Origin of the sequence: Blautia sp. AF19-1 (assembly GCF_003479155.1) — a bacterium.
Classification (GTDB): domain Bacteria; phylum Bacillota; class Clostridia; order Lachnospirales; family Lachnospiraceae; genus Fusicatenibacter; species Fusicatenibacter saccharivorans.
In genome coordinates this window covers 57,672-115,342 of record NZ_QUGQ01000010.1, presented here as the reverse complement: position 1 = coordinate 115,342, position 57,671 = coordinate 57,672, and the positions used below count along the sequence as shown (strand labels likewise).

The following is a 57,671-nucleotide window of genomic DNA, read 5'->3' as shown; positions in this document are numbered from 1 at the left end:
AGATCTGTGCCGCGCATGCGATTTTGAGGCGTGCGCGCGCAGATCTGCTGATTTTTTATATGTTTTTGCAATATTCTGAAAAAAATACGGCATGGGGTATTGACGAATCCTATCACAGGTGCTATAGTTTTACAAAAATAAAAAAAGACGTAGAAGTTTTTAGAAAATGTGCGGAGAGCTTTTGGAAATTTAATTTTCGAAAGGTGCACGACCGAAGAAGTAAAACTTTCAGGTGCTGGTTCTCTTCTTAAAACAAGAACGGACGGGAGACGGCGAGGACTAAAAACGGAGTGGTCTCTGGAGAAGCTCTTGAAAAGAGTGCCGAAGGTGCAATGCAGCGATGCAGAATCTCTCAGGCAAAAGGACAGAGTCAAAAAAGATACAGAAGAAAAACAGCCGCGGAACAAAAAAGCGGTGCGCAGAAACGAAAAAATTCCGGAAGTGCGGTTTTTTGCTGTATTTTTCAATCAGAGCCATGTTCTGCAGGAAAAGTCCCGCAGGAGATGGTATTTTTTTTCTCAAAACGGTGCGGATGTGTGATCCACATCGTTCAGACCATACGTCGAATGGAAAGGGAGAAAAGAAAATGGATGCATTGAATCAGGCAATTGCGCAGATCAGTGATGTGCTCTGGAACAGCGTACTGCTGTTTCTGCTGGTAGGTACGGGAGTTTATTTCTCTGTTCGGACCCGCTTTGTACAGGTAAGAAAGTTTAAGACCGCGTGGAACCGCGTCTTCGGCGGTTTCTCGTTAAAGGGTAAGAAGGCCGGAAAAGACGGCATGACTTCCTTCCAGGCGCTTGCAACAGCGATCGCCGCACAGGTCGGAACCGGAAACATCGCAGGATGTGCGACCGCACTCGTATCCGGCGGCCCGGGAGCCATCTTCTGGATGTGGCTTGCTGCGTTCTTCGGCATGGCAACGATCTACGGCGAGGCGTATCTCGCGCAGATCTCCAAACGCCGCGATGAGAACGGAGAAGTCATCGGAGGACCGGTTTACTACATTACCCACGCATTCAAGGGAACGTTTGGAAAAGCACTGGCAGGCTTCTTTGCTGTAGCCGTTATTCTGGCACTTGGCTTTATGGGAAATATGGTACAGTCGAACTCCATCAGTGATGCGTTCTACACCGCATTTTCCGTACCGAAATGGGTGATGGGTGTGATTGTAGCCGTTCTCGCCGCATTCATTTTCATCGGAGGTATCTCCCGTATCGCATCCTTCACCGAAAAAGTTGTTCCGGTGATGGCAGCACTGTATCTCGTCGGAGCCCTTGTTGTTATTCTGATCAACATCCAGCATGTGCCGTCAGCGATTGCTTCGATCTTTATCTGTGCATTCCGTCCGGACGCCGTATTTGGTGCAGCAGCCGGTATTACCGTGCGGAAAGCCATGCGTTACGGTGTTGCCCGAGGCCTCTTCTCTAATGAAGCCGGTATGGGTTCCACCCCGCATGCCCATGCGATTGCCGATGTCGAGAACCCGGAGGATCAGGGTGAAGTAGCGATGATCGGTGTCTTTATTGATACCTTCGTTGTCCTGACCATGACCGCTCTCGTTATTCTTTCTTCCGGCGTTCTGGAAGAGATGATGAGTACCGGTGTTAAAGGAACCCCGGTCGCACAGGCGGCATTCCGAACCGGCCTCAAAGGCTTCGGACCGGCGTTCGTAGCGATCTGTCTTCTGTTCTTTGCATTCTCGACCATCGTCGGATGGTACTTCTTCGCAAGACAGAACGTACAGTATCTGTTCGGAAAGAAAGCAGTCGTTCCGTTCTCGCTGATCGTCGTTGTGTTCGTTTTCCTCGGCTCTCTGCTGAAAGTAGATCTCGTATGGAACCTGTCAGACCTCTTTAACGGCCTGATGGTAATTCCAAACCTCATGGCGTTGATCGTCCTCGCAGGAACCGTAGCAAAAGCGGCAAAAGGTGAAAAAGTAGAATTCTAATCATATATACAGAACGGGAAAAAGGAGGAAAGTCTGCTGATGCAGACTTTCCTCCTTTTTGCAATTATTCAGAGCCACATCTCGATTCCGCTGCGCTGCATCTCGATGTGGCTTCTCGCCATATAAAATTTCAAGAAGAACTGTTCGTTCATGCGAGCATGACTCACAGTTCTTCTTGAAATTTTGCATGGCTCTGAATAATTGCAAAAAGAAAGACCGGCAGGGGAGCTACCGATCTTTCAAGGGGAGTATAAATAATTAATAAGGGGTTATTAATTGTAAAAAAATTTATGAAGGGTAAATTCTTTTACAAAATTGATTATAATACAGATAACGGGAAAAAGCAACATCGAAATTCAAAAGTTGGAAAAAATTACCACAATTTGGAAAGCAGTGGTCCGAAAGCAGGAAAAACACTGTATTTTTGGGCTTGCATTCCCCACTTTGGAACAGATACCGTGGAAAAACAGGGTTCTGGATGCATAATCTGCGCGGAAAAAGCGATACTAAAGGATGTCGCAGGACAAAAAACATTCAGGAGGAAACGAGATTATGACCAGAAACAGCAAAAATGAATACAGCAAAAACGAGTACAGCAAGAACGGATACGAGAAAAGCGAATACAGCAAAAACCAGAAGAACAGCAGAGACTGCAATCATGTGAAAGACCGTGAGATGTCATCCTACGGTCAGCAGAACCGGGAGCAGGACGAGAAGGATGAGTATGAAAAATACTAAGTAAACCTTGGGATTCCGGCAGAAAAAAGCCGGCGGAGGGTCCCATACGGACTCTGCCGCCGGTTTCTGCATACATATAAAACAGGAGAGAAAGTCAGATCCGGAGAGGGGGACCAGGATATGGCAGGCATGACACTGCTGGCGGCAGACCAGCTGGACTGGTACGTGGGAAAACCATGGGCGATGATCATCGATGTGCGGAACCGGCGGGAATACGAAAAAGGGCATGTGAAAGGAGCGGTGAATCTTCCCTATGACCATCTGCTCGAACGGGTCTGTCTGCCGCGGGACAAAATTCTTGTGATCTGCTGTGAGCGGGGTGCCGCGAGCATGGCGGAGGGAAAGCGGCTGGCGGAGAACGGATACGAGGTCAAAACGGTCATCGGCGGAATGCATGCATACCGCGGACGATATCTGGTGGCGGGAGAAGAGCTGTAAGGGGCGGCAATCCAACATTTCTTCTTGCCAAGCGGGAAAAGATACGGTAAGATGAAACAGAAAACAATACAAAACCAAACCACAAAATGAAAGAGAGATCACGATATGAAATACATGTTTGCATCTGATATTCACGGTTCTGCCTATTACTGCAGAAAAATGCTGGAAGCCTTCGAGGCAGAGGGCGCAAGCCGCCTGTTTCTGTTAGGCGACCTTCTCTATCACGGCCCGAGAAACGATCTTCCAAAAGAATACGCACCGAAACAGGTCATCGCCATGCTGAATGAGAAAAAACAGTACCTCACCAACGTGCGCGGAAACTGCGACGCAGAAGTAGATCAGATGGTACTGGAGTTCCCGGTGCTGGCAGATTACAGCATCCTGATCGAGGGAGGCCATACCTTCTATATGAGCCATGGCCACATCTACAATGAGCAGAATCTGCCGCCGCTGATGGATGGAGACATCTTCCTGTACGGCCATACCCACGTCCTGCGTGCCGAGAAAAAAGGCGCACACACCTTCCTGAACCCGGGTTCTGTATCTCTGCCGAAAGAGGGCAATATCCCGACCTATGCAATCCTCGAGGACGGCGTATTTACGATCAAAGGCTTTGACGGCACCGTCGTAAAACAGCTCACATTATAAGAGGGGACGGGAGAGTATGGAATTATATGAACTGATCGCCCCGTGCCACTTCGGCCTGGAGGCGGTGATGAAACGTGAAATCCTCGATCTCGGCTACGAAATCGAGCGCGTGGAGGATGGAAAAGTAACGTTTCTTGCAGATGCAGAGGGAATCGCCTACGCCAACCTGTTCTTTCGCACGACCGAGCGTATCCTGCTCAAAGTAGGACAGGTCCACGCCGAGACGTACGATGAACTCTTTGAAGCGACAAAAGCGCTCCCGTGGGAGAAATTTATCCCGAAAAACGGAAAGTTCTGGGTAACGAAGGCAAACTCCATCAAGAGTAAGCTCTTCAGCCCGTCCGATATCCAGTCGATCATGAAAAAAGCGATTGTCGAGCGATTGAAACAGGTCTACTACATGGAGTGGTTCCCGGAGGACGGTGCACAGTACCCGATCCGTGTTTCGATTTTAAAAGACGAGGTTACGATCGGACTCGATACCTCCGGCGTTTCCCTTCATAAGAGAGGCTACCGCAAGCTGACCGCGAAAGCGCCGATCACTGAGACCCTTGCCGCAGCACTTATCATGCTGACTCCGTGGAAGGGTGACCGGATTCTTGTCGATCCGTTCTGCGGAAGCGGTACGTTCCCGATCGAGGCGGCCATGATGGCGGCCGATATTGCACCGGGTCTCAACCGTTCTTTCCTTGCGGAGCAGTGGACGCACCTCGTGCCGAAAAAATGCTGGATGGATGCGGCGGAGGATGCACGCTACCGGATCCGGAACGATATTGAGACAGATATTCAGGGCTTTGATATCGACGGAGATGTCATCAAGAGTGCCAGAGAGAACGCAAAGCTGGCCGGTGTGGATCACCTGATCCATTTCCAGCAGCGTCCGGTTGCCGAGCTGTCGCACCCGAAAAAATACGGTTTTCTGATTACCAACCCGCCGTACGGTGAGCGCCTGGAGGACAAAAAAGATCTTCCGGCCCTGTATCAGACATTAGGAGAGCGGTACCGCGCTCTCGATTCCTGGTCGATGTATCTGATCACGAGCTACGAGGATGCCGAGCGGTATCTCGGCAAAAAGGCGGATAAAAACCGTAAAATTTACAATGGAATGCTGAAAACCTACTTTTACCAGTACGCGGGACCGAAGCCGCCGCGCCGGGAAAAAGAACAGAAATAATACAAATGGAGGAGCAATACCGAATGATTTTTGGTGTTGCTCCTTTTTGGTAACAAAAATTAAAAGAAAAAATTCAGAAAAGTTTAATATTTCCTTGAAATCACTGCACTACTGTGCTAAACTGTCCTCATGCGAAATTTTTTCATCAAGCGGAGGAAACCATGAACGGACAGGAGATCAGAGACAGGCTGCTGCATTCCTACGAGAGGAGCTACGATATCGTAAAGCCGTCCGAAGTAAACGGCCATACATACGATGCCTGTGCAAGCTACCACGAGAGCGGCGCAAAATACGTGCTCTCAAAGAAAGCAGAGCTGTGGAGGATCAGCTGTCATGAGCATGCGTATTTTAAAGCGGTGGAAGAACTGAACGACCAGGACGTCGAAACATTTCTGACGGACCTGACAGAATGGATAGAGCCAAAGGTGGTTCGCGAGGGGAAGGAAGTACCGGATACCGACCACATGTACACGCTGGTTACCGGTATTTTTTTTGCGGACAAACCGGTTGCGGACAGCGTAAAGAAGAAAATCCGAAAATATAAGTATTATAAAAATTACCGGTTTTCTTTGAGAGGCTACTGTCAGGTGCGGCTGCTCGTCTTTGATACGGCAGAACAGAAAGTGTTTGGAAACCGGGCGGCTTGGGAATTGGTAAAGGGATATGCTAAGATGTTCCGGTCTTAGTTATCTATAAATTTATTCTACCAAAAAGAGGGAGGAAAAAACAAATGAATAGTATTCTTGTACTGGTTGTCGGAATCGGCATTCTGATCGCCGGATACGTATTCTACGGAAAATGGCTTGCCGAGCAGTGGGGCGTTGATCCGAAACGGAAAACCCCTGCATTCACCGAGGAGGACGGTGTGGACTACGTTCCTGCCAAAGCTCCTGTCTTAATGGGACATCACTTCTCATCCATCGCAGGCGCAGGCCCGATCAACGGACCGATTCAGGCCGCTGTCTTTGGATGGGTTCCGGTTCTTTTGTGGGTACTCATCGGCGGTATCTTCTTTGGAGGCGTTCATGATTACGGCGCACTGTTTGCATCCCTGCGCCACAAAGGACAGTCCATCGGCGAGGTTATCGCAGACACCATGGGAAGTAAAGCGAAAAAACTCTTTATCGTCTTCGCTTACCTGACCCTGATTCTTGTTGTTGCAGCCTTCGGTTCCATCGTTGCCAATACCTTCAAGGCAACCTACACCGAGAGCGGCGCTGTCGATGTGGCAGCAAGTTCTGCAAATGCAACAACCGCTATGATTTCCATTCTGTTCATCGTACTCGCCGTTGTGTTCGGTTTCATGGTATACAGAAGAAATGTATCTCTTGGCGTTTCCACCATCGCAGGCGTTGCAGCTATCGTTGTCTGCGTTGTTGTTGGATTAAACTTCCATCCGATCTATCTCTCCGAGACAGCATGGATGGTAATCGTTGGTATCTATATCACCGTGGCTTCTGTTGCACCGGTCTGGATTCTGCTTCAGCCGCGTGACTACTTAAGCTCCTTCCTTCTGTACTTCATGATGATCGTAGCCGCTGTCGGTGTCATCGGAAGTGCTCTGATGGGCCATGCATCCCTGGATATCCCGGCATTCACCGGATTCAAAGATACGCTGGCTCCGACCGGAAGTTCTCTTGGATTTATGTTCCCGGCCCTGTTCGTAACCATCGCCTGTGGAGCAATTTCCGGATTCCATTCACTCGTTGGTTCAGGAACTACATCGAAACAGCTTGACAATGAGAAAAATGCCCGCCCGATCGCATACGGCGGTATGCTGATTGAGTGTGCACTTGCAATCGTATCTCTGTGTGCAGTCGGCTACATCTGGTCCAGATACGCAGACGGAACCACCGTTGTTCCGACCGCTGTATTTGCAACCGGTATCTCCGAGATGGTAGCAACCATTCCGGGACTTGGCGGATCGACCCACGTACTGTACTCTCTGCTGGTTCTGACTGTATCGGTATTCTGCCTGACTTCTCTGGATACCGCAACCCGTCTGGCAAGATACATGTTCCAGGAGTTCTGGCTTGAGCCGGGACAGACTTACAAAGAGGCAACCGGCTACAAAGCCGTTCTGACCAATCCGGTTGTATCAACCGTTATCACCGTAGTACTCGGCATCGGCCTTGGCCTGACCGGTTATTCCAAAATCTGGCCGCTGTTCGGTGCATCCAACCAGCTGCTGGCAGCCATCGGACTTCTTGCTGTTGCCACCTGGCTTGGAAAAGTCGGCAAAAACAACAAAATGTTCCTGTTCCCGATGGTATTCATGCTGATCGTAACCATTACATCCCTTGTACAGACCCTGATCGCAAACTTCAAGGGCCTTGGCGCAGGCGTTGGCATCGGCTGGTGCGTAGCACGTATCGTGCTGGCAGGCCTGCTTGTCATCCTGGCGCTGATCCTGGCTGTCGATGGATTCAAGACTCTGGCAAATCAGAAAAAAGCAAAATAATGTGTGATTACAAAAAAAGGCTCCCGGATAAAAACGGGGGTCTTTTTTTGTGACAGGGTTCTTGTGTTTGCGTCACACATACGGTATAATGATCGCAAGTTATTTCAGCGTGAAAGAAGGAAAACGGTTATGAAAAAAATTGTATTTGCAACAGGAAACGCCGGCAAAATGAAAGAAATCCGTGAAATCCTTGCGGATCTGCCGGTGGAAATTTATTCGATGAAAGAAGCCGGCATTTCGGTCGAGATCGATGAGAACGGCAAAACCTTTGAGGAGAATGCAAAAATCAAAGCACAGACCGTTGCCGGATGCACAGACGGCGACACGATCGTGCTGGCGGATGACTCCGGTCTGGAAGTGGATGCCTTAAACTGCGAGCCTGGTGTCTATTCGGCAAGATATATGGGAGAGGATACGTCCTACCGCATCAAAAATCAGAGCCTCGTTGACCGCCTGGAGGGCGTGCCGGTGGAAAAAAGAACGGCACGATTCGTCTGTGTGATTGCAGCCGCCTTCCCGGATGGAACAGTCTGTACCACCAAAGGAACGATCGAGGGAAAAATCGGTTACGAGGAACGCGGGGAGAACGGTTTTGGCTATGACCCGATTTTCTATCTGCCGGATATGAGCCGCACGACCGCAGAACTTTCTCCGGAAGAGAAAAACGCAGTCAGCCACAGAGGAAAAGCACTGGCGGCGATGAAAGAACAGATTGCATCATATTTGAAATAAGAAGAGGGAAGAGAATGAGTATGAAATTTCTGATAGTGAGCGATACCCATGGACGGATGTATAACCTCGAGGAGACCATGGAACGTGAGGAGTTCGACGGCATGATCCACTGCGGTGACGTGGAAGGGATGGATGACCTGATCAAATCCAAGGTAAACGGCCCGTGCTATATGGTCATGGGAAATAATGACTGGTTTTCAAACCTCCCGGCGGAGATTCAGGTGAACATTGATGATTACCGTGCCTTTATCACACACGGTCATAACTACGGCGTATCGCTCGGCCTGGAGGGAATCTATGCGGAGGCGCTTTCCAGGGGTGTGGATATCGTACTGTTCGGCCATACGCACCGGCCGGTCGCAGAAAAGCGTGGAAATCTCTGGATTGTCAATCCGGGCAGCCTCACGTATCCGCGTCAGATGGGAAGAAAACCAAGCTATGCCATGCTGACGATCAATGAAGAGCATGAGCTTTCGGTGGAAATCAAGTATCTGGATTAAAAAACGGGTCGAAAAAGGGCGGAAAACAGCCCAAAATCGAATGAATTATCGCAACTAACATGACTATTCCAAAGAAAACAGGGTAGTACCGGAGCAGGTTCTGACTAATCCTTAAAAAGTTTGTCAAAAAAATACAATTTAGGTGTTGACAGATGAGAAAAGATATGATAAGATCTCTTTGTTGTCCGGTGAGAACAAAACAACACAAAAAACATTTTGAAAAAAATGAAAAAAAGTGTTGACAAACCGAAAACAATGTAATATAATGAATCTTGCGTCGAGCGCGAAAGGGTTAAACGCAAATCGGGAAACCTTGTTTACGGGGTGTGGCTCAGCTTGGCTAGAGCGCCTGGTTTGGGACCAGGAGGTCGCAGGTTCGAATCCTGTCACCCCGATGTCGTGCGGGTGTAGTTCAATGGTAGAACACCAGCCTTCCAAGCTGGATACGTGGGTTCGATTCCCATCACCCGCTTGCTGCTACAATTTTGTAGAAGCTGTGTGCTTGTAGCTCAGTTGGATAGAGCAACGGCCTTCTAAGCCGTGGGTCGGGGGTTCGAATCCCTCCAAGCACGCTTCACTAAAATTGAATAGTGAAAAAAGACTGTAAGTCGTAATTATGGTGGGTATAGCGCAGTTGGTTAGCGCGCCAGATTGTGGCTCTGGAGGCCAAGGGTTCGAATCCCTTTATCCACCCTGCCAGCAAGGCGAAACATTGGGCTATCGCCAAGCGGTAAGGCACAGCACTTTGACTGCTGCATTCGCTGGTTCGAATCCAGCTAGCCCAGTTGGATGCAAAAGTATACGGAGCATTAGCTCAGTCGGTAGAGCACTTGACTTTTAATCAAGTTGTCCGGGGTTCGAATCCCCGATGCTTCACTAAATAACCCATAGAAAACGCCCATGGAGGTTTTCTATGGGGTTTTTCTTTTTCGAAAAAATAATATGCGGTTATGACGGAATTGGCAGACGTGCAGGATTTAGGTTCCTGTGCCTTTCGGCGTGTGGGTTCGAGTCCCACTAACCGCAGAAAAATCGTTACAGTTCACAGGTTCCCTGCGAACTGTAACATTCGCAGCCCTCATTTAAAGTTTTGCTTCGCAAAAGGAGGGCTGCTCACACCTGAATCACTTTCTTACGCAGCGAAACAGCAAGTGTTTCACTGCTGAGTGAACAGTAACGAAAAATCCACAGCAGTAAAATGATAAAAATCAGATTCTAAATAATTGCAGCAAAAATATTCGCGCATCAAATATCTTAAAAACTCCAAACAGAACCGAAAATCAAATAGAGAATAGATAGAGGAAAAATGGTATGACAAGAGAAAAGTATGAGTCATTGCCTTTGAGCACGCTGAAAGCGCTGGCAAAATCCAGAAACATGAAGGGGATTTCCACCCTGCGGAAAGAAGCGCTGATTGAGCGGATGCTGGAAGAAGATCAGAAAGAAAACCAGAAAAACATGGAAGAGCCGGCGGTTCTAAAAGAGGAAAAAAAGACGGAAACTGTACAGGATCAGAATCAGGAACCGCAGGAAAAGCGGGAGGACGGTATGGAGCGCCAGAATCGGGAAACCTCGGAAAACAGCACCGCGCGCCCGTACCAGAGACCGCGGTATGTCCGCCGGGAAGAGCGCAGTGAAAACGGAGAGCGCCAGGAGTACCGTCCAAGAGCGCCGCGTTTCAATGAGCGTAGATTTCAGGAACCACGGAATTATAATCAGAATAACCGTGAGGAAGAGCAAAGACAGGAGCCGCGTCAGGAAGCAGGGCAGGAAATGAGACAGGAGCCGCTGCGTCAGGAAGCAAGACCAGAGACGAGACAGGAACCGCGTCAGGAAACCAGCACGCTCGACAGCGGCCAGGAGGCCTGCGGCATCCTCGAGGTCATGCCGGACGGATTTGGATTTATCCGCTCCGACAACTATATGCCGGGCGACAGCGATGTCTACGTTTCCCCGTCCCAAATCCGCCGTTTCGGACTGAAAACGGGAGATATCATCCGCGGAAACACGAGAGTAAAGTCCGCAACCGAAAAATTCAGCGCCCTTTTATACTTAAAGAGCGTCAACAATCTGCCGCTCGACCAGATCATGCGCCGCGGCAATTTCGAAGATATGACGCCGGTCTTCCCGGATGAGCGGCTGCGCCTTGAGCGCCCGGGCGGAAGCATGGCGATGCGGATCGTGGATCTTGTAAGTCCGATCGGAAAAGGCCAGCGAGGCATGATCGTCTCCCCGCCGAAAGCCGGAAAAACGACGCTTTTGAAGGATGCGGCAAAATCCATCCTGCGGAACAACCCGGAGATGTATCTGATCATCCTTCTGATCGACGAGCGTCCGGAGGAGGTCACCGACATTAAAGAAGCGATTCAGGGATCGAATGTGGAAGTCATCTATTCCACCTTCGATGAGCAGCCGGAGCACCACAAACGCGTGTCCGAGATGGTCATTGAGCGCGCGAAACGTCTTGTGGAGAGTAAAAAAGACGTTACGATCTTCATCGACAGCATCACACGTCTCGCCAGAGCTTACAACCTGACCGTTCCGCCGAGCGGCCGTACCCTTTCCGGCGGTCTCGATCCGGCAGCACTCTACATGCCGAAACGGTTCTTCGGCGCGGCCAGAAACATGCGCGAGGGCGGAAGCCTGACGATTCTTGCAACGGCGCTTGTGGACACCGGAAGCAAGATGGACGATGTCGTTTACGAGGAATTCAAAGGCACCGGAAACATGGAACTCGTGCTCGACCGGAAACTGCAGGAACGCCGCGTCTTCCCGGCCATCGACATAGCCAAATCGGGAACAAGAAGAGAAGATCTGCTTCTGACACCGGATGAGCAGGAGGCCGTTTACAATATGCGGAAGGCATTAAACGGCATGAAATCCGAGGAAGCCGTGGAAAATATTCTGAACATGTTTGACCGCACCAGAAACAACGGCGAACTGATTCAAATTTTAAAGAAACAAAAAATAGTATAAGGCTTGCAATTTTCAAAATTGTGTGATACAATGAGAAAGCTGTGCAAGGTTGATGAGATTTTGTCAGCCTGAAATACGAAATCATCAGAGTAAATCTGAGAAGATAACAATATTAAGAAGAGGTGAATAAAATGAGAGAAGGAATCCATCCAGAATACCATCAGGCAACTGTTACCTGCAACTGCGGAAATACTTTCGTAACAGGTTCTACCAAGAAAGAGATCCACGTTGAGATCTGTTCTAAATGCCATCCGTTCTACACTGGCCAGCAGAAAGCTGCTGCAGCTCGTGGACGTATCGAGAAGTTCAACAAGAAATACGGCATGAAATAAGAATTGAATCAAGCAAGATGAAAAACGGGCTGAGGTTGGAAGATCTCAGCCCGTTCTTGCGTTACGGATGCAGAAAATCCCCTTTGAGGAGGTAAACGTAAATTATGAAATCATCCAATATTGGCGGCCAGGCCGTGATGGAAGGCGTCATGATGATGAACAAGGACCGCTATTCCGTTGCAGTACGCCGGCCGGACGGGGAGATTGAGGTTAAAGTAGAGCAGCACAAGCCGCTGACAAAGCACAAGGGGCTTTTAAAAGTTCCGATTCTGCGCGGTGTCTTCAGCTTTGCCGATTCGATGATCGTCGGCATGAGTTCCCTTATGTACTCCGCTTCGTTCTATGAGGACGAGGAGGAGGAAAAGAAAAAGCCGGCGACGAAAGAGGAAGAGGAGCAGCAGAAAGCGAAAAAAGAAAAGACAGACAAGCTGATGATGTACGGAACCGTCACATTTTCCGTTGTCATCGCCGTCGTTCTCTTTCTGATGGTGCCGTACTTCCTGTCCGAACTGCTGCACAAAGCGGGAGCCGGAACGACACTGACCGCGGTGGCAGAGGCCTTTGTGCGTGTGGCACTGTTCCTCGGCTATCTGGCAGCCATTTCCCGTATGGAAGACATTCAGCGCGTGTTCATGTACCACGGCGCCGAGCATAAATGCATCAACTGCGTCGAGCACGGTCTGGAACTGAACGTGGAAAACGTCTTAAAGAGTTCCCGGGAGCACAAGCGCTGCGGAACGAGCTTTCTTATGTACGTCATCGTCATCAGCATCATCTTTTTCATGTTCATCCGGGTCGATTCCCCGGTGCTGAAAATTGTGATCCGCCTGCTTCTCATTCCGGTGATCGCGGGCGTTTCGTATGAAATTATCCGCCTGGCGGGAAAAAGTGACAATAAACTGGTCAACCTGATCAGTAAACCGGGCCTGATGCTGCAGCACCTGACGACGCGCGAGCCGGATGCCGAGATGGCAGAGGTTGCGATCGCCGCTGTGGAGGCTGTGTTTGACTGGAGAGCGTACCTGAACGAAAACTTTGGTTATACGTACCCGGCCAAAACCGAAAAGAAAGAACATGAGGAGCCGTGACCGATGAGTGTGCACGATAGAAAAAACTTGAAATCTGCACTGGAATCCGCTATTCTGTACTTACAAAAGCAGGGGGTGGAGGAAGCCCGGCAGGACGCATGGCTTTTACTGGAGCATGTCTGCGGGATCAGCCACAGCACCTACTTTGTACACAGTGAAGATGAAATGCCAAAAGAACAGCAGGAGCAGTACGAAGCGCTGGTCAGAAAGCGCGGCGAACACATTCCGCTGCAGCAGCTGACCGGAGAGGCGTGGTTCTACGGAATCCCGTTTTTTGTGAATGAGCATGTACTGATTCCGCGGCAGGACACCGAGATTCTTGTGGAGGAAGCGCTCCGCGGCCTTCCAAAAGATGCACGGATTCTCGATCTCTGCACCGGCTCGGGATGCATCCTCATATCGCTTCTTGTGACGAGAGAGGACTGCACGGGAATCGGCGCGGATCTCTCCGAGAAAGCCTTACAGGTTGCGGAAAAGAACGGCGTACAGGCGGGCGGACGGGCATCGTTCGTAAAGAGCAACTTATTTGAAAACATCGAGGGAACCTTCGATGTGATCGCAAGCAATCCGCCGTATATCCGCACGGATGTGATTGAAACGCTGATGCCGGAGGTGCGCGACCATGAGCCGCGGATGGCACTCGACGGCAGTGCGGACGGTCTTGTCTTTTACCGGAAGATTACAGAGCAGGCAGGAAGCTATTTAAAAGAGGGCGGAAAGCTCTGTTTTGAAATTGGATACGATCAGGGAGATGAAGTGCGGGAGCTGATGGAAACCCACGGCTTTGCCGATGTACAGGTTCTGAAAGATCTGGCAGGCCTGGACCGCGTGGTGACCGGTATCTGGCACAAAAAACCCTGACAGAAATGAATTTTAATTTTGACACCATAATGACATCATAAACAGACGAAAACAGCAAAAAGGAGCAGTCATTTTATGTTTGATAAACTTGATGATATCCTCATGCGTCTCGAGGAGGTACTGAATCAGTTAAGCGAGCCGGACGTCGCTGCCGATGCGGCGAAGTTCCAGAAGCTGATGAAGGAGCAGGCAGAACTCCAGCCGATCGCAGACGCATATAAGGACTATAAAACACAGAAACAGACCATCGAAGAGAGCCTGATGCTTCTCGAGGAGGAATCCGACGAAGAGATGCGCGAAATGCTGAAAGAAGAGCTCTCCGATGCGAAAAAACGCGTAGAGGAGCTGGAGCAGGAGCTCAAAGTCCTGCTTCTGCCGAAAGACCCGAACGATGACAAGAACGTTATCGTAGAGTTCCGCGCAGGTGCCGGCGGAGACGAGGCGGCACTCTTTACTGCAGAAATCTGCCGTATGTACATCAAATACGCAGAGAGCCGCGGCTGGAAAACAGAGCTGACCAGCGCCGATGAAAACGGAATCGGCGGCTTTAAAGACGCAACACTTCTGATCAACGGAGCAGGCGCGTACTCCCGGATGAAGTACGAGAGCGGCACGCACCGCGTACAGCGTGTGCCGGAAACCGAGTCCGGCGGAAGAATCCATACCTCAACCATGACCGTAGCGATCATGCCGGAGGTGGACGACGTCGAAGTACAGATCGACCCGAAAGATTACAAATTCGATGTATTCCGTGCTTCCGGAAACGGCGGCCAGTGTGTCAATACGACCGACTCAGCAGTCCGTCTGACCCACTTCCCGAGCGGCATCGTCATTTCCTGCCAGGATGAGAAATCACAGTTAAAGAATAAGGACAAGGCACTGAAGATTCTGCGTGCCCGTCTGTACGACTTAGAGCAGCAGAAACAGCACGATGAGATGGCCGAGCTTCGAAAGAGCCAGGTCGGAACGGGAGACCGCTCCGAGAAGATCCGTACGTACAACTTCCCACAGGGACGTGTGACGGATCACAGAATCAAACTGACCTTATACAAACTGGACGCCATCATGAACGGTGATCTGGATGAAATCATCGACAGTCTGATTGCAGCCGATCAGGCCGCAAAGCTGAGCAGCATGCAGGAAGAAGCATAATAATAAACGCTGCGAATCACGATTGGTCTACAGGATCGATTGTTGATAGAATAAACAAGAGAAAAAAGGGGAAAAGAGAAAGGAAAAACGCTATGAAGAAAACAGCACTTGTGATCATGGCAGCCGGAATCGGCAGCAGATTTGGAAAGGGAATCAAGCAGCTTGAGCCAGTAGGACCAAACGGGGAGATCATCATGGATTATTCCATCCACGATGCACTGGAAGCCGGCTTCAACAAAGTAGTCTTCATCATCCGCAAGGATCTGGAGAAAGATTTCAAGGAAGTCATCGGCAACCGCATCAGCAAAATCACAGAGGTGGAATATGCATTCCAGGAGCTCGATGATCTGCCGGCAGGCTTTGCAAAACCGGAAGGCCGTACCAAACCGTGGGGAACCGGCCAGGCCGTTCTTGCCTGCAAAGGTCTTGTAAAAGAGCCGTTTGCTGTTATCAATGCTGATGACTATTACGGAAAAGATCCGTTCGTAAAACTGCACGACTACCTCGTACAGGAGCATGATGTGGATGAAGTTATGCCGATCTCCATGGCAGGATTCGTGCTTGGAAACACCTTAAGTGACAACGGCGGTGTTACAAGAGGTGTCTGCGTCGTTGATGAAAACGGAAACCTGACCGGTGTCAACGAGACGAAAAACATTGTAAAGACCGCAGAGGGCGCAGGCGTTGAAAAAGAAGACGGAACGGTTGATCCGATCGACAAAAACTCCCTTGTTTCCATGAACATGTGGGGACTGCAGCCGGAGTTCATTGATCTTCTGGAGAAAGGCTTTGTTGAATTCCTTTCTGCACAGAAAGAGGGAGATGTAAAAGGCGAGTATCTCCTTCCGATCTACATCGACGAGCTGCTGCACGCAGGAAAAGCAGAAGTAAAAGTTCTTCCGACCGACGCAGAGTGGTTCGGCGTAACGTATCAGGAAGACAAAGCTTCCGTAACAGAAGCATTCCGCAAACTGATTGCGGACGGCGTATACAGCGAGAAGCTGTACGACTAATTACGATATTTTATTATTTGAGTGAATAACCAGAAAAAGCGTGTTTGAATGATTGCAAAAAATTTCAGACACGCTTTCTGCCCGAAAGGGGAAAGGAGCATACCATGGGTAAATATTTTGGAACAGATGGATTTCGCGGAGAAGCAAACATTGATCTGACGGTTGAGCATGCATATAAAGTGGGAAGATTCCTCGGATGGTATTTCGGAAAAGACCACAAAGCACAGATCGTCATTGGAAAAGACACCAGACGCTCCAGCTACATGTTCGAATATTCGCTGGTAGCAGGACTGACCGCATCGGGAGCAGACGCTTATCTGCTGCACGTAACGACCACCCCGAGCGTTTCCTATGTTGTCCGTACCGAAAACTTTGACTGCGGAATTATGATCTCCGCCAGCCACAACCCGTTCTATGACAACGGAATCAAAGTCATCAACGGCCTGGGACAGAAACTGGAAGCCGACATCGAAGCGCAGATCGAAGCCTACATCGACGACGGAACACCGAAGATCCCGTTCGCAACGAGAGAAGACATCGGACGCACCGTGGATTTTGCAGCCGGAAGGAACCGCTACATTGGACACCTGATCTCGATTCCGACAAAATCCTTTAAAAACATGAGAGTCGGACTCGACTGCTCCAACGGAAGTGCCTCTTCCGTAGCCAAGAGCGTGTTTGATGCCATCGGCGCCAAGACATATGTGATCCACAACGAGCCGGACGGAACAAACATCAACTGCGGCTGTGGTTCCACCCACATCGAAGAGCTTCAGAAATATGTAAGAGAGAAACACCTCGATGTCGGATTTGCCTACGACGGAGACGCAGACCGCTGCATCGCTGTCGATGAGCTGGGAAATGTGGTAGACGGAGACCTGATCATGTATGTCTGCGGTAAATACTTAAAAGAAAAAGGCCAGTTAAACGGAGATACGATTGTGACCACGATCATGTCAAACCTCGGTCTTTACAAAGCGTGTGACCGCGCCGGTATCCGGTATGAGAAGACGGCAGTCGGCGACAAATACGTGTGCGAGAACATGATGGCAAACGGCTATTCTCTCGGCGGAGAGCAGTCCGGCCACATCATTTTCAGCAAGCACGCGACGACCGGTGACGGAATCCTGACCTCCCTGATGGTGATGGAAGTGCTGATAGATAAGAAAATCCCGCTCAGCACCCTGACAGCCGAGGTAGTGATTTACCCGCAGCTCTTAAAGAATGTCCGCGTGGCAAACAAAGCAGCTGCAAAGGCCAACCCGGCAGTACAGAAAGCAGTAGAAGACGTAGCAGAGGCCCTGGGCGATGACGGACGCATCCTCGTAAGAGAGAGCGGCACCGAGCCGGTGATCCGTGTCATGGTGGAAGCACCGGACGACGCAACGTGTGCAAAATACGTAGACCAGGTTGTTTCTGTGATGCATAAAGAAGGACTTGTGACAGAATGAAAAAAAGACTGGTAATCTTTTTTCTGGCGGCGGCAATGGTGCTTGGCGGCTGTGAAAATAAAAATTCAAAGCTTTATAAAAAGGGCATCGAGGCGCTCGAACAGAAGGACTACGTAACGTCGATTGCGATGCTGGAGGGAGCCGTAAAGGCAGGCGACCGACTGGCGGAGAGCTACCGGTCGCTCGGCATCGCTTATCTGAAAAGCCAGGAGTATGACAAGGCAAAAGAGGCTTTCAAGAGCAGTCTTTCGAGCATGAAGCACAAAGACGCGGAGTTTTCGCGCGATGTCATGTATTACGAGGCGGAAACCTGCGTACAGGCCGGAGATCTGGACGGAGCCATTGAGATCTGCACCAATATTCAGGAAGAAAAGGTCGATGCCGATGCGCTGTTCCTTAGGGGCCGCGCGTACTTCCTGCAGAAGAATTACGAGCAGGCGAAGGTGGATTTTGATGCGGCAGTGGAGACGAAGGAGAGCTATCAGCTCTGCCTTGACATTTACGAGCTGTATCAGGAGAGCAGCATGAAAGCGGACGGAGACCGTTACCTCGAAGCAGCAGTGAAGATTGAGCCGAAAACGACCGAGGATTATTATAACATCGGCTGTGCATACTACTATCTGGAGGAGCAGGACGAGGCGGTCAAAGCGTTCTCGAAGGCAATGAAGGACGGCAGCAGCGCGGCGATGGAAATGCTCGGCGAGGTTTACCTTTCCAATGGTCAGAACGACGAGGCGAAAGCACTGTTTTCTTCGTATCTTTCGACAGATGGCTTTGCGGCGGCAGCCAACAACGGGCTGGCGCTCTGCGCACTTGCGGAAAACGACACGGACAGTGCACTCTCGTATATCGAGGAAGGACTCAAAACGGCAGAGGATTCCGACCGGGAAAATCTGCTGTTCAACCAGATTGTATCCTATGAAAAATGGGCGGATTTTGATACCGCGAAGTCGCTGATGGCGGATTTTCTGGCAGCATACCCGGAAAACACCGCGGCGCAGCGGGAAAATACGTTTCTCCAGAACCGATAACAGACGGAGGAAGTTGGATTGTTTGATTTAAGAGAAGAACAGGAGCGCGTGATTCTGGTCGGCGTACAGGAAAACGGCGGCGCAAACGCAGAAGAATCGCTCGACGAGCTGGCGGAACTGGCCAGCACCGCCGGTGCGAAGGTGGAGGGCCGCCTGGTGCAGGTGCGGGAGGCCATTCATCCGGGAACGTACATCGGAAAAGGAAAATTAGAGGAATTGAAAATTCTGGTGCGCGCCTGCGATGCGACGGGCATCATCTGCGACGATGAGCTCTCCTCGATCCAGTTAAAAGGGCTGGAGGAAGCACTGGAATGCAAGATCATGGACCGTACGCTTTTGATCCTGGATATCTTTGCGGCGCGCGCCGTGAGCAGCGAGGGTAAAATCCAGGTTGAGCTGGCCCAGTTAAAGTACCGTGCGTCCCGACTTTCCGGCCTTGGCACGTCGCTTTCCCGTCTCGGCGGCGGAATCGGTACGAGAGGACCGGGAGAGAAAAAGCTGGAAACCGACCGGCGCCTGATCCGCACGCGTATTACGCAGTTAAAACGTGAGCTTGAGGAAGTACGCCAGCACAGAGAGCTCCTTCGTGAAGGCAGAAAACGTTCCAAAATCCCGGTAGCGGCGCTCGTAGGCTATACGTCAGCGGGAAAGAGCAGTCTTTTAAATGCACTGACAGGATCGGAAATTCTGGCAGATGCAATGCTGTTTTCCACGCTGGATACGACGACGCGGTCACTGACCCTTCCGGATGGACAGGAAATTCTGCTGACCGATACGGTTGGATTTATCAATAAGCTGCCACATCATCTGATCGATGCATTCCGCAGTACGCTGGAGGAAGCACGGTATGCCGACTATATTCTCCACGTTGTGGATACGTCGAATCCACAGATGGAACTGCAGATGCAGGTGGTATATGACACACTGCGGGAACTGAAAGTTGAGGACAAAAAGATCGTCACCCTGCTGAACAAGCAGGATAAGCTTCTCGCCCCGATGGTTGTAAAAGATTTCCGGGCAGACGCGAGCCTTGCGGTCTCTGCCAAAACAGGACAGGGACTCGAAGACCTCAAAAATTTACTCTCCTCGTGGATGATGGAGGGAAAAATCTATATCGAGCGCCTCTATCCGTACGATAAGGCGGGAACGATTTCACTGATCCGCGGATACGGAATTCTGCTCGAAGAAGAATATCTGCCGGAAGGCATCCGCGTAAAAGCCTATGTACCGAAGGATATCTATCCGAGGGTATAGAGGTATGGCAAGCAGGCTTAAAAACGGCAGTACATCCCTTTAAGCGCCGTACAGCGCCGAAAAATGGAAGGGACAGAACACAAGTAAAAGTACCATATCTAGTGATGTTAGAAAATTTCACACTAGATATGGTACTTTTTACTATTGACGGGAGAAACATGCTCTGCTATCATATGGTTCAGACACTGCAAAGAGTGGAACCTTAAAAAGGCCTTGCAGAAACGGTTGAATTAACAGGAGGGATTCCATGTTTCAGGTAGAAAAGAGAGACGGAACGATTGCAGAGTTCCAGATGAAAAAGATTACCGATGCGATTGGAAAAGCATTCGGCGCAAAAGATATGCAGTTCAGCGATGACATGCTTCAGATGCTGGCACTGCGCGTAACAGCGGACTTTCAGTCCAAGATCAAAGACGGAAAAATTTCAGTGGAGGCAATTCAGGACAGCGTGGAGAACGTGCTGATCCAGTGCGGCTACGCAGAAGTGGCAAAAGCTTACATTCTGTACCGCAAGCAGAGGGAAAAAATCCGCAACATGAAATCGACGATCGTAGACTACAAAGAGATCGTGGACAGCTACGTAAAAGTAGAGGACTGGCGTGTCAAAGAGAATTCGACCGTAACGTATTCTGTCGGCGGTCTGATCTTAAGCAATTCCGGCGCGATTACAGCCAACTACTGGTTATCAGAGATTTATGATGACGAGATCGCCGAGGCACACCGCAACGCGGATATTCACATCCACGACCTGTCGATGCTGACCGGCTACTGTGCAGGATGGTCGTTAAAACAGCTCATCAAAGAAGGACTTGGCGGCATCAACGGAAAGATTACTTCTTCTCCGGCAAGACATCTTTCGGTTCTGTGCAACCAGATGGTCAACTTCCTTGGCATTATGCAGAACGAGTGGGCAGGTGCGCAGGCATTTTCTTCGTTTGATACGTATCTGGCGCCGTTCGTCAAAGTGGACAACTTAAGCTACGGCGAAGTGAAGAAGTGCATCGAGGCGTTTATCTACGGCGTCAACACACCGAGCCGCTGGGGAAGCCAGGCACCGTTCTCCAACATTACACTCGACTGGACCGTACCGGATGACCTCGCAGAGCTTCCGGCGATCGTCGGCGGCAAGGAGATGGACTTCAAGTACAAAGACTGTAAAAAAGAGATGGATATGGTCAACAAAGCGTTCATCGAGACGATGATCGAGGGAGATGCCAACGGAAGAGGCTTCCAGTACCCGATCCCGACCTACTCCATCACATCCGATTTTGACTGGTCCGATACGGAGAATAACCGTCTGCTGTTCGAAATGACTGCAAAATACGGTACCCCGTACTTCTCCAACTACATCAACAGCGATATGAAACCAAGCGACGTGCGCTCCATGTGCTGCCGTCTCCGCCTGGATCTGCGTGAGCTTCGAAAGAAAACCGGCGGATTCTTTGGTTCCGGCGAGAGCACCGGATCGGTCGGCGTTGTCACCATCAATATGCCGCGTATCGCATATCAGTCCAAAGATGAGAAAGAATTCTACCGCCGTCTCGATCATATGATGGATATTGCCGCACGTTCGTTAAAGACGAAACGTGAGGTCATTACCCGCCTCCTGGACGAGGGACTGTATCCATATACGAAACGGTACCTTGGAACGTTTGAGAACCACTTCTCAACCATCGGTCTGATCGGTATGAACGAGGCCGGCTTAAATGCCGCATGGCTCGGAAGGGGTCTGGAGGATCCGAAGACACAGCAGTTTACGAAAGAAGTTCTGAACCATATGAGAGAGCGTCTTTCTGATTACCAGGAGGAGTACGGCGATCTGTACAACCTTGAGGCAACTCCGGCGGAGTCGACCGCATACCGTCTGGCAAAACACGACCGTGCAAAATGGCCGGATATCAAGACCGCAGGCCATGAGGGAGATACCCCGTACTACACCAACAGCTCCCATCTGCCGGTGGACTATACCGAGGATATTTTCTCTGCGCTTGATATTCAGGATGATCTGCAGACGTTGTACACCTCGGGAACTGTCTTCCATGCGTTCCTTGGCGAAAAACTGCCGGACTGGAAAGCAGCAGCTTCCCTTGTGCGGAAGATTGCAGAGAACTACAAACTGCCGTACTACACGCTGTCCCCGACGTATTCTGTCTGTGCGAACGACGGCTATCTCGCCGGCGAGCACTTTACATGTCCGATCTGCGGAAAAGAGGCAGAGGTTTACAGCCGTATCACGGGATATTACCGTCCGGTCAAGAACTGGAACGACGGAAAACGCCAGGAGTACAAGAACAGAACTGTATATGATATCATCCACTCCAAATCGCCGGAGCAGAAAATGAAATCGTACGGCGCAGCAGAGAAACTGGCAGAGCAGGCCGCTGGAAAAGAAGAGCCGAAAGCCGCTGCAGCAGCAGATAAAATCGAGGAAGACGGTATGTACCTGTTCACGACAAGCACCTGCCCGAACTGCAAAATGGCAAAAGAAATGCTCGCCGAGGAGCAGTATGAGGTGATCGACGCAGAGCGTCACCCGGATCTTGCTGCACAGTACGGCATCATGCAGGCACCGACTCTTCTCGTTGTGGAGGACGGCCAGGCACAGAAGATTGTGAATGCTTCCAATATCCAGAAATATGTGGATGAATATCTCTCCTAAATCTGTGCGCATATAGTTGCAGGAAAGAACAAACAGAGTTATAATAGGAAAAAGTGATACCCTCGCCCGGGCATCCCGGGTGGGGGTATTATTATGGCGCTGAGCACAGCAGAAATCGGCCCGGTGGACCGGTTTCACTTACAGAAGGGAGAAAAATTATGGGATACAGCCAGGACACAATCTGTGTACAGGGAGGATGGCAGCCGAAAAACGGTGAGCCGCGTGTACTTCCGATTTACCAGAGCACAACATTCAAATATGCAACCAGCGAGGAAATGGGAAAACTGTTCGATCTGGAGGAGGAGGGATATTTCTATTCCCGTCTGCAGAACCCGACGAACGACGTCGTAGCACAGAAAATCTGCGATCTGGAGGGCGGCGTGGCAGCCATGCTCACATCTTCCGGCCAGGCGGCAACGATGCTTGCTGTTACCAACATCTGTGAGGCAGGCGACCACGTTGTCTGCGCGGCAAAGGTTTACGGAGGAACCTCCAACCTGCTCGCCGTTACCTTAAAACGATTCGGCATCGAGACTACCCTCGTGGACCAGGATGCGCCGGCAGAGGAGCTGGAAAAAGCATTCCAGCCGAACACCAAAGCTGTCTTTGCCGAGACGATTTCCAACCCGGCAGGTGTTGTACTTGACATTGACAAGTTTGTTAAACTTGCACATGAGCACGGCGTTCCGATGATCTGCGACAACACCTTTGCAACCCCGATCAACTGCCGTCCGTTCGAGTTCGGTGTAGATATTGTCACCCATTCCACCACAAAATACATGGACGGCCATGCAATGGCGCTCGGCGGAGCGATTGTCGATTCCGGAAACTTCGACTGGGATGCGCATGCAGAAAAATTCCCGGGTCTTACCACACCGGACGAGTCGTATCATGGTGTTATTTACACCCAGAAATTCGGCAAAAAAGCATACATCACAAAAGCAACCGCACAGCTGATGCGCGATATGGGAGCATGCCAGTCCCCGCAGAATGCATTCTTGACGAATGTCGGCCTGGAGACCCTGCACCTGCGCGTGGAGCGTCACTGCAGAAATGCCGAGAAAGTGGCAGAGTTCCTGAAAAACCACCCGAAGGTAGCATGGGTTGAGTACGCAGGCCTTGCAGACAGCAAATACCATGCGCTGGCAGAAAAATACATGCCGAACGGAACCTGCGGCGTTCTCTGCTTCGGACCAAAGGGCGGAAGAGACGGCGCGATGCGCTTCACGAACGGCCTGAAAATGGTAGCAATTGTAACACACGTTGCCGATGCAAGAAGCTGCGTTCTGCACCCGGCAAGCCATACCCATCGCCAGCTGAACGATCAGCAGCTCATCGAAGCCGGTGTTCTGCCGGATCTGATCCGTCTGTCAGTCGGCATCGAGGATGTGAACGATATCATTGCAGACCTTGATCAGGCGCTTGCGAACGTATAAAGATACAAAAAACAGGATGTGAAAAGGAGCGTATTGGTAAAATGGAAGAAATGGCAAAGAAACGCGTAAAAGATTCTGAGACAGAGCAGTCGTATCTTCTGATGCACCGCCATATCAACGGCTATGGCCGTCTGTTCGGCGGCCAGCTGGTCGCGTGGATCGATGAGCTTGCCGGTCTGGTGGGACGCCGCCACTGCGGCCACGAAATCACCACCGCGTGCATCGACAATCTGAACTTCAAGCATCCTGCTTTTCTGAACGACACCGTCGTACTGGTTGGAAGAGTGACGTATGTCGGACGCACCTCAATGGAGGTGCGCGTCGACACGTACGTGGAAGAGCTTGCGACCGGCATTCGGAAAATGATCAACCGTGCCTACGTGGTGATGGTGGCCATCGACGAGAACGGCCGCGCACTTCCCGTCCCGGGCCTGATTCTGGAATCCCCGGAGCAGGAGGCCGAGTGGGAGGGCGGAAAACGCCGCTATGAACTGCGAAAAGAGCGTCACAGAGAGGGGTTCTAAGTTGACGTTCACCCGCACATTTGCAGAATCCACCGGAGCTGTCTTCGTGCATTCTGAAAATTTTATTTTAAGAAAATCCCGCCGTGTCCCTTGACAGGCGGGATTTTCCATGTTAAGGTAAAGGCAGTTATACGACTGACGGAAGTGGAAATGACCACAGGGAGTATAGCGTGAGAAGAGGCCGACCGTCTGGGCAGAAGAATGCTTGGGGGAGTGGGTCTGTTTTTTTATCCAAAAACAGAAAATCCCATTCCAGCCACCTTGAAAAGGAGATCAGAAGATGAAAAAAGTATCACTGGAACAGGAATTAAAAGGAAATGCATATCCAGGAAGAGGAATTGTGATCGGCAGATCCAAAGATGGCACAAAAGCCGTTGCCGGATACTTTATTATGGGCAGAAGCCAGAACAGCCGCAACCGTGTCTTTGTTGAGGAGGGTGAGGGAATCCGCACACAGGCGTTTGATCCGTCGAAGCTGGAAGATCCGAGCCTGATCATCTACGCACCGGTACGCGTTCTGGGAAATGATACGATCGTAACAAACGGAGACCAGACCGATACCGTATACGAAGGACTGGAGCAGGGAAAAACGTTTGAGGTATCCCTTCGAAGCAGAGAGTTTGAGCCGGATGCACCGAACTACACTCCTCGTATTTCCGGTGTGATGCACGTAGAGAACGGAATGTACGGCTACCAGATGTCGATCTTAAAGAGCAATAACGGCGATCCGTCCCAGTGCAACCGCTACACCTTCTCCTATGATAACTGTGTAGCAGGGGAAGGCCATTTCATCCACACCTACATGCACGACGGCAATCCGCTGCCAAGCTTTGAGGGTGAGCCAAAACTGGTCGAGATTCCGGATGACATCGATGCCTTCACCGAACTGCTCTGGAGCAGCTTAAACGAGGACAACAAGGTGTCCCTCTTCACACGCTATATCGACATTGCAACCGGCAAGTATGAGACAAGAATCGTGAATAAAAATAAATAAGAAATCGAGTGTTTTGCGAAAGGAGAAAATCATGAAAGAATTAGCGTTAAAATACGGATGCAACCCGAACCAGAAACCTTCCAGAATTTACATGGATGATGACAGAGATCTTCCGATCGAAGTATTAAGCGGCCGTCCGGGCTATATCAATTTTCTGGATGCCTTCAATGGCTGGCAGCTGGTACGTGAGCTGAAAGCAGCCACCGGTCTTCCGGCAGCAACTTCCTTCAAGCACGTTTCCCCGGCAGGTGCAGCCGTAGGTCTTCCACTGGACGAGACCCTGCGTAAAATTTACTGGGTAGACGATATGGGAGAGCTTTCTCCGTTAGCATGCGCTTATGCAAGAGCCAGAGGCGCAGACCGTATGTCTTCTTTCGGCGACTTTATCGCACTTTCTGATGTCTGCGACAAAGACACCGCATCCCTGATCAAACGCGAGGTTTCTGACGGTGTCATCGCTCCGGGATTTACCGATGAAGCACTGGAAATCCTGAAAGCAAAGAAAAAAGGTAACTACTGCGTCATCAAAATCGACGAGAATTACCGTCCGGCTCCGCTCGAGCACAAACAGGTCTTCGGCATTACCTTTGAGCAGGGCCGCCAGGAGCTGCCGATCGACGATGAGCTGCTCTCCAACGTGGTAACCGAGAACAAAGAGATTCCGGAAGCAGCAAAACGCGATCTGAAGATTGCACTGATTACCTTAAAATATACCCAGTCCAACTCCGTATGCTTCGTCAAAGACGGTCAGGCCATCGGTGTCGGCGCAGGCCAGCAGTCCCGTGTGCACTGCACCCGTCTTGCCGGACAGAAAGCCGACAACTGGTTCCTGCGTCAGTGCCCGAAGGTGCTGGATCTGCAGTTCGTAGACGGCATCCGCCGCGCAGACCGTGACAATGCGATCGACGTTTACATCGGCGAGGAGTACATGGATGTTCTCGCAGACGGCGCATGGGAGAAGATCTTCAAAGTAAAACCGGAAGTCTTCACAAGAGAAGAGAAACGTGCATGGCTCGACCAGATGAAGGGCGTAACCTTAGGCTCCGATGCCTTCTTCCCGTTCAGCGACAACATCGAGCGCGCACACAAGAGCGGCGTCGAGTACATCGCAGAGCCGGGCGGATCGGTTCGTGACGACGCTGTCATCGAGTGCTGCAACAAGTACAACATGGCGATGGCATTTACAGGAATCCGTCTGTTCCATCACTAAAAAGAAATGCGTTTTATATTTATATAAGAAGAAAGAATCCGGTCTCTGGGCGGCCGGATTCTTTCTTTTTTCGCACATGCGGCAAAATATGCATAGTCGGAATCCGGGTTTTTGCGCTATACTGGACACGGAGAATTTGTGAATGAAAGCAAGAGAAAAGATCTGGAAAATGATCAAAACAAAAATTCTGGGGGCGAAGGTCTGGTACCGCCTTTTTCTGTCGAAAACCCCTGTTCTTTTTCGGAAAAGTGTGATAAAATACCCCATGGGCGTATCTTTTGCCCGCTGCAAAAAGGAGGATGAGGAATATGCGGCAGATGGAATTTAAAATGGAGCGACAGGGACTTCTCGAGGAAGGCCAGGAAGTCAACGTGACAGAAAGCGCACTGCCTACCTCCTATTATTATACGATTACCCCGGCAGTGGCCATGAGCAGGAATTATCAGGCGTATGAGAGGCTGCAGTCCCGGAAGGGAATCGTAAAAGAAGTAAAAGAGACACCGAGAGGATTCTATACGGTAGTGGAGTTTGATGAAGATGAGCCGACCTGACGAGAACAAAAATGAGCACCCGGTGGTGCATCCGATTCCGCCGGTTTACCGCGCCGATTCCCGGATTCTGATTCTCGGCAGTTTTCCGTCCGTAAAATCCAGGGAGACCGGATTTTTTTACGGCCATCCGCAGAACCGTTTCTGGAAAGTGACGGCAGCCGTGTGCGGGGAAGAGGTGCCGCAGACCGTGGAAGAGAAGAAGGCGTTTCTGCTCCGGAATCATATCGCTGTCTGGGATGTGATCGCGTCCTGCGTCATCACAGGCTCGAGCGATGCGAGCATCCGCGATGTTGTGCCGAATCCGCTGCAGGACATTCTGGAATGCGCCGATATCCGGCAGATTTACTGCAACGGGGCGACCGCGTGGAAGTATTACCGGAAGTACCAGGAGAAGCAGCTGGGACGGGAAGCGGTTCGTCTTCCGTCGACGAGTCCCGCGAACGCCGCATGGTCTGTGGAGCGGCTGCTTGGCGAGTGGAGCCAGTGCGGAGAAGTCTTACGAAACGGAGAGTGACAGGATGAAAAAAGAGTACGAGACCGTCTGGGAGATTTTTAATGAGTGTGCCAATAATCAGATGCGGGACGTCTTTTTCGACGAGATCGAGACGGATGACCCGGAGGCGTATATCCGTCAGAAATTTCCGGACAAAAACTTAAAATATGAAAAAACGGTGGAAGCGGACGGATCTCTGGTCTTTGACATTGAGACCTCCGGCATCCGCCAGCGGTTTACGTTTACAGAAATCTGAATCGCGCAGAAAATACCAGAAAAGCGGAGAAAAAAACGATGAGTGAAGAAAAACACACGCATGTGCATGTGCTGGAAGACGGCACCGTGATCGAGCATTCCCACGATCACGCCCACGGGCACCATCATACAAATACAAAAGCAGTCTTAAACCGCCTCTCCCGCGCGATCGGACACATGGAGTCGATCAAGCGGATGGTAGAGGAAGGCCGGGACTGCACTGAGGTTCTGATCCAGCTGTCTGCCGTGAAGGCGGCCATTAACAATACAGGAAAAATTATCCTGGAGGATCACATTGAACATTGCATCGTCGATGCAGTCGAGCATGGGGACATAAAAGCGATTCAGGAGCTGAATAAGGCGATCGACCGCTTTGTCAAATAAGCAAGAAAAACAAGAAAAGAGGAAAGAAACATGGCAAAAGAATGCAGCAATTCGAGCTGTTCCAAAGAAAGCTGCGAAGGATGTCCAAGCAAAGCAGGACAGGGCAAACCGGATTTTCATATTGATCTGAATGCCGATTCTTCGATCAAACATGTCATTGGCGTTGTCAGCGGCAAGGGCGGTGTTGGTAAATCCATGGTAACCGCATCTCTGGCAAACCAGAAAGCAAAAGAGGGCTACAAGGTTGGTATCCTCGATGCCGATATCACAGGACCGTCCATCCCGAAAATGTATGGCCTGAAAGGACCTGCAAACGTAGATGACAAGGGCGTTTACCCGGCAGTTGCAGCAAACGGCGTAAAGGTAATGTCCATCAACCTCCTGCTTCCGGGCGAGGAAGAGCCGGTCATCTGGAGAGGACCTGTCATCGCAGGAACCGTAAAACAGTTCTGGACCGACGTCATCTGGGGCGACCTGGACTATCTCTTCGTCGATATGCCGCCAGGAACCGGTGATGTTCCGCTGACCGTTTTCCAGTCTCTTCCGGTAGACGGCGTAGTGATCGTATCTTCCCCGCAGGATCTGGTGCGCATGATCGTCATGAAAGCCTACAAGATGGCACAGATGATGAGCGTTCCGGTGCTCGGTATCGTAGAGAACTACAGCTACCTCGTATGTCCGGACTGCGGCAAAAAGTTGTCCATTTTCGGCGAAAGCCACATCGACGAGATCGCAGCCGAGATCGGCGTGCCGGTTCTCGGCAAAATGCCGATTCATCCGGAGTTTGCCGAGCTGGTGGACGAAGGAAGATTTGCAGAAGTGGATAACACCGATATTGCAAAGATCAACATCTAATCATTAAATATAGAAGCAAGTAATGGCATGAAAAACTCGTTTTTCCTTGATTTTACAAGGAAAAGCGGGTTTTTTTGACAAGATTTTTACGTTTCTTTTGGCAAAAACTATTTTATTTTAAACGGATTTTGTGTAACCGGTTACACACGACTGCGCAAATGAGACAAAAAGCGACAAATATGAAGGGTTAATGAGAAAAACTTGCATAAAAACATGCATAATATGGCAAAAACAAGGAAATAAATTCAATATTGACATTTAAAGAGAAAAAGTGCATAATCTACCTAAACGATAGGAAAACAAACAGCTATTGATTAAGAAAGAGGTGAATCGTATGTCACACTGCGTAGTAAGACTCAATGGAACTGAGGAAGTAGAGGAGTTTGTAAAAGCAGCTTCCAAATGTGATTTTGATATTGACATTTTTTACAACCGCGTTATTATTGATGCAAAATCCATTCTTGGCATCCTCAGCATGGATCTGAACCGTGATCTCACCGTACACTGCTATGGTGACAGCCCGGCATTCAATAAAACCCTGCAGAAATTTGCTGTAGCATAAATTTTATTAAGGGAAACGAAAAAAATTCAGCCTGCGCCGCCAGCGAGAGTAGAGACAGAATTTGCGCAGGGGACTTTCTGAAGAAAAACTAATCACACGAGACACATAACTTCAGAGAGAAAAAAGGAGACTGTTGCGGCAGTCTCCTTTTTTCTGTATAATGATAACTATTCAGAGCCATGCGAAATTCCAGAAAAGGACACGAATCATGCTTGCATGAATGAGCGTTCTTTTCTGGAATTTCATATGGCGAGAAGCCACATCGAGATGCAGCGCAGCGGAATCGAGATGGGGCTCTGAATAGTCTGGTTAGAAAAGGAGCGGGCTAGTGGAAGAGAAGAAGAAAGAGATCCGGATTTCCGTGCGGAATCTGGTGGAGTTTATTCTGCGCAGCGGGGATCTGGACAACTCGTCGGGCGGTTTTGGCGAGCGCGATGCCATGCAGGCGGGAACGCGGGTGCATCAGCAGATTCAGAAAAAACGGGGCGCCGATTACCGTGCGGAGGTTCCGCTGGTTCACGAAAAAGAATATGAGCATTTCATCCTGCGCGTCGAGGGAAGAGCGGACGGCATGTACGAGGACGGAACCACGACCGTGATCGAGGAGATCAAGGGAACGTACCGTGACCTCGAAATGATGGAAGAGCCGGTTCCGGTACATCTGGCACAGGCGAAGTGCTACGCTTACATCTACGGCCTTCAGAACCGCAAAGAGGAGATGGGCGTGCTGATGACGTACACCCTGCTCTCCTCCGAGGAGGAAGGCCTTCTGCGCCCGCTCACCAAAGAAGAGGTAAAGCCGGAGCACTCCAACTGGCGCATCCGCCATTTTCTGCAGACGTACAAGCTCCCGGAACTGGAGCAGTGGTTCGATGAGCTACTCGACGCCTGGTTTATCTGGGCGGAATTCCAGTACCAGTGGCAGAAAGCGCGAGATGCCTCAATGCAGCACCTCGAATTCCCCTTCCCGTACCGGAAAGGCCAGCGGGAACTGGTGAGCGGCGTCTACCGTACCATTCTGCGAAAAAAAGAACTCTTCGTCCAGGCGCCGACCGGCATCGGAAAAACAATGTCCACGGTCTTTCCGGCCATCCGCGCGATCGGAGAGGGCTGCGGCGACCGTCTTTTTTATCTGACTGCGAAAACCATCACCCGTACCGTGGCAGAGGAGGCGGTCTCCATTCTAAAAGAGAAGGGACTGCAGTTCAAAGCAATCACGCTGACCGCAAAAGAAAAAATGTGCATCCTCGATGAGTCCGAATGCGATCCGATCCACTGCCCGCGCGCGAAAGGTCATTTTGACCGGATCAACGCGGCGGTGTACGAGATGCTGACGGAATGCGATTCCTACACAAGAGAGGAAGTCCTGCGCCAGGCGGAAAAATGGAACGTCTGCCCGCACGAGCTCCAGTTTGATGTGGCTTCGTGGGTGGACGGCGTGATCTGCGATTACAACTATGCGTTTGATCCGACCTCGAAATTAAAACGCTTTTTCGCAGAAGGAACGAAGGGTGACTACATCTTTCTGATCGATGAGGCGCACAACCTGGTCGAGCGGGGCCGCGATATGTTCAGTGCCACGCTCGTCAAAGAGGAGATTTTAAAGGTCCGCCAGCTCCTCCGCCCGTATGCACCGGGCAAAAAGCTCGAGAAGGCGCTGAACCGCTGCAATCACCAGATGCTCGTCTACAAAAGAGAGTGCGATTCCTGCACGGAGCTGGAAAGCGTATCGACGTTTCTTATGATGGTCAATCAGCTGCTGGAAGAACTGGCGGGCTGGCTGGAAGCGCATAAGACAAGCGAAATCCGGAAGCAGGTTCTGGAATTTTACTTTAACTTGCGAAATTTTTCCGAGATTTACAATTTAGTGGATGAAAATTATCTGATCTACACGAGTTATCTCGATAACGGCGATTTTGCACTGCGCCTGTTCTGCGTCAACCCGGCGGAGAATCTGCAGCAGTGTATCAACCAGGGGCGGTCGGCCGTATTCTTTTCCGCGACGCTGCTGCCGGTGCAGTATTATAAGAAGATGTTCAGCACGAATACGGACGATTACGCGATTTACGTGGAGTCCCCGTTTGATCCCACGAAGCGGTGTCTGGCGATCGGAAGCGAGGTCAGCACGAAGTATCAGCGGAGAAACCGCGCAGAGTTTGAGAAGATCGCCGCCTATCTGAACGAGATGATCCAGAGCCGGAAGGGCAACTATATGGCGTTCTTCCCGTCATACCGCCTGATGCAGGATGTCTATGCGGTCTATGAGGAACTGTATGCAGATGAAAACGTGACCTGCCTGATCCAGGAGTCGGCGATGCGGGAGCAGGAGAGAGAAGAGTTTCTGGAAGCGTTTGCGAAAGACAACGAGAAAACGCTGGTGGGATTCTGTATCATGGGAGGCATTTTCTCGGAGGGAATTGATCTGGACGGGGAAAAGCTGATCGGCGCGGCCGTTGTGGGAGCCGGAATCCCGCAGGTGGGGCCGGAGAGAGAACTTTTAAAGCAATATTTCGACCGCAGCGGAGAGAACGGTTTCGACTACGCGTACCGCTATCCCGGCATGAATAAAGTATTGCAGGCGGCAGGGCGCGTGATCCGTACGACGGAGGACACGGGTGTGATTCTGTTGCTCGACGAGCGGTTTCGAAACCGGGAGTACCGCGAGCTGTTCCCAAGAGAGTGGGAGGACTGCCGGATTGTGCAGCGCAGCAGCCTCCCGGAGGTAATCCATTCGTTTTGGGAGAGGGTGGATTGTGAGAGCGGATCAAAAGCCGGGCAGCAGGAAATGAAATCTCGGTACAGCGCTGAACGTTACGTGTGATCCGCGCGGTTCCGGTATTCGCTCGGCGAGCAGCCCATCTGCTGCCGGAAAATTTTAGAAAAATAGGCAGGACTGGAAAATCCGGTCTGTTCCGCTACGGAAGTGATACTGGCCTGGCGCTCGAGAAGGAGCGGCAGGCTTTTTTCAATACGGTAATCGAGAAGATAGTCAAACAGGGATTCGTTCATGCATTTCTTGAAAAAACGGCAGCATTCACTGCGGCAGATGTGGATCTGTGCGGCGAGATCCTCGAGCGTCAGATGCTCCATATAATGGCGGTGGATGTAGTCGAGCAGAATGCGGAGCCGCTCAACGTCACGCGCTGCCGCCGTGTTCTGGGATTCACCGGAAAACGATGCGTGGCGGTAAATCTCAATCCAGATCGACAGCAGAAGCTCCTGGATTTCCATCTCAAACGCGGACGGCTGCGAAAGCGAGAGGTCGTAGATGCGGTGCATACAGACAAGTACCTGGTTCTGCCAGTCGATCTCCGGCGAAAAGACGATGGAGGCGAGCTGCATATCCGTCAGCACCGGTTCGACGTAGCGCGTCTGGATCACACTGTTTGAAAAACCATAGAGAAAGCGCGGGGCGAACGTGGTTGAAATATAGACGCAGTCCATCCCGTCGATCATGTGGCCGCTGTGAAGCGCATTCGTGTTGCAGAAAATGCCGTCCCCTTCTTTTAAGACATACGATTTGCCGTTGACCTGATATCCGATCTGCCCCGAGAGGACAAACGTCAGCTCAATTTCCGGGTGCCAGTGCCAGGAAAAGGAGCCGCGCTCGTAGCGGGAGAGCTGTTCGTAACTGATGTTGACAGGAAATTCATAGCTGCCGTGGGCCTTCAGCTCACGGTTTTCTTTATCCATGCGGATCTGCATGAAACGTACCTCCAATCCATAAAATCCGTTAAAAATCATACGATAAGTAAAGTATGCGGCAAAAAGGGAAAAAAAACAAGAAAAAATCGAAGATCACCTCAATATAATTATCGTTTGCCCAAATATTGTTGTTGCAGATGGGCGTACGGCTCACTATAATGATACTTAAGAAGATAAGAAAAAACACACAAACACACAAACACACAATACACACACAACACACAAAACGAAACCATGAAAACAACACACCAAAAAGAAAAGGAGACAACAAAATGAAACAGCAGGTACTGGATTGTTTTGCAAAACTGTTCGGGGGAGAGGGCGACATCCGCACCTACTTCGCACCTGGACGTGTGAACCTGATCGGTGAGCACACCGATTACAACGGAGGCCACGTATTTCCATGTGCACTGACCATCGGAACCTACATGGCAGCAAGAAAACGTGACGACAGAAAGCTTCGTTTTTACTCTATGAACTTTGAAAAGCTCGGCGTGGTAGAATCTTCCCTCGATGAATTTCAGATGGGCAAAGAAGGCAACTGGACCGCATATCCGAAGGGAATGATGTGGGCATTTTGCCAGAAGGGCTTCCCGGTAGAGCAGGGCTTCGATATCGTGCTCTACGGAAACATTCCGAACGGCTCCGGCCTTTCCTCTTCCGCATCCGTTGAGACCGTAACCGGCGTAATGCTGCGTGACATGTTCGGCTACGACACCATCTCCATGATCGACATCGCTCTGTACGGTCAGTTCTCCGAGAACAACTACAACGGCGTCAACTGCGGTATCATGGATCAGTTCGCCATCGCCATGGGCAAAAAGGACTGTGCGATCTTCCTTGACACCAGTGATCTGAAATATGAGTACGCACCGGTTAAACTGGAAGGCGCAAGAATTGTCATCTCCTGCAGCAACAAGAAACGCGGCCTTGGCGACTCCAAATACAACGAGCGCCGCAGCGAGTGCGAGACTGCTCTGGCTGAGATTCAGAAAGTCAAAGACATCAAGAGCCTTGGCGAGCTGACCGGGGAAGAGTTTGAGACAGTGAAAGATGCCATCAAAGATCCGGTCCGCCAGAAACGTGCAAAACATGCTGTTTACGAGAACCAGAGAACCGTTCAGGCCGTTGCAGCTTTAAAGGCAAACGACATCGCAAAATTCGGCGAGCTGATGAACGCATCCCACGTTTCCCTGCGTGATGACTATGAGGTAACCGGCATCGAGCTGGATACTCTTGTGGAAGAAGCATGGAACTGCCCGGGTGTCATCGGATCCCGTATGACAGGCGCAGGCTTCGGCGGATGCACCGTCAGCATCGTAAAAACAGAAGATATTGACAACTTCATCGCAAAAGTAGGTGCAGCTTACAAAGAAAAAATCGGCTATGCCGCAGACTTCTATGTCGTAGACATCGGAGACGGCGCAGGCGTATTAAAATAAGAAATAAAAAAGCTGGATCGGCAGCAGGGAGGAAGCTACAGTGATTAACGAGAGTATTGCAAAACTGGTAAAATATGGAGAAAATGCCGGTCTTGTTTCGGGACTGGATAAAATCTATGCGACAAACCGGATTCTGGAAATCATGCAGATTTCCGATTACGAAGAGCCGGAGCAGATTCCGGAGACCCCGGATCTGGAAGAGACTTTAAATGAACTGCTTGATGATGCAGCTAAGCGCGGTCTTCTCGAACACAACAGCGTCGTTTACCGCGATCTGTTCGATACGAAACTGATGGACTGCCTGATGCCGCGCCCGGGAGAGGTGGTAAAGAAGTTTGAGGAACTCTATGCGAAGAGCCCGCAGGAGGCAACCGATTACTTCTACAAACTGAGCCAGGATTCCAACTACATCCGCAGATACCGCATCGCAAAGGATATCCGCTGGAGCGTACCGAGTGCCTACGGCGATATCGATATCTCGATCAACCTCTCCAAACCGGAGAAGGACCCGAAGGCGATCGCGGCTGCAAAACTGGCAAAACAGAGCGGTTATCCGAAATGCCTGCTCTGCAAGGAGAATGTGGGCTATGCGGGCCGCGTCAACCACCCGGCGCGCCAGAACCACCGCATCATTCCGCTGACGATCAATCAGACGGAGTGGGGATTCCAGTACTCGCCATATGTATATTACAATGAGCACTGCATCGTGTTCAATTTCCAGCATAACCCGATGAAGATCGAGCGCGCGACCTTTGTGAAGCTGTTTGACTTTATCAAGCTGTTTCCGCACTACTTCATCGGTTCCAATGCGGATCTGCCGATCGTGGGAGGCTCCATTTTAAGCCACGATCATTATCAGGGCGGCCACTATACCTTCGCAATGGCGAAAGCGCCGATCGAGCGCCATTTTACCATCAAAGGATACGAGGATGTGGAAACCGGCATCGTCAAATGGCCGCTGTCCGTCATCCGGATCCGCCACAAAGATGAGAAACGGCTGATCGATCTGGCAGAGCATATCCTGAACTGCTGGAGAGGTTACACGGATGAGGATGCGTTTGTATTCGCCGAGACTGACGGAGAGCCGCACAACACGATCACGCCGATCGCAAGAAAAGTGGGCGATACGTTCGAACTCGATCTGGCACTGCGCAACAACATCACGACGGACGAATGCCCGCTCGGTGTTTACCATCCGCATGCACAGTATCATCACATCAAAAAAGAGAACATCGGCCTTATTGAGGTTATGGGACTTGCGATTCTGCCGGCGCGCTTAAAAGATGAGCTGGAAGAGCTTTCCAAATGCCTCGTAGAGGGAAAAGATGTCCGCGCTGTCGCAGAGCTGGAGAAACATGCCGACTGGGTAGACGAATTCCTGCCGCGCCATCCGGAGCTGAACAGCGAAAATGTGATGGATATCCTGAAAGAGGAAGTCGGAAAAGTCTTTGTCGGCGTACTCGAGGATGCCGGCGTTTACAAGTGCACCGAGGAAGGCAGAAGTGCATTTGCAAAATTCATGGAAACGTTGTAGAATAAACTAAATGAACTAAATGCTTCAATTAACCCGCTGCGGCAAAAATGCAGCAGCGAAGGAAAACATGGAGGATACCAAAATGAAAATCTTAGTTACTGGCGGTGCAGGCTATATTGGAAGCCACACCTGTGTGGAACTGCTGAACGCAGGCTATGACGTTGTTGTCATGGACAACCTTTACAATGCAAGCGAGAAAGCCATCGAGCGTGTAGAACAGATTACCGGAAAGAAAGTAACCTTCTACAAAACCGATATGCTGGACCGCGAAGGCGTAAAGAAAATTTTCGACAACGAGAAAATTGACGCTGTCATCCATTTCGCAGGCTTAAAAGCAGTCGGCGAGTCCGTACATAAACCGATTGAATATTATCACAACAACATGACCGGAACCCTGATTCTCTGCGATGAGATGAGAAACCACGGCGTAAAGAACATCATCTTCAGTTCTTCTGCAACCGTATACGGCAATCCGGCACAGATTCCGATCACTGAGGAGTGCCCGAAGGGAACCCCGACCAACCCATACGGCTGGACAAAAAGCATGCTCGAGCAGGTTCTGACCGACATCCACACCGCAGATCCGGAATGGAATGTTATCCTGCTTCGTTACTTCAACCCGATCGGAGCGCATAAGAGCGGCCTTATCGGAGAGGATCCGAAGGGCATCCCGAACAACCTGCTTCCGTATGTCGCACAGGTTGCCATCGGAAAACTCGAGTGCATCGGCGTTTTCGGTGATGACTACGATACTCCGGACGGAACTGGTGTCCGCGATTACATCCATGTTGTTGACCTGGCACGCGGCCATGTAAAAGCTATCCAGAAACTGGCTGACAACGAGGGCGTTTCCATTTACAACCTCGGAACCGGCAAAGGCTACAGCGTACTCGATGTGATCCACGCATTCGAGAAAGCATGCGGCCATCCGCTGAAATACGAAATCAAACCGCGCCGTGACGGTGATATCGCAACCTGCTACTCCAAATGCGACAAAGCAAAAGAGGAGCTTGGCTGGGAGGCTGAGTACGGCATCGAGGAGATGTGTGCCGATTCCTGGAACTGGCAGCAGAAGAATCCGAACGGATATAACGACTAATGTAATGTGAGTGTTATCTGGCGGTCCGCCGATACTTGAAAGAGTGTCGACGGGCCGTTTTTGTATAGATAAATTCAGTCTTTTTTCACAAAGTCCGGCTTGCTAATTAAGAGGGAATCCGATATAATGTAAGAGTTAAAGTGTCCGTAAAAAAAGAGGGGCGGTTTGACATACAAGGAGGAAAAGCATGGACGATAGAAAAAATCAGAACCGGGAACCAGAAAACGGCTCCGGGGGAGGACCGAAAAACAGACAGACGATACTCATTATCCTGATCTGCCTCCTCGTCAGCCTGATGGTGATGGGACTTCTGAACAATGCCCTTGGGGGAATTACTTCCGAGGATCTTGACTATAGCAAATTCCTGGACATGGTAAACAACGATGAAGTGCAGGAAGTTGTCTTGAAATCGGGAACACTGACCGTAACGCCGAAAGACCAGAAATCGGAGGGAATCACCTATCAGGTAACGATGATGGGAGATGAGCAGGAACTGGTCGATCTGTTACAGGAGAAAGGCATTACGTACCACAAAGATCCGCCGGATTCTACCGGAACGATCATTTACACATTGCTGACCGTCATTCTGCCGGTTGTGATGCTTGTCGCTGTCATGGTATGGGTGATGCGCAGCATGAACAAAGGCGGCGGAGTCATGGGCGTAGGAAAGAGCAGAGCAAAGGCCTACGTACAGAAAGAAACCGGCGTGACATTCCGCGATGTTGCGGGACAGGACGAGGCAAAAGAATCGCTCCAGGAGGTTGTGGATTTCCTGCATAACCCTGGAAAATACACGACAATCGGTGCAAAACTTCCGAAAGGAGCGCTTCTTGTAGGCCCTCCTGGAACCGGAAAAACACTGCTTGCCAAAGCCGTAGCCGGTGAGGCGCACGTACCGTTTTTCTCGATGTCCGCTTCGGAATTTGTCGAGATGTTCGTCGGTGTCGGTGCATCGCGTGTGCGTGACCTGTTTGAGGAAGCAAAGAAAAACGCACCGTGCATCATCTTTATCGATGAGATCGATGCGATCGGAAAGAGCCGTGACAACAGCTACAACAGCAACGACGAGCGGGAGCAGACGTTAAACCAGCTCCTCGCCGAGATGGACGGATTCGACAGCTCCAAGGGTATTCTGATCCTTGCGGCCACAAACCGCCCGGAGGTTCTTGATCCGGCGCTGCTGCGTCCAGGCCGTTTTGACCGCCGGATTATCGTAGAAAGACCGGACCTGAAAGGCCGTGTGGAAATCCTGAAAGTACACGCCAAGAACGTATCGCTCGATGAGACGGTTGATCTCGACGGCATCGCACTTGCGACATCGGGAGCCGTTGGTTCTGATCTTGCAAATATGATCAACGAGGCAGCGATTCTTGCGGTCAAGAACGGAAGAAAAGCCGTTTCCCAGAAGGATCTTCTCGAGGCAGTCGAGGTTGTCCTCGTCGGAAAAGAGAAGAAGGACCGCATCTTAAGCCAGGAAGAGCGAAAGATCGTTTCCTACCACGAGGTAGGCCACGCACTTGTTACTGCACTGCAGAAGGATTCCGAGCCGGTACAGAAAATCACGATTGTGCCGCGTACGATGGGTGCGCTCGGCTACGTCATGCAGGTGCCGGAGGAGGAGAAATACCTCAACACGAAGAGCGAACTCGAGGCGATGATCGTCGAGTGCCTCGGTGGAAGAGCGGCAGAGGAGATCGTATTCGGCAACGTGACAACGGGAGCTTCGAATGATATCGAGAAAGCGACGAAGATTGTCCGCGCGATGATCACGCAGTACGGTATGTCGGAGAAATTCGGTCTGATCGGTCTTGCGACCCAGCAGAATCAGTACCTCGACGGAAGAATGGTCTTAAACTGCGGCGATGCCACAGCAACCGAAATCGACCACGAGGTCATGAAGATCCTGAAAGAGTCGTATGAGCAGGCAAAAGAACTTCTGGCAGCTAACCGCGATGCGATGGATGAAATCGCAGCTTACCTGATCCAGAAAGAGACGATCACCGGAAAAGAATTTATGGAGATTTTTCATCAGGTGATTGCAAAACGGAATGGAAATGCGGAAGAAGCGGTTGAAAATCCAGAAAATACAGAAACAGAAAATACAGCACTTCCGGAGGCGGATTTTACCGTAAATCCAGAAGTATAAAAAGAAAGCGAAAAGGCCCGGCGGGAGCAGAGAAAACGATCTCTGCACGCTGGGCATTTTCAACATTACAGTCCCAAAAAGAGGAGGGTCATATGGCGTTTGATATCCAGGAAGAACTGAAAAAACTGCCGGGGAAACCCGGCGTCTATCTGATGCACGACGCGGACGATACAATTATCTACGTAGGAAAGGCGATTTCGCTGAAAAACCGTGTCCGCCAGTATTTCCAGACGAGCCGCAACAAAGGGCCGAAGATTGAGCGGATGGTCACGCATATCGCCCGCTTTGAGTATATTGTGACGGATTCCGAACTGGAGGCGCTCGTGCTGGAGTGCAACCTTATCAAAGAGCACCGTCCGAAATACAATACGATGCTGAAAGATGACAAGGCGTACCCGTACATTAAGGTGACCGTGAACGAGGATTTTCCACGCATTCTGTTTTCCCATCAGATGAAGAAGGACAAGGCGAAATATTTCGGCCCGTACACGAGCGCCGGAGCTGTGAAAGATACGATCGAACTGTTGCGGAAGCTGTACGATATCCGTTCCTGCAATAAGAGCCTGCCAAAGGAGATCGGCAAGGACCGCCCGTGTCTTTACTATCACATCCACCAGTGTAAGGCGCCGTGCCAGGGATACATTTCCAAAGAAGAGTACGGCGAGCAGATCAAAAAGGCGATCAGTTTTTTGAATGGAAATTACAATGACATTATCAAAGAGCTGACTGGAAAAATGACGGAGGCGGCTGAGGAGATGCGGTTCGAGCAGGCGGCGGAGTACCGTGATCTGATCGACAGCGTGCGCAGGATCGGCGAGCGGCAGAAGATTACGAACAGTGACGGCGAGGACAAGGATGTCATTGCGCTTGCGATGGACAAAGAGGATGCGGTGGCGCAGGTCTTCTTTATCCGGAACGGAAAGCTGATCGGGCGGGAGCATTATTATCTGCGGATCGGCGAGGAGGAGCAGAAAAGCGAGGTGCTGCTCACGTTTATGAAACAGTTCTATTCCGGCACGCCGTTCATCCCGCGGGAAATCATGATTTCCGAGGAGATTGCCGAGCAGGAGCTGATGGAAGAGTATTTAGGCAGCAAACGGGGCCAGAAGGTCCGCATCCGCGTGCCGAAAAAGGGCAGCAAGGAAAAAATGGTGGAACTGGCAGAGCGGAACGCACAGATCGTTCTCGACCAGGACCGCGAGCGGATTAAGCGGGAAGAGGGTCGGACGGTCGGTGCCGTAAAAGAGATCGCCAGATGGCTGAACCTGCCGTCGATCGACCGCATCGAGGCGTACGATATCTCCAATATCAGCGGTTTCCAGTCGGTCGGCTCGATGATCGTCTACGAGAAAGGAAAGCCAAAGCGCGCCGATTACCGAAAATTCAAGATCAAATCCGTCGAGGGACCGAACGATTACGCCAGTATGAAAGAGGTCTTAAGCCGCCGTTTTCTGCGCGGCATCCAGGAGGACAGCGGTTTCGAGCGGCTGCCGGACCTGATCATGATGGACGGCGGACGCGGCCAGGTTAACATTGCGCTTGAGGTGCTTGAAGAAATGGATCTTGCGATTCCGGTCTGCGGTATGGTAAAGGACGACAAGCACCGCACGAGGGGTCTGTATTTCCGAAACGTGGAAATCCCGATCGACCGGAACAGCGAGGGCTTCAAACTGATCACACGCGTGCAGGACGAGGCGCACCGCTTTGCAATCGAATACCACCGCCTGCTGCGAAGCAAGGGCCAGGTCCGCTCGATTCTCGACGACATCCCGGGCATCGGGCCGACAAGACGGAAAGAGCTGATGCGTCATTTTCAGGGAATTGATGATATCAAGGCGGCAACCGTGGAAGAACTTTCCGGACTTCCGGGCATGAATAAAAAGGCGGCGGAGCAGGTTTACACATTCTTTCACGCACCTGCACAGGAGGAAAATGAGGATTCGTCAAAATAGTTAAATTTCTAGGTTGCCCGTGATGCTTTATTGTGCTAAAATCATAGAAGAGACGGATTTAAAAAGACGTCGAATGAAGTCGGAGGACAGGAAAATGAAAGAAATTGAAATGACCAAAATGGTGGAGGAAATGGATCTCCGCAACCTGACACCAGAGGTTGATATGACAGATCTTGTCATTGCCACACCGGATATCAACCGTCCTGCACTGCAGCTGACCGGTTACTATGAGCATTTTGCCAATGAGCGTGTGCAGATCATCGGTTATGTAGAGTTCACGTATCTGCAGCATCTTGAAGAGGGCGAGCGCGTCCGCGCGTTTGAAGAGTTTGTAAGCCGCAAGATCCCATGTGTCATTTTCACCACGAAGATGATTCCGGGACCGGAAATTCTGGAGCTGTGCAATCGTTATCAGGTACCGGCCTTTGCGGTAGACAAATCGACTTCCGTTTTCATGGCTGAAATCATCCGCTGGCTGAATGTCCAGCTTGCCCCGATGATCTCCATCCACGGCGTGCTGGTCGATGTATTCGGCGAGGGCGTTCTGATCATGGGCGAGAGCGGAATCGGAAAGAGCGAGGCTGCACTGGAGCTGATCAAACGAGGCCATCGTCTCGTCAGCGATGATGTGGTTGAAATCAGCCGTGTCAGCGACATTACGCTGGTCGGAACGGCACCGGATATCACGCGTCACTTTATCGAGCTGCGTGGTATCGGTATCATCGACGTCAAGACGCTGTTTGGTGTCGAGAGCGTAAAGGATACCCAGTCTATCGACCTTGTTATCAAGCTTGAAGAGTGGGACAAAGAGAAAGAATACGACCGTCTGGGCCTGGAAGAAGAGTATATTGAGTTCCTTGGAAACAAGGTTGTCTGCCATTCCCTTCCGATCCGTCCGGGCCGTAACCTGGCGATCATCGTAGAAACCGCTGCTGTCAACCACAGACAGAAGAAGATGGGCTACAATGCCGCACAGGAGCTGTACCGCCGTGTACAGGCTAACTTAGTGAAAAAAAGAGAGGAGAAGTAAGAAAATGGCAAACTATGTATTTGGAATCGATGTTGGGGGTACTTCAGTAAAATGCGGACTGTTCCAGACAGACGGAACTCTGCTGGACAAATGGGAAATCCCGACCCGCACCGAAAACGGCGGAAGCGAAATTCTGCCGGATATCGCAAAAAGCGTAAAAGCAAAAATGGGTGAGAAGGGTATCGCAGCAGATGATGTTGCCGGTGTCGGCATCGACGTACCTGGCCCGGTTAATGACAAAGGTGAGCTTTCCATCGCAGTCAACCTGAACTGGGGATATAAAAATATCGTAAAAGAGCTTTCCGACGAACTCGGCGGAATGGCAGTAAAAGCAGCAAACGACGCAAACGCAGCAGCTCTCGGTGAGATGTGGGCAGGCGGCGGAAAGGGAAGCAAGAACCTGGTTATGGTTACCCTTGGAACCGGTGTCGGCGGCGGAATCATCGTGGACGGCAAGATCGTAGCAGGTGCTCACGGCGCAGGCGGCGAGGTTGGTCATGCATGTGTTGATCCGGAAGAAGAAGCGGTCTGCAACTGCGGAAACCACGGATGCCTCGAGCAGATGACATCTGCAACCGGTATCGTTCGTCTGGCAAAGAAATATCTGGCATCCCATGATACTCCGTCTTCTTTAAGAGAAAGAGGAGAGTCCATCAGTGCAAAAGCTGTCTTTGATGCATTAAAAGAAGGCGATGCAGCAGCAGAAGCAATCGTTCAGGAGTTCTCCGCGTACCTCGGAAGAGCACTTGCAGTATTCGCATGCGTTGTTGACCCGGAAGTTATCGTAGTCGGCGGCGGTGTATCCAAAGCAGGCCAGATCCTGATCGACGGCGTAGCTAAATACTACCGTGAAGCAGCATTCATCGCATGCAAAGATACCCCGATCGTACTCGCTTCCCTTGGAAACGATGCTGGTATCTACGGCGCAGCAAAAATGCTGATTGACTAATTGATTCAGATGGAAAAAGAAGTATAGAAAAACCGGTCCTGCTGGCATATGCCAGAGGGCCGGTTTTTTGTGCATAGACTGACTGAAAAAGCTATTCGGAAGAGCCGCTCTCTTCGGACTGCGGCTGTACTTCCGATGTCTCCGCCGGGGTATCCGGTTCTGACGGTGCATCAGGGGTCTCCGGTGTGTCAGGAGTCTCCGGTGTGTCAGGAGTCTCCGGTGTATTAGAAGGCGGATCGGCAGGTGTTTCGGGCGGAGCCGGAGTTTCCTGCGGTGCCTCCGTCGGTGTCGGGGTTGCCTGCGGAGTTGATGCTGCAGAAGGGGTTCTGGTCGGCGTCGGTGTTGAGGCCGGCGCGGTGTAGTGGCCCTTGCAACGCTCGGTCGGCAGATCGGATACCGCAAAGTATTCGGTGATGGACGGGCAGCTTGAGCGGGCGAGCAGGCCGGTCTTCGTACAGATCGTTGCCTCCTGTACTGTTGCGGAAGTTTCGAAATCCATATCGGCAAGGCCTTCGTGGATTTCATTCATGACCTTTGCCCAGAGACGTTTGTGGAATTCACGGTCGCTCTCCGGAAACTCCGCGTGTGTATCATACGTTGCCCAGATGGCAGCGGTATAATATGGTGTAAAGCCTGCAAAGACGAGATCCTTGGCCTCGTTCGTCGTACCGGTTTTTCCAGCTGCGTGCATATTGTCGAGGCGGGCGGCAACACCGGTACCTTTTTCCAGAACATCCTCCATGGCATTGGTGAGGAGGGAGGCAGTGCTTGCCTTGAAGACCTGCGTTGCCTTGTTTTCTGTGTTGTCAATTAAAACATTTCCCTTGCTGTCGGTAACCTTTGTGTAGAACACCGGCTTGCGGTACTGGCCGCCGTCTGCGATTGCCGCGTAGGCTGCCGTCAGTTCGAGATCACTGACACCGTAGGTGATACCGCCGAGAGCCAGCGGCTGGATCACATCGTATTCCTCGGAGAGTTTGGAAAAACCAAGCTTCTTCAGATAATCAAAGCCGACCTTCGGCGTAAGCTCGGTCAGTACTTTGACGGCCGGGATATTGATGGAATTGATGATCGCCTGGCGGACGGTAACATCACCATGGTAGGTAAGATCCGAGTTCTGCAGCGGTGTGCCGTCGCTGTAGTTGAACGGCTCATCCTTAATTACCGTAGCGAGTGTAATCTTTCCAAGGTCGAGTGCCGGTCCGTACGCGGAAAGAATCTTGAACGTGGAACCCGGCTGGGAATAATTATCGGTTGCGCGGTTGAAGGTAAGACTTGCTGTTTTTTCGCCGCGTCCGCCGACGATCGCTTTCACGTAGCCGGTGCGCTGGTCCATAACGGTCATGCACGCCTGCGGCTGCGGGGTGAAGCTGCTGCGCTCGGCAACAATCGTATCGCCCTCCTGCATGATAGCGGCTTTGTACTGGTCGATATAGCTCTGTGCCTCCTCCTGGGAGTCAAAGAGCAGATCGAAATTCGGATCGCTGTTGCGGAAGTAGAGCTGCAGCATCTCTTTGCTGTAGTTCTGTACCTCGCCGTCTGCCTGCTCTACGGTGAGCGCCCAGTCGAGACCGATCTGCGTGTTCGCCGGGAAGTTCTCCGGATTCTGGAATTCCGTATCGAGGATTGACTGCATGTAGGAATCCTGTGTGGTATAAATTTTGAGGCCGCCGCTGTAGACAACGTTCTTTGCCTGCACTTCGGTGTAGCCTTTCTGTACCATCAGATCGTTGATCAGGTTGGTGATGACTTCATCGATAAAGTAGGAGTACGGCGCGCTCTCCGCCTGGGACTGCGTGTGCATGGCGATGCGGTCGTAAACATTGTCGTTCATGGCAATGGTGTATTCTTCTTCGGTGATGTAGCCCTGCTCTTTCATGTTGTTCAGGATCTTGTCGCGGCGCTGCTGGTTTTTCTCCGGGTGGTTTTTCGGATTATATGCCGTCGGCGCCTTTGGAATTGCGGCAAGAACGGCGCATTCAGAGAGCGTCAGATCTTTTGCATCCTTTCCGAAATACGTCTGCGCTGCCGTCTGGACACCGTAGCAGCCGGAACCTAAGTTGATCGTATTCAGATAATTTTCCAGAATAACGTCTTTGGCGTTTTCACCCTCTGCGGTCAGTGTTTTTTCCAGCTTCAGCGCCAGGTACTGTTCCTGGATCTTCCGCTTGAAGCTCTGCATCCGCGTCTCTTCCATCCAGTCAGTGAAAACATTGTTTTTTAAGAGCTGCTGTGTGATCGTGCTGGCGCCCTCGGTAAAATGAAAGCCGTGGCTGACGCCGACAACGAAAGCACGGATGATACCGCTCGGATCGATGCCGTTGTGCTCATAAAAACGGGCATCCTCAACCGCGACGATCGCGTGCTGCATATCGAGCGGAATCTCCTCAATCGAAATCGAGACACGGTTTCCCTGAGCCCCGGTCAGCTTCTGTACCTGGTTGCCGTCAGCATCGTAGATAAACGACGCGTTGCCGAGCGGCATGATATTTGCCTCCGAGATATCAGGGGCACTGTCAATCACGCCGCGGACAGCGCCGATCACAAGCCCGGTACCGCAGACGAGAACGACAAGAAGAAGACAGAACGCGATGCGCAGCGCCGTCACGCCGGCCGTCTTTTCAATCTTTCCGTAATGGGACCGCAGATCTTCACGTTTGTCTTCCAGATGACTTTTTCCAAAGTGCATATAGAAAATCCTCCTTATGTCATGTTTCTGCAAAACTGATTCAGTTCAGTAATCAATGGTGTTCCTGCCCTGCAAAAAGCAGGGTATACTTATTTTTATTATACCAAACAAAGGGCTGGAATAAAAGTATTTCTGAAAAGAATGCTGATTTTTCAGAAATGATATGGTAAGATAGGTACATATTTGGATGAAGGAGTAAGGACATATGATCGATCAGTTTCGGACGGTTTACCGGGGTGGAACCGGGGAAATCGTGGAGAAGAAATCACGTTTTATTGCGACGGTGCGTCTGGTGGAATCTGAGGAGGAGGCACTTTCCTGCCTGGAAGCTCTGCGGAAAAAATACTGGGATGCGCGGCATAACTGTTTTGTGTATATTATTGGAGAAAATCAGGAGACGGTGCGCTGCAGCGACGACGGGGAGCCTTCCGGCACGGCAGGGCGGCCGATGCTCGATGTGGTACAGGGAGCAGGCCTCCGCAATGTGCTTGTTGTGGTGACGCGGTATTTCGGCGGTACGCTGCTGGGAACGGGCGGCCTGGTGCGCGCGTACTCGCAGGCGGTGCAGGAGGGGCTGGCAAACAGTGTTCTGATTGACGAGATCTGCGGCGTGCGGCTGTTGATTGAGACGGATTACAACGGCATCGGTAAAATCCAGTATCTGCTCGGCCAGCGGGGGATTCCGATTCTGGAATCCGAGTACACCGATCAGGTGAAAATCCGCGTTCTCGTTCCGAAAACGGAGGTGGACCGTCTCTGCGCGGAGATTACCGAGGGGACGAACGGAAAGGCAAAACTGGAAAAAGAAGAGGAGCTGTACTTTGCGCAGAACGACGGAGAGCTGATCTTCGGGGATGCGCTGACGCAGTATAAGAATCTGGAGGCAGAAGAATTAGGATAAAGGAGGATGCGACATGAGGTTTCCGGAAAATCTGAAAAAGAGCGGAACGATCGGCTTTGTGGCACCATCGTTTGGATGCACAACAGAGCCATACAAGTCCGCGTTTGCAAATGCACAGAAAAAATGGAAAGAGATGGGATATCAGCTGGATCTTGGGCCAAACTGCTATGCAGAGCACGGCATCGGAATCAGCGCGGCACCGGAGGAGTGCGGAAAAGAGCTGACGGAATATTATGTCAGTGAGAAGAATGACTGTCTGATTTCCTGCGGCGGCGGAGAGCTGATGTGCGAGGATCTCGATTACGTGGATTTTGAAAAGATCAGAAAGGCACCGGCGAAATGGTATCTCGGCTATTCTGACAATACGCATTTTACGTATCTTCTGCCGACCATCTGCGATACGGCGGCTGTTTACGGTCCGTGTGCGAGTGATTTCGGCATGGAGCCGTGGCATAAATCCGTAGCGGATGCGTTTGGCGTACTGACGGGAGAAGTGCGTACCGTCCGCGGCTATGAGGGATGGGAAAGAGACGATGCGAAGGGCAGAAGCGAGGAAAATCCGTATCTGCCGTACCAGATTACAGAACCGCGCGTTCTGCGCCGCTTCCCGGATGCGGACCGTGCATTTGAGGGACGACTCATCGGCGGCTGTCTCGACTGTCTCGTCAATATTCTTGGAACGAAGTACGACGGAACGGTTGATTTTGTGGAAAAATATAAAGAGGACGGTTTTGTCTGGTTTCTGGAAGCGTGCGATCTGAACGTCTTTGCGATCCGCCGCGCAATCTGGCAGATGGAGCACGCCGGCTGGTTCCAATATGTGAAAGGCTTTCTGATTGGCCGCCCGCTGCAGTTCGGACAGAAATTCGGGGAACTCGACCAGTACCGCGCCGTGACGGATCTGCTTGGAAAATACAACGTGCCGATCGTGATGGATCTCGACATCGGACACCTTCATCCGGCGATGCCGCTGATCGTCGGAAGTTATGCGAAGGTGGCCGTGGAAGGAAATGAGATTGAAATTAAGATGGAGTGCCGTTAGAACGCTTTTGAAAAATATTTTCTCGAGCGGCAGGGCAGAGCCTGTGGGAAAATGTCTGCGCGCGTAGAAGAACTATCGGCGCATCCGGCAGATGCCGCGGAGCTTTTTGACATCGAGAATCGTGACCGTGCCGCGGGAGAGTGCGACGATGCCGTCTTTCTCGAACGACTTTAAGGTGCGGGAAACGACCTCTCTGGCACTGCCGAGGTTCCGCGCGATCTGCTCGTGCGTGGTGGAGAGCACCGGGGAACCGGTGCGGATGCGTTCATCCTCGAGATATCCGGCAAGGCGCTGGTCAAGCCGCGTAAAGAGAAGCTGGCCCATCGCCCACATGACTTCGGAAAAATGCTCCGTTGTTTCCCGGTAAATGTAGTTTTCAACGTAAATATTCTGATTCAACAGTCTGCGGAACGTGCTGGCCGGAGTGATGAGAACTTTCGTCTCCTCCTCGGCCTCAATCAGAATATCAAAGCTGATTTCCTGCATCGCACAGGAGGCAGACAGCGTGCAGACTTCGCCGGGACCGGTGGTAAACAGGGTAATTTCCCGTTGCTCGCCGGACTGGATAAAGATGCGGAGCTTGCCGGAGAGGACAAGCAGAACGCCGAGACAGTCATCGTCACAGCTGTAGAGAAAATCGCCGCGCTGATACGTCGTCAGGACGGAAGAGAGCACGAGTGTCTGCTGTTCATCGGCGGTAAGCTTTGAATAAAATGGATAATGCTCCTGAAAACAGGATTCCAGAAAAGATGACATAAATAAAACTCCTTTCGGAAGAAAAACGTTCTTTTGTAAACTACGGCAGCAGCCGTTTCTTCCATGATAGAAAAGAACGGAAAGAAATGCAAGAAAAAACGTATCGGTTTTTGTGCCGATACGTTTTTTCTTGCATTTCCAATATTACGCTGTTTATTTTACAGAGTTAATCAGTTCTTCCAGCTCCTCATAGGAAACGGCGCCGACGTTTTTCTTTACGAGCTCGCCGTTTTTGAAGAAAGCGAGGGTCGGAACGCTCATGACTTTAAAGGATCTTGCCAGCTCCGGTGCTTCGTCAACGTCTACTTTGTAGAACTGGATCTCCGGCATATCCTCAGCTGCCTCTTCGATGACCGGGGCGAGCATTTTGCACGGTCCGCACCAGGTAGCAAAGAAATCAACAACGGCAACGCCAGGTGCTGCCTGCAGAGCTTTTTCAAAGTTTTCGGATGTAACATGAATTAATGACATAATAGAAGTCCTCCTTTTTTAAAACGGGATTTTTTATTTCCCGGTAAGTGTTTTTCTGTTGTGACTGTAGAATACCACAGCAGAACGGGAAGTTCTGTGACTAAGTCACAAAATGATTTCTTATTTTTTATTTCGGTTCTTTTCCCTGGCGGAAGCATTCGATCATTTCACCGGTCAGACTGATGAGGTTCGGCGTCTCCGGAAGAGAATCGCGGTCAAACCATTCGGCAACGGAGAGTTCCTCGCGGTCGAGGGTAATGGACGGATCGCCGTCCACATCGCAGTAAAATCCGGCGAGCAGCGAGCCGCTGAAGGACCACGGCTGACTCTTATAGTATCTCAGATTTTTGACCTTTAATCCGACTTCTTCCATGACTTCACGGTGCACCGTCTGTTCCAGCGTCTCACCGACCTCGGTATAGCCGGCCACGAGGGCGTACTGGCGGTGGCTGCTGTGGGAAGGTGCGTACTTCGTGAGCAGCAGGCGGTCACCGTCGGTGATGGCAACGATGACGCTCGGGCAGATGACCGGATAGGAGAGCGCGCCGCAGGAAGGGCACTGCATCGCGCGTTCATTTCCAGGCGCATGCATCTTCGTTCCGCAGCGGCCGCAGTAGGTGTGGTCGGTGTACCAGGTGTGGATCTGGTAACCGGTGATACCGGCAAACCCGAGCCATCCCGGAACGGCGCTGCGAAGAATTAGTGTATTTTCGTATTTCCAGATGCCAAATTCCGGAAGCTGCGGACTGCGCAGTTCATAATAGTCCGTCTCATCAATGCGGAACAGAAATTTTGCCTTTTCTTTAATCTCCGGAAAAACAGCTGCAATTTCCGCAATGGAAGGGTAGCAGATCTCGGGATCTTCGAAATTGCACAGAATTGTATGATGACCGTAAATTAAAACAAGATCCGTATCGTTCGGAACAGAAGGCTGGTAATCTACATAATATTTATGCGGAGCAATGTCCTGAATCATAAGAATTCCTTTCTTTGGTAAAAAAGTTTTTGGAAAAACAAAAAACCGAAATTCCTGTGAAGAAATTTCGGTAATAAAAAGAGCGCGAGACGGGATTCGAACCCGCGACCCCAACCTTGGCAAGGTTGTACTCCACCCCTGAGCCACTCGCGCATATACATCCTTTTGGATGAAGCGGGTGATGGGAATCGAACCCACGTATCCAGCTTGGAAGGCTGGTGTTCTACCATTGAACTACACCCGCAGATGATGGGCACTGATTTTTTTTCTCTGTCTTGTTGACTGCCGTGCCTCACTGACAAAACGTATTCTACAGGAAAGCTGAGAAAAAGTCAACCCCTTTTTTGAAAAAAATTAAAAAATTTTCAAAACACTGAAAAAGGAGAAAATTCAGGGTGAAAGGGGCGTGAAAATGTCCGCAAAGATCAGCCTTGTTCCAGAACGGGAAATGTACTATAATAGAAAAACGGAAAAGCAAAAAAGGGGGAATTTCCCTATGCAGGAAAATGGAACAGAACTTCTGGTTTGCTGCACCGGTTGTCAGAGCTGTATGCCGTGCATGGTAAAAATCAACATCCCGGGTTTGTTTGCGCTTTACAACCGGACAGCGACGGAAGGCGTCGAAGCGGTTCGTGCAGAGTATGAGCGTCAGGACAAACGTGCCGATGACTGCATCAACTGTTATCGCTGTGAAAAGCAGTGCCCGCAGCACCTCGGGATCGGCATTCTGATGCAGGATATTGCGGAAACCTTCGGAGAATAGGAAAAAAGGAGCATCTGTGCAATTTAAAGAAGCATTCTAATCTTTCTATAAAATATTTTGGGAAAAACTGGACTTATCTGAAAAATTTGATATAATAGAAAGGTAGTGACAGGGAAATTTTATGCTAAAATCTGGAAAGAAGAGCCCTGTCAATTCTTATGGGAGGAAAAATACATGGATGCCATTGATTATAAGATTCTGAAGATATTGCAGAAAAATGCCCGCGAGACGGCTTCCAATATCAGCAAAGAGATTCATTTATCGGTTTCTGCAGTCATCGAGAGAATCCGTAAAATGGAAGAAACCGGAGTGATTAAAGAATACACCATTATTGTAGACGAAAAGAAAACGGGAAATGAGATGACCGCGCTGATGGAAGTCAGCCTGGAGCATCCGAAGTTCTTTGACAGTTTTGCAGATGCGATCCAGAAACTGGAGTACATCGTATCCTGCTATTATCAGACCGGAGATTTTGATTTGATTATCCGCATTTCCTGTCACTCATCCGACGAACTCGAAGAAATCCACCGCCAGGTGATGAGCCTTCCGGGCGTCGATGCGACAAGAACGCATGTAGTGCTGAAAAATGTAAAAAATATCTATTCCGCCATCCGCAGACCGGACAAATAAAAACCGGCACAGCCGGAATCTGATACGAGAGCGTGTCTGAAAATAATCCGAAAGAGTTTTCAGGCACGTTTTGGCGTCTCAGAAAAAGTACGGAAAGAAAGAAGGAAAAAAGTGAACAGATACTTACGCTGTTATGCAGAGATTTCACTCGAAGCGATCGGGCATAACATCAGAGAAGTGAAAAAAAGACTACCGGAGGGCGTGAAACTCCTTGGCGTTGTAAAAGCGAACGCCTACGGCCACGGTGCCGTTCCGGTAGCATCCTATCTGGAAAACCAGGTTGATTATTTTGCAACCGCAACCATCGAGGAGGCTGTCGAGCTCAGAGAAAACGGCATTTCCGCGCCGATCCTGATTCTCGGCTACGTGTCCCCGTCCCAGTACGGCGACCTTGTGGAATACGACATCACTCAGACGATCGACAGCTACGCACAGGCACTTGCCCTCGAAAAAGAGGCAGCACGCCAGAACCGGAAAGCAAAAGCACACCTCGCGGTCGATACCGGCATGACGCGGATCGGCTTCCAGGTGACAGAGCACGATGCGGATGAGGCGGCAAAAATCGCGGATCTTCCGCACATCGAGCTGGAAGGTATGTTTACGCATTTCTCCTGCGCCGATCAGGAAGACAAGACGTACTGTTCGATGCAGATGGAAAAATATGATAAGATGACGGCACTTTTAGCAGAGCGCGGCGTGACGATTCCGCTTCGCCATATCTGCAACTCCGCCGGAATCATGGAATTTGACGATCACCGCTTTGAGATGGTGCGTTCCGGTATCATCACCTACGGCATTTACCCATCCGAGAAGGTAAAAAAAGAGCGTCTCGATCTGATCCCGGCGCTTTCCTGGAAGAGCCATGTCATCCATGTGAAGGAAGTCGGCCCGGGCATCGGCGTCAGCTACGGTGCCACGTATGTGACCGAGAAACCGATGACACGGATCGCAACTGTTTCAGCCGGCTATGCAGACGGCTATCCGAGAGCTCTCTCGAACCAGGGCTGTGTGCTGATCCACGGGAAAAAAGCACCGATCATCGGAAGAATCTGTATGGATCAGATGATGGTGGACGTGACCGACATCCCGGATGTGCAGGTGGAGGACGTTGTAACGCTTGTCGGAACCGACGGGGATGAGACCATCACGATCGAAGAGATCGCCAACCCGGCGGCACGTTTCGATTACGAGATGCTCTGCGATATCAGCAGCCGTGTAACAAGGGTTTATAAATAGTTATCCAAAATAGAAAAATCAAAGTCTCCGAAGACGGAAAAAAGCAGAATCTGCTGACCGTTTCGGAGACTTTTTTGTGTTGGAACAGGTTTTCTGGATTATTTAACCGGTGCGGGTTGACAGGCGGTGCCGGAGTATGGTAGGATACCAATTAGTTTAGCGTAGTACAGTGATAACATGATCACGTAAAAAAGGAGAAGATTATTATGAAAAAGAAAATGGTTAGCATTTTGACAGCAGCCTTTTGTGTATCTGCCCTGCTGGCTGGCTGCGGCTTTGCAGACACAGCAAAAACATCTGCCTCATCAGCAGGAGCAGCATCCTCTTCCGCAGACGGAACGACAACCTTTACCGTGGGCTTCGATGCAGAATACCCGCCGTACGGCTACATGGACGATGAGACCGGCGATTACACCGGATTTGACCTGGAGCTCGCCGAGGCAGTCTGCGAGATTTACGGCTGGAAGCTGGTAAAAACCCCGATCAACTGGGATGCGAAAGATACCGAGCTGAATTCTGGTGCGATTGACTGCATCTGGAACGGCTTTACCATGAACGGCAGAGAGGACGATTACACCTGGTCCGATCCGTACGTGGACAACAGCCAGGTGATGGTCGTATCTGAGAATTCCGGCATCAACAGCCTGTCCGATCTGGCAGGAAAGACGGTTGGTGTGCAGGCAGCATCCGCAGCACTCGATCTTTTACAGAGTGAGGAAGAAGGCGGTCAGAAAGAACTCGCCGATACTTTCGCCGCTCTGCAGCAGTTCCCGGATTATAACAATGCGTTTGTAGAGCTTCAGGCAGGTTCCATCGATGCGGTTGCCATGGATATCGGCGTTGCCAAATATCAGCTGGAAAGCCGCGGAGAAGGATACAAAATCCTCGACGAGCACCTGAACTCTGAGAAATATGCGATCGGATTCAAAAAAGGAAATACCGAGCTCTGCGATAAAGTAAACGAAGGCCTGCAGCAGGTTCTGGCCGACGGAACATTCGACAAGCTCGCAGAAAAATACGGAATCGCAGACATGGTGTGTCTGGAGAAAAAAGGAGAGTAAAGCAGCATGAAGTTGTCCATGATTCTATCACAGCTTAGTACCGGAATGGCGGGAACGATCTCGATATTTGTCCTGACGCTCGTATTTTCCCTGCCGCTCGGTCTGCTGATCGCCTTCGGGCGTATGTCGAAAAACCGGATTGTGAGCGGAATTTTCCGGCTCTATATCTCCCTGATGCGCGGCACGCCTCTGATGCTGCAGCTCATGGTGGTTTACTTCGGACCGTTCTATCTGTTCGGTATGAACATCGGAAAATGGCGCTTTCCGGCGATTATCACCGGATTTGCCTTAAACTACGGCGCCTATTTTGCAGAAATCTACCGCTCCGGCATCGTTTCGATGGATCGTGGACAGTACGAGGCAGCAAAGCTTCTTGGTTATTCGAAGGGACAGACGTTTGTCCGCATTATTCTGCCGCAGGTTGTGAAACGGATTCTGCCGGCGATCACCAATGAGGTGATTACGCTGGTCAAGGATACGTCGCTGGCCTTTTCCATTTCCTATGTGGAAATGTTCACGATCGCAAAACAGATCGCGGCGGCCAAGACCACGATGGTTCCGTTCGTCGCCGCCGGTATTTTCTACTACATCTTCAACTTTGTCGTGGCGTGGGTGATGGAACTTTTGGAAAAGAAATTTTCTTATTATCATTAACTATAGAAGAGAGCGGAAAACGATATGATTTATCTGGAAATGAACCATGTAAGAAAGAGCTTTGGGGATCTCGAAGTGTTAAAAGATATTTCCCTCAAAGTAGAAGAGGGCGAGGTGCTCTCGATCATCGGCCCGTCGGGATCGGGAAAATCGACGCTGCTGCGGTGTGCGGCGATGCTGGAGACGATGGATGGCGGTGACCTGACGTATCTTGGCGAGCAGGCAGTCACCATGCAAAATGGAAAATCCGTTTATGCAAAGCCGGCCGTGCTGCGGAAAATTCAGGAAAACTTTGGAATGGTATTCCAGAGCTTCCACCTGTTTCCACATTATGATGTGATGAAAAACCTCTGCGATGCGCCGATTCATGTGCAGAAACGCAACCGTGCGGAGGTGGAAGCACAGGCAGAAGAGCTGCTGCAGAAAATGGGGCTCACAGGAAAAGAAAAGGCGTATCCGTGTCAGCTTTCCGGCGGTCAGTGTCAGAGGGTTGCGATTGCGCGCGCGCTGATGCTGAATCCGAAGGTGCTCTTTTTTGATGAGCCGACTTCGGCGCTCGACCCGGAGCTGACAGGCGAGGTGCTGAAGGTCATCAAATCTCTTGCGGAGATGAATATGACCATGGTGATCGTTACCCACGAGATGAATTTTGCCCGGGAGATTTCCAACCGCGTCATCTTTATGGAACAGGGCGTGATCGCCGTGGAAGGAACGCCGGACGAAGTCTTCGATTCCGAAAATGCCAGAATGCAGGGCTTTTTGGGAAAATTTCGTGAGAAGTAACGACGTTGCACTTGCCTAAAAAAACAACATGCGTTATACTAGAGCGTGGTTGAAACGTATTTCAAACACGCTCTTTATACGTCCCATTCTGTTTTTGGGAATGAAAAAGAGCGGGGATAAAAGAGAAACCGAATACACATTTTGACAAGAAAAGGAGAATCGTGTCTATGAGCGGAACTGACAGATATGTAAGCCCTCTTTCCGAACGTTATGCAAGCAAGGAGATGCAGTACATCTTCTCCCCGGATATGAAATTCCGTACCTGGAGAAAGTTATGGATTGCGCTGGCTGAGACAGAAAAAGAACTGGGACTTTCTATTACAGATGAGCAGATCGAAGAACTGAAAGCAAATGCCGAGAACATCAACTACGATGTGGCAAAAGAAAGAGAGAAAGTCTGCCGTCATGACGTAATGTCCCATGTGTATGCCTACGGCGTACAGTGTCCGAAAGCAAAAGGAATCATCCATCTGGGAGCAACCAGCTGCTACGTAGGCGACAATACCGATATCATTGTCATGAACGAAGCCTTAAAGCTGGTGAAGAAAAAACTGGTGAACGTTATCGCTGAGCTGGCAAAATTTGCGGATACCTACAAAGACCAGCCGACCCTTGCCTTCACCCACTTCCAGCCGGCACAGCCGACCACCGTCGGAAAACGTGCAACCCTGTGGATGCAGGAGTTCTTAATGGACCTTGAAGATCTCGAGTATGTACAGAGCACCTTAAAGCTGCTCGGCTCCAAAGGAACAACAGGCACACAGGCAAGCTTTTTAGAGCTGTTCGAAGGAGATCAGGAGACCATCGACAAGATCGATCCGATGATCGCTGAGAAAATGGGCTTCAAGAACTGCTATCCTGTTTCCGGACAGACGTATTCCAGAAAAGTCGATACGAGAGTATTAAACGTTCTGGCAGGCATTGCGGCAAGCGCAACGAAATTCTCCAACGATATCCGTCTTCTGCAGCACTTAAAAGAAGTCGAGGAACCGTTCGAGAAAGGACAGATCGGATCTTCCGCCATGGCATATAAGAGAAATCCGATGAGAAGCGAGCGTATCGCATCCCTGTCCCGTTATGTGATCACCGATGCATTAAATCCGGCCATCACCTCTTCTGTACAGTGGTTTGAGAGAACCCTCGATGACTCTGCAAACAAGAGACTTTCCATTCCGGAAGGCTTCCTTGCCATCGACGGTATCCTGGATCTGTGCATGAACGTCGTAGACGGACTTGTGGTTTATCCAAAGGTTATCTTAAAACACATGATGGCAGAGCTTCCGTTTATGGCAACTGAGAATATCATGATGGATGCGGTAAAAGCAGGCGGCGACCGTCAGGAGCTGCATGAGAGAATCCGCGAGCTGTCCATGATCGCCGGAAAACATGTCAAAGAGGAAGGCCGCGATAATGATCTTCTGGATCTGATCGCAGCGGATGAGATGTTCCATCTGACCAAAGAAGAGCTGGAAAAGACGATGGATCCGTCCAAATACACAGGCCGCGCATCCGTACAGGTTGACGCATTCCTGAAGAACGTAGTTAATCCGGTGCTTGAGGCAAACAAAGAGGCACTTGGCATGACTGCGGAAATCAACGTCTGATGCGTTTGATAAACAGAAATAATAAAAAAACAAATTTTATAAGTAATAATAAGTTTTACTTATGAAGAAAACATGGTATACTATGCATGAACGGCCGAAACAAAGAGGCCGCAAGTATACGTTGAATTAGGAGGATGTCACATGATTAAGGCAGTAGTAGGAGCAAACTGGGGAGACGAGGGAAAAGGTAAGATTACCGATATGCTCGCAAAAGAGGCAGACATTATTGTCCGTTTCCAGGGTGGTGCGAATGCAGGCCATACCATTGTAAACAACTATGGAAAGTTTGCACTTCATACCCTTCCATCCGGCGTATTTTACAGCCACACAACAAGCGTAATCGGAAACGGTGTTGCACTCAATATTCCGGTTCTGATCAAAGAGTTAAATGAGATCGTTTCGAAGGGAGTGCCGGCACCGAAGATCAAAATTTCCGACCGTGCACAGATGGTAATGCCGTACCACATCCTGTTCGATCAGTATGAGGAAGAGCGTCTGGGCGGAAAATCCTTTGGTTCCACCAAA

General features: G+C 50.6%; 53 protein-coding genes, 9 tRNA genes and 2 riboswitches (1 of these 64 only partly in view). Of the genes, 55 read left to right on the top strand and 7 right to left on the bottom strand.

The features are described from left to right. Nucleotides 1–287 precede the first annotated feature (287 nt). Nucleotides 288–378: riboswitch (glycine riboswitch) on the top strand. 208 nt (nt 379–586) lie between these two features. The 38 genes from DWX26_RS08760 to DWX26_RS08570 all read left to right on the top strand — a co-directional run bounded on the left by DWX26_RS08760 (nt 587) and on the right by DWX26_RS08570 (nt 32,544). Next, nucleotides 587–1,951: an alanine/glycine:cation symporter family protein gene (locus DWX26_RS08760; protein WP_022462635.1), complete on the top strand. Its 1,365-nt coding sequence runs from the start codon at nt 587–589 to the stop codon at nt 1,949–1,951. A 552-nt stretch (nt 1,952–2,503) separates the two neighbouring features. Further along, nucleotides 2,504–2,689 (top strand): hypothetical protein, encoded by a 186-nt coding sequence (locus tag DWX26_RS08750; RefSeq protein WP_022462634.1) that lies wholly within the window; start codon nt 2,504–2,506, stop codon nt 2,687–2,689. Nucleotides 2,690–2,809: 120 nt separating this feature from the next. Next, nucleotides 2,810–3,127 (top strand): rhodanese-like domain-containing protein, encoded by a 318-nt coding sequence (locus tag DWX26_RS08745; protein WP_022462633.1) that lies wholly within the window; start codon nt 2,810–2,812, stop codon nt 3,125–3,127. A gap of 105 nt (nt 3,128–3,232) precedes the next feature. Further along, nucleotides 3,233–3,775 (top strand): phosphodiesterase, encoded by a 543-nt coding sequence (yfcE, locus tag DWX26_RS08740; RefSeq protein ID WP_118601241.1) that lies wholly within the window; start codon nt 3,233–3,235, stop codon nt 3,773–3,775. Between the two features lie 16 nt (nt 3,776–3,791). Beyond that, a complete protein-coding gene (locus tag DWX26_RS08735; RefSeq protein ID WP_118601240.1) occupies nt 3,792–4,949 on the top strand; it encodes a THUMP domain-containing class I SAM-dependent RNA methyltransferase in 1,158 nt (385 codons plus the stop codon). A 161-nt stretch (nt 4,950–5,110) separates the two neighbouring features. Further along, complete coding sequence (locus DWX26_RS08730) at nt 5,111–5,635, top strand: hypothetical protein (RefSeq protein WP_055219714.1); 525 nt, start codon at nt 5,111–5,113, stop codon at nt 5,633–5,635. A 44-nt stretch (nt 5,636–5,679) separates the two neighbouring features. Then, nucleotides 5,680–7,410: a carbon starvation CstA family protein gene (locus DWX26_RS08725; protein WP_118601239.1), complete on the top strand. Its 1,731-nt coding sequence runs from the start codon at nt 5,680–5,682 to the stop codon at nt 7,408–7,410. A gap of 129 nt (nt 7,411–7,539) precedes the next feature. Continuing rightward, nucleotides 7,540–8,142, top strand: coding sequence for an XTP/dITP diphosphatase (locus DWX26_RS08720; protein ID WP_118601238.1), 603 nt, complete (start codon nt 7,540–7,542; stop codon nt 8,140–8,142). A 14-nt stretch (nt 8,143–8,156) separates the two neighbouring features. Continuing rightward, nucleotides 8,157–8,642, top strand: a complete 486-nt coding sequence (locus DWX26_RS08715; RefSeq protein WP_330422997.1) for a metallophosphoesterase family protein — start codon at nt 8,157–8,159, stop codon at nt 8,640–8,642. Between the two features lie 320 nt (nt 8,643–8,962). Beyond that, nucleotides 8,963–9,037: transfer RNA gene (locus tag DWX26_RS08710), tRNA-Pro, on the top strand. A gap of 6 nt (nt 9,038–9,043) precedes the next feature. Next, a tRNA-Gly gene (locus DWX26_RS08705) sits at nt 9,044–9,114 on the top strand. A 26-nt stretch (nt 9,115–9,140) separates the two neighbouring features. Beyond that, nucleotides 9,141–9,214 (top strand) — tRNA-Arg (locus DWX26_RS08700). Between the two features lie 47 nt (nt 9,215–9,261). Beyond that, nucleotides 9,262–9,335, top strand: a tRNA-His gene (locus DWX26_RS08695). Between the two features lie 20 nt (nt 9,336–9,355). Next, nucleotides 9,356–9,427, top strand: a tRNA-Gln gene (locus DWX26_RS08690). Between the two features lie 18 nt (nt 9,428–9,445). Beyond that, nucleotides 9,446–9,518, top strand: a tRNA-Lys gene (locus DWX26_RS08685). 68 nt (nt 9,519–9,586) lie between these two features. Further along, a tRNA-Leu gene (locus tag DWX26_RS08680) sits at nt 9,587–9,668 on the top strand. A 285-nt stretch (nt 9,669–9,953) separates the two neighbouring features. Next, nucleotides 9,954–11,618, top strand: coding sequence for a transcription termination factor Rho (rho, locus tag DWX26_RS08675; RefSeq protein WP_118601237.1), 1,665 nt, complete (start codon nt 9,954–9,956; stop codon nt 11,616–11,618). A 131-nt stretch (nt 11,619–11,749) separates the two neighbouring features. Next, nucleotides 11,750–11,950, top strand: a complete 201-nt coding sequence (gene rpmE / locus DWX26_RS08670) for a 50S ribosomal protein L31 (protein WP_022462139.1) — start codon at nt 11,750–11,752, stop codon at nt 11,948–11,950. A 104-nt stretch (nt 11,951–12,054) separates the two neighbouring features. After that, a complete protein-coding gene (locus DWX26_RS08665) occupies nt 12,055–13,038 on the top strand; it encodes a DUF1385 domain-containing protein (RefSeq protein WP_055265811.1) in 984 nt (327 codons plus the stop codon). Between the two features lie 3 nt (nt 13,039–13,041). Next, nucleotides 13,042–13,899 carry a peptide chain release factor N(5)-glutamine methyltransferase gene (gene prmC / locus DWX26_RS08660; RefSeq protein WP_055265809.1) on the top strand — a complete coding sequence of 286 codons (858 nt, stop codon included), beginning with the start codon at nt 13,042–13,044 and terminating at the stop codon, nt 13,897–13,899. A 75-nt stretch (nt 13,900–13,974) separates the two neighbouring features. Continuing rightward, nucleotides 13,975–15,051 (top strand): peptide chain release factor 1, encoded by a 1,077-nt coding sequence (prfA, locus tag DWX26_RS08655; protein WP_022462136.1) that lies wholly within the window; start codon nt 13,975–13,977, stop codon nt 15,049–15,051. 92 nt (nt 15,052–15,143) lie between these two features. After that, nucleotides 15,144–16,064, top strand: coding sequence for a nucleotidyltransferase family protein (locus tag DWX26_RS08650; RefSeq protein ID WP_055219722.1), 921 nt, complete (start codon nt 15,144–15,146; stop codon nt 16,062–16,064). Nucleotides 16,065–16,168: 104 nt separating this feature from the next. Continuing rightward, nucleotides 16,169–17,515, top strand: a complete 1,347-nt coding sequence (gene glmM / locus DWX26_RS08645; protein ID WP_118601236.1) for a phosphoglucosamine mutase — start codon at nt 16,169–16,171, stop codon at nt 17,513–17,515. Next, entirely contained in the window at nt 17,512–18,546 is a 1,035-nt protein-coding gene (locus tag DWX26_RS08640; protein WP_118601235.1) for a tetratricopeptide repeat protein, read from the top strand. Before glmM ends, DWX26_RS08640 begins: the two co-directional genes overlap by 4 nt. Nucleotides 18,547–18,564: 18 nt before the next feature. After that, nucleotides 18,565–19,800, top strand: coding sequence for a GTPase HflX (gene hflX, locus DWX26_RS08635; protein ID WP_055227015.1), 1,236 nt, complete (start codon nt 18,565–18,567; stop codon nt 19,798–19,800). A 247-nt stretch (nt 19,801–20,047) separates the two neighbouring features. Continuing rightward, a complete protein-coding gene (locus DWX26_RS08630) occupies nt 20,048–22,459 on the top strand; it encodes a ribonucleoside triphosphate reductase (protein ID WP_118601234.1) in 2,412 nt (803 codons plus the stop codon). A 158-nt stretch (nt 22,460–22,617) separates the two neighbouring features. Next, nucleotides 22,618–23,895 (top strand): O-acetylhomoserine aminocarboxypropyltransferase/cysteine synthase family protein, encoded by a 1,278-nt coding sequence (locus DWX26_RS08625; protein WP_055219732.1) that lies wholly within the window; start codon nt 22,618–22,620, stop codon nt 23,893–23,895. Between the two features lie 41 nt (nt 23,896–23,936). Beyond that, nucleotides 23,937–24,419, top strand: coding sequence for an acyl-CoA thioesterase (locus tag DWX26_RS08620; protein WP_022463109.1), 483 nt, complete (start codon nt 23,937–23,939; stop codon nt 24,417–24,419). Nucleotides 24,420–24,540: 121 nt separating this feature from the next. Beyond that, a riboswitch (ZMP/ZTP riboswitch) is annotated at nt 24,541–24,621 on the top strand. Nucleotides 24,622–24,699: 78 nt separating this feature from the next. Then, on the top strand, nt 24,700–25,413 hold the full coding sequence (locus DWX26_RS08615) for an IMP cyclohydrolase (protein WP_118601233.1): 714 nt from the start codon (nt 24,700–24,702) through the stop codon (nt 25,411–25,413). 31 nt (nt 25,414–25,444) lie between these two features. Then, a complete protein-coding gene (locus DWX26_RS08610) occupies nt 25,445–26,623 on the top strand; it encodes a phosphoribosylaminoimidazolecarboxamide formyltransferase (protein ID WP_022463111.1) in 1,179 nt (392 codons plus the stop codon). A 142-nt stretch (nt 26,624–26,765) separates the two neighbouring features. Next, complete coding sequence (locus DWX26_RS08605) at nt 26,766–26,951, top strand: hypothetical protein (RefSeq protein ID WP_118601232.1); 186 nt, start codon at nt 26,766–26,768, stop codon at nt 26,949–26,951. Further along, complete coding sequence (locus DWX26_RS08600) at nt 26,932–27,174, top strand: hypothetical protein (RefSeq protein ID WP_022463113.1); 243 nt, start codon at nt 26,932–26,934, stop codon at nt 27,172–27,174. The genes DWX26_RS08605 and DWX26_RS08600 overlap by 20 nt, the downstream gene beginning before the upstream one ends. Further along, nucleotides 27,161–27,688, top strand: a complete 528-nt coding sequence (locus DWX26_RS08595; RefSeq protein WP_022463114.1) for a DNA-deoxyinosine glycosylase — start codon at nt 27,161–27,163, stop codon at nt 27,686–27,688. Before DWX26_RS08600 ends, DWX26_RS08595 begins: the two co-directional genes overlap by 14 nt. Nucleotides 27,689–27,692: 4 nt before the next feature. Next, complete coding sequence (locus DWX26_RS08590) at nt 27,693–27,923, top strand: hypothetical protein (protein WP_022463115.1); 231 nt, start codon at nt 27,693–27,695, stop codon at nt 27,921–27,923. 38 nt (nt 27,924–27,961) lie between these two features. After that, on the top strand, nt 27,962–28,306 hold the full coding sequence (locus tag DWX26_RS08585; protein WP_022463116.1) for a metal-sensing transcriptional repressor: 345 nt from the start codon (nt 27,962–27,964) through the stop codon (nt 28,304–28,306). Nucleotides 28,307–28,336: 30 nt separating this feature from the next. Then, nucleotides 28,337–29,161, top strand: coding sequence for an Mrp/NBP35 family ATP-binding protein (locus DWX26_RS08580; RefSeq protein ID WP_055219741.1), 825 nt, complete (start codon nt 28,337–28,339; stop codon nt 29,159–29,161). A 334-nt stretch (nt 29,162–29,495) separates the two neighbouring features. Beyond that, nucleotides 29,496–29,723 (top strand): HPr family phosphocarrier protein, encoded by a 228-nt coding sequence (locus DWX26_RS08575; RefSeq protein WP_022463118.1) that lies wholly within the window; start codon nt 29,496–29,498, stop codon nt 29,721–29,723. A 328-nt stretch (nt 29,724–30,051) separates the two neighbouring features. Further along, the gene (locus DWX26_RS08570) at nt 30,052–32,544 is read left to right on the top strand and encodes an ATP-dependent DNA helicase (RefSeq protein ID WP_118601231.1); all 2,493 of its coding nucleotides are present in this window, start codon (nt 30,052–30,054) and stop codon (nt 32,542–32,544) included. Here the strand turns inward: DWX26_RS08570 and DWX26_RS08565 are convergent. Next, nucleotides 32,535–33,428, bottom strand: a complete 894-nt coding sequence (locus DWX26_RS08565; RefSeq protein WP_158580595.1) for an AraC family transcriptional regulator — start codon at nt 33,426–33,428, stop codon at nt 32,535–32,537. The genes DWX26_RS08570 and DWX26_RS08565 overlap by 10 nt on opposite strands. Before the next feature lie 272 nt (nt 33,429–33,700). Between DWX26_RS08565 and DWX26_RS08560 the strand changes: the two genes are divergently transcribed. The 7 genes from DWX26_RS08560 to DWX26_RS08530 all read left to right on the top strand — a co-directional run bounded on the left by DWX26_RS08560 (nt 33,701) and on the right by DWX26_RS08530 (nt 43,580). Beyond that, on the top strand, nt 33,701–34,870 hold the full coding sequence (locus DWX26_RS08560) for a galactokinase (RefSeq protein ID WP_118601229.1): 1,170 nt from the start codon (nt 33,701–33,703) through the stop codon (nt 34,868–34,870). A gap of 40 nt (nt 34,871–34,910) precedes the next feature. After that, nucleotides 34,911–36,404: a UDP-glucose--hexose-1-phosphate uridylyltransferase gene (gene galT / locus DWX26_RS08555; protein WP_118601228.1), complete on the top strand. Its 1,494-nt coding sequence runs from the start codon at nt 34,911–34,913 to the stop codon at nt 36,402–36,404. Nucleotides 36,405–36,486: 82 nt separating this feature from the next. Continuing rightward, nucleotides 36,487–37,503 carry a UDP-glucose 4-epimerase GalE gene (galE, locus tag DWX26_RS08550; protein WP_022463123.1) on the top strand — a complete coding sequence of 339 codons (1,017 nt, stop codon included), beginning with the start codon at nt 36,487–36,489 and terminating at the stop codon, nt 37,501–37,503. Between the two features lie 187 nt (nt 37,504–37,690). Next, nucleotides 37,691–39,649, top strand: coding sequence for an ATP-dependent zinc metalloprotease FtsH (gene ftsH / locus DWX26_RS08545; protein ID WP_118601227.1), 1,959 nt, complete (start codon nt 37,691–37,693; stop codon nt 39,647–39,649). A gap of 92 nt (nt 39,650–39,741) precedes the next feature. Beyond that, nucleotides 39,742–41,601: an excinuclease ABC subunit UvrC gene (gene uvrC, locus DWX26_RS08540; RefSeq protein ID WP_118601226.1), complete on the top strand. Its 1,860-nt coding sequence runs from the start codon at nt 39,742–39,744 to the stop codon at nt 41,599–41,601. A 94-nt stretch (nt 41,602–41,695) separates the two neighbouring features. Beyond that, complete coding sequence (gene hprK / locus DWX26_RS08535) at nt 41,696–42,631, top strand: HPr(Ser) kinase/phosphatase (protein ID WP_055219751.1); 936 nt, start codon at nt 41,696–41,698, stop codon at nt 42,629–42,631. A 4-nt stretch (nt 42,632–42,635) separates the two neighbouring features. Beyond that, nucleotides 42,636–43,580, top strand: coding sequence for an ROK family glucokinase (locus DWX26_RS08530; RefSeq protein ID WP_118601225.1), 945 nt, complete (start codon nt 42,636–42,638; stop codon nt 43,578–43,580). Between the two features lie 91 nt (nt 43,581–43,671). Here DWX26_RS08530 and DWX26_RS08525 read toward each other — a convergent pair whose 3' ends face one another. Beyond that, nucleotides 43,672–46,269, bottom strand: coding sequence for a transglycosylase domain-containing protein (locus DWX26_RS08525; protein WP_118601224.1), 2,598 nt, complete (start codon nt 46,267–46,269; stop codon nt 43,672–43,674). A 205-nt stretch (nt 46,270–46,474) separates the two neighbouring features. Between DWX26_RS08525 and DWX26_RS08520 the strand changes: the two genes are divergently transcribed. Together DWX26_RS08520 and DWX26_RS08515 are read left to right on the top strand one after the other, a co-directional pair. Next, nucleotides 46,475–47,170: a YigZ family protein gene (locus tag DWX26_RS08520; protein ID WP_022463129.1), complete on the top strand. Its 696-nt coding sequence runs from the start codon at nt 46,475–46,477 to the stop codon at nt 47,168–47,170. Nucleotides 47,171–47,183: 13 nt separating this feature from the next. Beyond that, nucleotides 47,184–48,212: a S66 family peptidase gene (locus tag DWX26_RS08515; protein WP_055265801.1), complete on the top strand. Its 1,029-nt coding sequence runs from the start codon at nt 47,184–47,186 to the stop codon at nt 48,210–48,212. Nucleotides 48,213–48,284: 72 nt separating this feature from the next. Here the strand turns inward: DWX26_RS08515 and DWX26_RS08510 are convergent, their stop codons facing one another. From DWX26_RS08510 to DWX26_RS08490, 5 genes are all read right to left on the bottom strand, one after another. Next, nucleotides 48,285–48,968 carry a Crp/Fnr family transcriptional regulator gene (locus DWX26_RS08510; RefSeq protein WP_117509659.1) on the bottom strand — a complete coding sequence of 228 codons (684 nt, stop codon included), beginning with the start codon at nt 48,966–48,968 and terminating at the stop codon, nt 48,285–48,287. A 153-nt stretch (nt 48,969–49,121) separates the two neighbouring features. Beyond that, nucleotides 49,122–49,439, bottom strand: coding sequence for a thioredoxin (trxA, locus tag DWX26_RS08505; RefSeq protein WP_117509658.1), 318 nt, complete (start codon nt 49,437–49,439; stop codon nt 49,122–49,124). 127 nt (nt 49,440–49,566) lie between these two features. Continuing rightward, a complete protein-coding gene (gene nudC / locus DWX26_RS08500; protein ID WP_117509657.1) occupies nt 49,567–50,415 on the bottom strand; it encodes an NAD(+) diphosphatase in 849 nt (282 codons plus the stop codon). Between the two features lie 81 nt (nt 50,416–50,496). Next, a tRNA-Gly gene (locus DWX26_RS08495) sits at nt 50,497–50,568 on the bottom strand. Between the two features lie 20 nt (nt 50,569–50,588). Then, nucleotides 50,589–50,659 (bottom strand) — tRNA-Gly (locus DWX26_RS08490). A gap of 252 nt (nt 50,660–50,911) precedes the next feature. Between DWX26_RS08490 and DWX26_RS08485 the strand changes: the two genes are divergently transcribed. From DWX26_RS08485 to DWX26_RS08450, 8 genes are all read left to right on the top strand, one after another. Further along, nucleotides 50,912–51,178: a 4Fe-4S dicluster domain-containing protein gene (locus tag DWX26_RS08485; protein WP_158554987.1), complete on the top strand. Its 267-nt coding sequence runs from the start codon at nt 50,912–50,914 to the stop codon at nt 51,176–51,178. 174 nt (nt 51,179–51,352) lie between these two features. After that, nucleotides 51,353–51,808 carry an Lrp/AsnC family transcriptional regulator gene (locus tag DWX26_RS08480; protein WP_022463135.1) on the top strand — a complete coding sequence of 152 codons (456 nt, stop codon included), beginning with the start codon at nt 51,353–51,355 and terminating at the stop codon, nt 51,806–51,808. Nucleotides 51,809–51,919: 111 nt separating this feature from the next. Further along, the gene (alr, locus tag DWX26_RS08475) at nt 51,920–53,044 is read left to right on the top strand and encodes an alanine racemase (RefSeq protein ID WP_117509656.1); all 1,125 of its coding nucleotides are present in this window, start codon (nt 51,920–51,922) and stop codon (nt 53,042–53,044) included. A 206-nt stretch (nt 53,045–53,250) separates the two neighbouring features. After that, complete coding sequence (locus DWX26_RS08470; RefSeq protein WP_117509655.1) at nt 53,251–54,105, top strand: amino acid ABC transporter substrate-binding protein; 855 nt, start codon at nt 53,251–53,253, stop codon at nt 54,103–54,105. A gap of 6 nt (nt 54,106–54,111) precedes the next feature. Further along, a complete protein-coding gene (locus DWX26_RS08465) occupies nt 54,112–54,759 on the top strand; it encodes an amino acid ABC transporter permease (protein ID WP_022463138.1) in 648 nt (215 codons plus the stop codon). A 24-nt stretch (nt 54,760–54,783) separates the two neighbouring features. Next, nucleotides 54,784–55,542 carry an amino acid ABC transporter ATP-binding protein gene (locus tag DWX26_RS08460; RefSeq protein ID WP_117760494.1) on the top strand — a complete coding sequence of 253 codons (759 nt, stop codon included), beginning with the start codon at nt 54,784–54,786 and terminating at the stop codon, nt 55,540–55,542. 167 nt (nt 55,543–55,709) lie between these two features. After that, entirely contained in the window at nt 55,710–57,146 is a 1,437-nt protein-coding gene (gene purB / locus DWX26_RS08455; RefSeq protein ID WP_117760493.1) for an adenylosuccinate lyase, read from the top strand. Between the two features lie 141 nt (nt 57,147–57,287). After that, nucleotides 57,288–57,671, top strand: partial view of an adenylosuccinate synthase gene (locus DWX26_RS08450; protein WP_055265795.1) — the 5' end (the start) only. The gene runs 897 nt beyond the window's last position; only the first 384 of its 1,281 coding nucleotides appear in the window; its start codon is at nt 57,288–57,290; its stop codon lies off the right edge, out of view.

Coding starts and splice junctions, on each gene's coding strand:
- yfcE (WP_118601241.1), top strand. CDS start 3,233: ATGAAATACATGTTTGCATCTGATATTCACGGTTCTGCCTATTACTGC.
- DWX26_RS08590 (WP_022463115.1), top strand. CDS start 27,693: ATGAAAAAAGAGTACGAGACCGTCTGGGAGATTTTTAATGAGTGTGCC.
- DWX26_RS08510 (WP_117509659.1), bottom strand. CDS start 48,968: ATGTCATCTTTTCTGGAATCCTGTTTTCAGGAGCATTATCCATTTTAT.
- DWX26_RS08485 (WP_158554987.1), top strand. CDS start 50,912: ATGCAGGAAAATGGAACAGAACTTCTGGTTTGCTGCACCGGTTGTCAG.
- hprK (WP_055219751.1), top strand. CDS start 41,696: ATGAAAGAAATTGAAATGACCAAAATGGTGGAGGAAATGGATCTCCGC.
- DWX26_RS08580 (WP_055219741.1), top strand. CDS start 28,337: ATGGCAAAAGAATGCAGCAATTCGAGCTGTTCCAAAGAAAGCTGCGAA.
- DWX26_RS08750 (WP_022462634.1), top strand. CDS start 2,504: ATGACCAGAAACAGCAAAAATGAATACAGCAAAAACGAGTACAGCAAG.
- DWX26_RS08460 (WP_117760494.1), top strand. CDS start 54,784: ATGATTTATCTGGAAATGAACCATGTAAGAAAGAGCTTTGGGGATCTC.
- trxA (WP_117509658.1), bottom strand. CDS start 49,439: ATGTCATTAATTCATGTTACATCCGAAAACTTTGAAAAAGCTCTGCAG.
- DWX26_RS08560 (WP_118601229.1), top strand. CDS start 33,701: ATGAAACAGCAGGTACTGGATTGTTTTGCAAAACTGTTCGGGGGAGAG.
- DWX26_RS08725 (WP_118601239.1), top strand. CDS start 5,680: ATGAATAGTATTCTTGTACTGGTTGTCGGAATCGGCATTCTGATCGCC.
- DWX26_RS08745 (WP_022462633.1), top strand. CDS start 2,810: ATGGCAGGCATGACACTGCTGGCGGCAGACCAGCTGGACTGGTACGTG.
- glmM (WP_118601236.1), top strand. CDS start 16,169: ATGGGTAAATATTTTGGAACAGATGGATTTCGCGGAGAAGCAAACATT.
- DWX26_RS08480 (WP_022463135.1), top strand. CDS start 51,353: ATGGATGCCATTGATTATAAGATTCTGAAGATATTGCAGAAAAATGCC.
- DWX26_RS08530 (WP_118601225.1), top strand. CDS start 42,636: ATGGCAAACTATGTATTTGGAATCGATGTTGGGGGTACTTCAGTAAAA.
- DWX26_RS08610 (WP_022463111.1), top strand. CDS start 25,445: ATGAAAGAATTAGCGTTAAAATACGGATGCAACCCGAACCAGAAACCT.
- purB (WP_117760493.1), top strand. CDS start 55,710: ATGAGCGGAACTGACAGATATGTAAGCCCTCTTTCCGAACGTTATGCA.
- rpmE (WP_022462139.1), top strand. CDS start 11,750: ATGAGAGAAGGAATCCATCCAGAATACCATCAGGCAACTGTTACCTGC.
- DWX26_RS08515 (WP_055265801.1), top strand. CDS start 47,184: ATGAGGTTTCCGGAAAATCTGAAAAAGAGCGGAACGATCGGCTTTGTG.
- DWX26_RS08720 (WP_118601238.1), top strand. CDS start 7,540: ATGAAAAAAATTGTATTTGCAACAGGAAACGCCGGCAAAATGAAAGAA.
- DWX26_RS08600 (WP_022463113.1), top strand. CDS start 26,932: ATGCGGCAGATGGAATTTAAAATGGAGCGACAGGGACTTCTCGAGGAA.
- DWX26_RS08565 (WP_158580595.1), bottom strand. CDS start 33,428: ATGCAGATCCGCATGGATAAAGAAAACCGTGAGCTGAAGGCCCACGGC.
- DWX26_RS08470 (WP_117509655.1), top strand. CDS start 53,251: ATGAAAAAGAAAATGGTTAGCATTTTGACAGCAGCCTTTTGTGTATCT.
- DWX26_RS08730 (WP_055219714.1), top strand. CDS start 5,111: ATGAACGGACAGGAGATCAGAGACAGGCTGCTGCATTCCTACGAGAGG.
- DWX26_RS08715 (WP_330422997.1), top strand. CDS start 8,157: ATGAGTATGAAATTTCTGATAGTGAGCGATACCCATGGACGGATGTAT.
- nudC (WP_117509657.1), bottom strand. CDS start 50,415: ATGATTCAGGACATTGCTCCGCATAAATATTATGTAGATTACCAGCCT.
- DWX26_RS08625 (WP_055219732.1), top strand. CDS start 22,618: ATGGGATACAGCCAGGACACAATCTGTGTACAGGGAGGATGGCAGCCG.
- prmC (WP_055265809.1), top strand. CDS start 13,042: ATGAGTGTGCACGATAGAAAAAACTTGAAATCTGCACTGGAATCCGCT.
- DWX26_RS08575 (WP_022463118.1), top strand. CDS start 29,496: ATGTCACACTGCGTAGTAAGACTCAATGGAACTGAGGAAGTAGAGGAG.
- DWX26_RS08615 (WP_118601233.1), top strand. CDS start 24,700: ATGAAAAAAGTATCACTGGAACAGGAATTAAAAGGAAATGCATATCCA.
- DWX26_RS08665 (WP_055265811.1), top strand. CDS start 12,055: ATGAAATCATCCAATATTGGCGGCCAGGCCGTGATGGAAGGCGTCATG.
- DWX26_RS08585 (WP_022463116.1), top strand. CDS start 27,962: ATGAGTGAAGAAAAACACACGCATGTGCATGTGCTGGAAGACGGCACC.
- prfA (WP_022462136.1), top strand. CDS start 13,975: ATGTTTGATAAACTTGATGATATCCTCATGCGTCTCGAGGAGGTACTG.
- DWX26_RS08640 (WP_118601235.1), top strand. CDS start 17,512: ATGAAAAAAAGACTGGTAATCTTTTTTCTGGCGGCGGCAATGGTGCTT.
- DWX26_RS08630 (WP_118601234.1), top strand. CDS start 20,048: ATGTTTCAGGTAGAAAAGAGAGACGGAACGATTGCAGAGTTCCAGATG.
- DWX26_RS08605 (WP_118601232.1), top strand. CDS start 26,766: ATGAAAGCAAGAGAAAAGATCTGGAAAATGATCAAAACAAAAATTCTG.
- DWX26_RS08525 (WP_118601224.1), bottom strand. CDS start 46,269: ATGCACTTTGGAAAAAGTCATCTGGAAGACAAACGTGAAGATCTGCGG.
- DWX26_RS08520 (WP_022463129.1), top strand. CDS start 46,475: ATGATCGATCAGTTTCGGACGGTTTACCGGGGTGGAACCGGGGAAATC.
- DWX26_RS08650 (WP_055219722.1), top strand. CDS start 15,144: ATGAAGAAAACAGCACTTGTGATCATGGCAGCCGGAATCGGCAGCAGA.
- ftsH (WP_118601227.1), top strand. CDS start 37,691: ATGGACGATAGAAAAAATCAGAACCGGGAACCAGAAAACGGCTCCGGG.
- uvrC (WP_118601226.1), top strand. CDS start 39,742: ATGGCGTTTGATATCCAGGAAGAACTGAAAAAACTGCCGGGGAAACCC.
- DWX26_RS08620 (WP_022463109.1), top strand. CDS start 23,937: ATGGAAGAAATGGCAAAGAAACGCGTAAAAGATTCTGAGACAGAGCAG.
- DWX26_RS08595 (WP_022463114.1), top strand. CDS start 27,161: ATGAGCCGACCTGACGAGAACAAAAATGAGCACCCGGTGGTGCATCCG.
- DWX26_RS08760 (WP_022462635.1), top strand. CDS start 587: ATGGATGCATTGAATCAGGCAATTGCGCAGATCAGTGATGTGCTCTGG.
- DWX26_RS08465 (WP_022463138.1), top strand. CDS start 54,112: ATGAAGTTGTCCATGATTCTATCACAGCTTAGTACCGGAATGGCGGGA.
- galE (WP_022463123.1), top strand. CDS start 36,487: ATGAAAATCTTAGTTACTGGCGGTGCAGGCTATATTGGAAGCCACACC.
- rho (WP_118601237.1), top strand. CDS start 9,954: ATGACAAGAGAAAAGTATGAGTCATTGCCTTTGAGCACGCTGAAAGCG.
- DWX26_RS08735 (WP_118601240.1), top strand. CDS start 3,792: ATGGAATTATATGAACTGATCGCCCCGTGCCACTTCGGCCTGGAGGCG.